General features: G+C 64.5%; 51 protein-coding genes (1 of these 51 cut by a window edge). 18 read left to right on the top strand and 33 right to left on the bottom strand.

Annotation, left to right across the window (positions count from 1 at the left end; translation table 11 throughout):
• On the top strand, positions 1 to 823 hold the 3' portion of the coding sequence (locus tag AC1D0O_RS01620) for a fatty acid desaturase (RefSeq protein ID WP_477651806.1). It extends 278 nt beyond the left edge of the window; 823 of the gene's 1101 nt are visible here — the last part of the coding sequence; its start codon lies off the left edge, out of view; its stop codon occupies positions 821 to 823.
• On the opposite strand, the gene AC1D0O_RS01615 is transcribed toward AC1D0O_RS01620, so the two are convergent.
• From AC1D0O_RS01615 to AC1D0O_RS01550, 14 genes are all read right to left on the bottom strand, one after another.
• Complete coding sequence (locus AC1D0O_RS01615; protein ID WP_477651805.1) at positions 817 to 1572, bottom strand: helix-turn-helix domain-containing protein; 756 nt, start codon at positions 1570 to 1572, stop codon at positions 817 to 819. The genes AC1D0O_RS01620 and AC1D0O_RS01615 overlap by 7 nt on opposite strands.
• A 17-nt stretch (positions 1573 to 1589) precedes the next feature.
• Positions 1590 to 2000, bottom strand: coding sequence for a response regulator (locus AC1D0O_RS01610; RefSeq protein ID WP_477651804.1), 411 nt, complete (start codon positions 1998 to 2000; stop codon positions 1590 to 1592).
• 129 nt (positions 2001 to 2129) lie between these two features.
• Positions 2130 to 2987 (bottom strand): universal stress protein, encoded by an 858-nt coding sequence (locus tag AC1D0O_RS01605; protein WP_477651803.1) that lies wholly within the window; start codon positions 2985 to 2987, stop codon positions 2130 to 2132.
• Between the two features lie 82 nt (positions 2988 to 3069).
• Entirely contained in the window at positions 3070 to 3714 is a 645-nt protein-coding gene (locus AC1D0O_RS01600; RefSeq protein WP_477651802.1) for a response regulator, read from the bottom strand.
• Positions 3711 to 4994 (bottom strand): PAS domain-containing sensor histidine kinase, encoded by a 1284-nt coding sequence (locus tag AC1D0O_RS01595; RefSeq protein WP_477651801.1) that lies wholly within the window; start codon positions 4992 to 4994, stop codon positions 3711 to 3713. The genes AC1D0O_RS01600 and AC1D0O_RS01595 overlap by 4 nt, the downstream gene beginning before the upstream one ends.
• Positions 4995 to 5067: 73 nt before the next feature.
• Complete coding sequence (locus AC1D0O_RS01590) at positions 5068 to 5373, bottom strand: hypothetical protein (RefSeq protein WP_477651800.1); 306 nt, start codon at positions 5371 to 5373, stop codon at positions 5068 to 5070.
• Positions 5374 to 5406: 33 nt separating this feature from the next.
• A complete protein-coding gene (locus AC1D0O_RS01585; RefSeq protein ID WP_477651799.1) occupies positions 5407 to 5664 on the bottom strand; it encodes a nitrogen fixation protein FixH in 258 nt (85 codons plus the stop codon).
• Positions 5665 to 5694: 30 nt separating this feature from the next.
• On the bottom strand, positions 5695 to 7119 hold the full coding sequence (gene ccoG, locus AC1D0O_RS01580) for a cytochrome c oxidase accessory protein CcoG (protein ID WP_477651798.1): 1425 nt from the start codon (positions 7117 to 7119) through the stop codon (positions 5695 to 5697).
• Between the two features lie 7 nt (positions 7120 to 7126).
• Entirely contained in the window at positions 7127 to 8050 is a 924-nt protein-coding gene (gene ccoP / locus AC1D0O_RS01575; RefSeq protein ID WP_477651797.1) for a cytochrome-c oxidase, cbb3-type subunit III, read from the bottom strand.
• A 66-nt stretch (positions 8051 to 8116) separates the two neighbouring features.
• Positions 8117 to 8254 (bottom strand): cbb3-type cytochrome oxidase subunit 3, encoded by a 138-nt coding sequence (locus tag AC1D0O_RS01570; protein ID WP_477651796.1) that lies wholly within the window; start codon positions 8252 to 8254, stop codon positions 8117 to 8119.
• 12 nt (positions 8255 to 8266) lie between these two features.
• Complete coding sequence (gene ccoO, locus AC1D0O_RS01565; RefSeq protein ID WP_477651795.1) at positions 8267 to 8896, bottom strand: cytochrome-c oxidase, cbb3-type subunit II; 630 nt, start codon at positions 8894 to 8896, stop codon at positions 8267 to 8269.
• 28 nt (positions 8897 to 8924) lie between these two features.
• Positions 8925 to 10358, bottom strand: coding sequence for a cytochrome-c oxidase, cbb3-type subunit I (gene ccoN / locus AC1D0O_RS01560; protein WP_477651794.1), 1434 nt, complete (start codon positions 10356 to 10358; stop codon positions 8925 to 8927).
• Between the two features lie 65 nt (positions 10359 to 10423).
• Entirely contained in the window at positions 10424 to 10561 is a 138-nt protein-coding gene (gene ccoS, locus AC1D0O_RS01555) for a cbb3-type cytochrome oxidase assembly protein CcoS (protein WP_436154659.1), read from the bottom strand.
• Positions 10562 to 12859, bottom strand: coding sequence for a heavy metal translocating P-type ATPase (locus AC1D0O_RS01550; RefSeq protein WP_477651793.1), 2298 nt, complete (start codon positions 12857 to 12859; stop codon positions 10562 to 10564).
• Between the two features lie 104 nt (positions 12860 to 12963).
• Between AC1D0O_RS01550 and AC1D0O_RS01545 the strand changes: the two genes are divergently transcribed.
• From AC1D0O_RS01545 to arcC, 6 genes are read left to right on the top strand one after another with little or no spacing between them, the layout of a single operon-like run.
• Positions 12964 to 13407 carry a universal stress protein gene (locus tag AC1D0O_RS01545; RefSeq protein WP_477651792.1) on the top strand — a complete coding sequence of 148 codons (444 nt, stop codon included), beginning with the start codon at positions 12964 to 12966 and terminating at the stop codon, positions 13405 to 13407.
• A gap of 23 nt (positions 13408 to 13430) precedes the next feature.
• Positions 13431 to 13853 (top strand): universal stress protein, encoded by a 423-nt coding sequence (locus AC1D0O_RS01540; protein ID WP_477651791.1) that lies wholly within the window; start codon positions 13431 to 13433, stop codon positions 13851 to 13853.
• Positions 13854 to 13877: 24 nt separating this feature from the next.
• Positions 13878 to 15362 (top strand): arginine-ornithine antiporter, encoded by a 1485-nt coding sequence (arcD, locus tag AC1D0O_RS01535; protein ID WP_477651790.1) that lies wholly within the window; start codon positions 13878 to 13880, stop codon positions 15360 to 15362.
• Positions 15362 to 16570 carry an arginine deiminase gene (locus AC1D0O_RS01530; RefSeq protein ID WP_477651789.1) on the top strand — a complete coding sequence of 403 codons (1209 nt, stop codon included), beginning with the start codon at positions 15362 to 15364 and terminating at the stop codon, positions 16568 to 16570. The genes arcD and AC1D0O_RS01530 overlap by 1 nt, the downstream gene beginning before the upstream one ends.
• A gap of 39 nt (positions 16571 to 16609) precedes the next feature.
• Entirely contained in the window at positions 16610 to 17608 is a 999-nt protein-coding gene (argF, locus tag AC1D0O_RS01525) for an ornithine carbamoyltransferase (RefSeq protein ID WP_477651788.1), read from the top strand.
• A complete protein-coding gene (arcC, locus tag AC1D0O_RS01520) occupies positions 17605 to 18531 on the top strand; it encodes a carbamate kinase (RefSeq protein ID WP_477651787.1) in 927 nt (308 codons plus the stop codon). The genes argF and arcC overlap by 4 nt, the downstream gene beginning before the upstream one ends.
• Positions 18532 to 18536: 5 nt before the next feature.
• Here arcC and AC1D0O_RS01515 read toward each other — a convergent pair whose 3' ends face one another.
• Positions 18537 to 19067: a flavodoxin family protein gene (locus AC1D0O_RS01515; RefSeq protein ID WP_477651786.1), complete on the bottom strand. Its 531-nt coding sequence runs from the start codon at positions 19065 to 19067 to the stop codon at positions 18537 to 18539.
• A gap of 191 nt (positions 19068 to 19258) precedes the next feature.
• Here AC1D0O_RS01515 and AC1D0O_RS01510 point away from each other — a divergent pair, with 191 nt between their 5' ends.
• A complete protein-coding gene (locus AC1D0O_RS01510; RefSeq protein WP_477651785.1) occupies positions 19259 to 19735 on the top strand; it encodes a universal stress protein in 477 nt (158 codons plus the stop codon).
• Positions 19736 to 19809: 74 nt separating this feature from the next.
• On the opposite strand, the gene AC1D0O_RS01505 is transcribed toward AC1D0O_RS01510, so the two are convergent.
• From AC1D0O_RS01505 to AC1D0O_RS01495, 3 genes are all read right to left on the bottom strand, one after another.
• The gene (locus tag AC1D0O_RS01505; protein WP_477651784.1) at positions 19810 to 20421 is read right to left on the bottom strand and encodes a flavin reductase family protein; all 612 of its coding nucleotides are present in this window, start codon (positions 20419 to 20421) and stop codon (positions 19810 to 19812) included.
• Between the two features lie 78 nt (positions 20422 to 20499).
• On the bottom strand, positions 20500 to 21411 hold the full coding sequence (locus AC1D0O_RS01500) for an amino acid ABC transporter substrate-binding protein (RefSeq protein WP_477651783.1): 912 nt from the start codon (positions 21409 to 21411) through the stop codon (positions 20500 to 20502).
• Between the two features lie 10 nt (positions 21412 to 21421).
• A complete protein-coding gene (locus tag AC1D0O_RS01495) occupies positions 21422 to 21871 on the bottom strand; it encodes a VOC family protein (RefSeq protein WP_477651782.1) in 450 nt (149 codons plus the stop codon).
• Positions 21872 to 22018: 147 nt separating this feature from the next.
• On the opposite strand from AC1D0O_RS01495, the gene AC1D0O_RS01490 reads away from it, so the two are divergent.
• Positions 22019 to 22903: a LysR substrate-binding domain-containing protein gene (locus AC1D0O_RS01490; RefSeq protein ID WP_477651781.1), complete on the top strand. Its 885-nt coding sequence runs from the start codon at positions 22019 to 22021 to the stop codon at positions 22901 to 22903.
• A 46-nt stretch (positions 22904 to 22949) separates the two neighbouring features.
• Here AC1D0O_RS01490 and AC1D0O_RS01485 read toward each other — a convergent pair whose 3' ends face one another.
• Genes AC1D0O_RS01485 through AC1D0O_RS01475 form a run of 3 tightly spaced genes read right to left on the bottom strand, consistent with a single transcriptional unit; the run spans position 22950 to position 24140 of the window.
• Positions 22950 to 23153 (bottom strand): hypothetical protein, encoded by a 204-nt coding sequence (locus AC1D0O_RS01485; protein WP_477651780.1) that lies wholly within the window; start codon positions 23151 to 23153, stop codon positions 22950 to 22952.
• Positions 23154 to 23206: 53 nt separating this feature from the next.
• A complete protein-coding gene (locus AC1D0O_RS01480; RefSeq protein ID WP_477651779.1) occupies positions 23207 to 23452 on the bottom strand; it encodes a hypothetical protein in 246 nt (81 codons plus the stop codon).
• Positions 23453 to 23483: 31 nt separating this feature from the next.
• Positions 23484 to 24140: a hypothetical protein gene (locus AC1D0O_RS01475; protein ID WP_477651778.1), complete on the bottom strand. Its 657-nt coding sequence runs from the start codon at positions 24138 to 24140 to the stop codon at positions 23484 to 23486.
• Positions 24141 to 24731: 591 nt separating this feature from the next.
• On the opposite strand from AC1D0O_RS01475, the gene AC1D0O_RS01470 reads away from it, so the two are divergent.
• The 3 genes from AC1D0O_RS01470 to AC1D0O_RS01460 all read left to right on the top strand — a co-directional run bounded on the left by AC1D0O_RS01470 (position 24732) and on the right by AC1D0O_RS01460 (position 26754).
• Positions 24732 to 25073 carry a hypothetical protein gene (locus AC1D0O_RS01470; protein ID WP_477651777.1) on the top strand — a complete coding sequence of 114 codons (342 nt, stop codon included), beginning with the start codon at positions 24732 to 24734 and terminating at the stop codon, positions 25071 to 25073.
• A 63-nt stretch (positions 25074 to 25136) separates the two neighbouring features.
• Positions 25137 to 25958, top strand: a complete 822-nt coding sequence (locus AC1D0O_RS01465) for a hypothetical protein (RefSeq protein WP_477651776.1) — start codon at positions 25137 to 25139, stop codon at positions 25956 to 25958.
• 280 nt (positions 25959 to 26238) lie between these two features.
• On the top strand, positions 26239 to 26754 hold the full coding sequence (locus tag AC1D0O_RS01460; RefSeq protein WP_477651775.1) for a hypothetical protein: 516 nt from the start codon (positions 26239 to 26241) through the stop codon (positions 26752 to 26754).
• Between the two features lie 130 nt (positions 26755 to 26884).
• Here the strand turns inward: AC1D0O_RS01460 and AC1D0O_RS01455 are convergent, their stop codons facing one another.
• On the bottom strand, positions 26885 to 27292 hold the full coding sequence (locus AC1D0O_RS01455; RefSeq protein WP_477651774.1) for a BLUF domain-containing protein: 408 nt from the start codon (positions 27290 to 27292) through the stop codon (positions 26885 to 26887).
• Positions 27293 to 27513: 221 nt separating this feature from the next.
• Here AC1D0O_RS01455 and AC1D0O_RS01450 point away from each other — a divergent pair, with 221 nt between their 5' ends.
• The gene (locus AC1D0O_RS01450; protein ID WP_477651773.1) at positions 27514 to 28290 is read left to right on the top strand and encodes a hypothetical protein; all 777 of its coding nucleotides are present in this window, start codon (positions 27514 to 27516) and stop codon (positions 28288 to 28290) included.
• Positions 28291 to 28314: 24 nt separating this feature from the next.
• Here the strand turns inward: AC1D0O_RS01450 and AC1D0O_RS01445 are convergent, their stop codons facing one another.
• From AC1D0O_RS01445 to AC1D0O_RS01430, 4 genes are all read right to left on the bottom strand, one after another.
• Positions 28315 to 29121 (bottom strand): oxidoreductase, encoded by an 807-nt coding sequence (locus AC1D0O_RS01445; protein ID WP_477651772.1) that lies wholly within the window; start codon positions 29119 to 29121, stop codon positions 28315 to 28317.
• A 38-nt stretch (positions 29122 to 29159) separates the two neighbouring features.
• Entirely contained in the window at positions 29160 to 32234 is a 3075-nt protein-coding gene (locus AC1D0O_RS01440; protein WP_477651771.1) for an efflux RND transporter permease subunit, read from the bottom strand.
• Positions 32231 to 33352 carry an efflux RND transporter periplasmic adaptor subunit gene (locus AC1D0O_RS01435; RefSeq protein ID WP_477651770.1) on the bottom strand — a complete coding sequence of 374 codons (1122 nt, stop codon included), beginning with the start codon at positions 33350 to 33352 and terminating at the stop codon, positions 32231 to 32233. Before AC1D0O_RS01435 ends, AC1D0O_RS01440 begins: the two co-directional genes overlap by 4 nt.
• 84 nt (positions 33353 to 33436) lie before the next feature.
• Positions 33437 to 34054 carry a TetR/AcrR family transcriptional regulator gene (locus AC1D0O_RS01430; RefSeq protein WP_477651769.1) on the bottom strand — a complete coding sequence of 206 codons (618 nt, stop codon included), beginning with the start codon at positions 34052 to 34054 and terminating at the stop codon, positions 33437 to 33439.
• Positions 34055 to 34163: 109 nt separating this feature from the next.
• Here AC1D0O_RS01430 and AC1D0O_RS01425 point away from each other — a divergent pair, with 109 nt between their 5' ends.
• Positions 34164 to 35624, top strand: a complete 1461-nt coding sequence (locus AC1D0O_RS01425; protein ID WP_477651768.1) for an efflux transporter outer membrane subunit — start codon at positions 34164 to 34166, stop codon at positions 35622 to 35624.
• Between the two features lie 680 nt (positions 35625 to 36304).
• On the opposite strand, the gene AC1D0O_RS01420 is transcribed toward AC1D0O_RS01425, so the two are convergent.
• Positions 36305 to 38482, bottom strand: coding sequence for a response regulator (locus AC1D0O_RS01420; protein WP_477651767.1), 2178 nt, complete (start codon positions 38480 to 38482; stop codon positions 36305 to 36307).
• The gene (locus AC1D0O_RS01415) at positions 38479 to 44508 is read right to left on the bottom strand and encodes a hybrid sensor histidine kinase/response regulator (RefSeq protein ID WP_477651766.1); all 6030 of its coding nucleotides are present in this window, start codon (positions 44506 to 44508) and stop codon (positions 38479 to 38481) included. Before AC1D0O_RS01415 ends, AC1D0O_RS01420 begins: the two co-directional genes overlap by 4 nt.
• Positions 44509 to 44802: 294 nt before the next feature.
• On the opposite strand from AC1D0O_RS01415, the gene AC1D0O_RS01410 reads away from it, so the two are divergent.
• Both AC1D0O_RS01410 and AC1D0O_RS01405 read left to right on the top strand, forming a co-directional pair.
• Positions 44803 to 45531: a hypothetical protein gene (locus tag AC1D0O_RS01410; RefSeq protein ID WP_477651765.1), complete on the top strand. Its 729-nt coding sequence runs from the start codon at positions 44803 to 44805 to the stop codon at positions 45529 to 45531.
• 115 nt (positions 45532 to 45646) lie between these two features.
• Entirely contained in the window at positions 45647 to 46561 is a 915-nt protein-coding gene (locus AC1D0O_RS01405; protein ID WP_477651764.1) for a hypothetical protein, read from the top strand.
• 256 nt (positions 46562 to 46817) lie between these two features.
• Here the strand turns inward: AC1D0O_RS01405 and AC1D0O_RS01400 are convergent, their stop codons facing one another.
• Together AC1D0O_RS01400 and AC1D0O_RS01395 are read right to left on the bottom strand one after the other, a co-directional pair.
• A complete protein-coding gene (locus AC1D0O_RS01400; RefSeq protein ID WP_477651763.1) occupies positions 46818 to 47144 on the bottom strand; it encodes a hypothetical protein in 327 nt (108 codons plus the stop codon).
• A gap of 59 nt (positions 47145 to 47203) precedes the next feature.
• Positions 47204 to 47629, bottom strand: a complete 426-nt coding sequence (locus AC1D0O_RS01395) for a response regulator transcription factor (RefSeq protein ID WP_477651762.1) — start codon at positions 47627 to 47629, stop codon at positions 47204 to 47206.
• A gap of 261 nt (positions 47630 to 47890) precedes the next feature.
• Here AC1D0O_RS01395 and AC1D0O_RS01390 point away from each other — a divergent pair, with 261 nt between their 5' ends.
• Together AC1D0O_RS01390 and AC1D0O_RS01385 are read left to right on the top strand one after the other, a co-directional pair.
• A complete protein-coding gene (locus AC1D0O_RS01390) occupies positions 47891 to 48193 on the top strand; it encodes a hypothetical protein (protein WP_477651761.1) in 303 nt (100 codons plus the stop codon).
• A gap of 102 nt (positions 48194 to 48295) precedes the next feature.
• The gene (locus AC1D0O_RS01385) at positions 48296 to 50470 is read left to right on the top strand and encodes a catalase (RefSeq protein WP_477651760.1); all 2175 of its coding nucleotides are present in this window, start codon (positions 48296 to 48298) and stop codon (positions 50468 to 50470) included.
• 20 nt (positions 50471 to 50490) lie between these two features.
• On the opposite strand, the gene AC1D0O_RS01380 is transcribed toward AC1D0O_RS01385, so the two are convergent.
• The 3 genes from AC1D0O_RS01380 to AC1D0O_RS01370 all read right to left on the bottom strand — a co-directional run bounded on the left by AC1D0O_RS01380 (position 50491) and on the right by AC1D0O_RS01370 (position 55582).
• Positions 50491 to 53007 (bottom strand): penicillin acylase family protein, encoded by a 2517-nt coding sequence (locus AC1D0O_RS01380; RefSeq protein ID WP_477651759.1) that lies wholly within the window; start codon positions 53005 to 53007, stop codon positions 50491 to 50493.
• Between the two features lie 92 nt (positions 53008 to 53099).
• On the bottom strand, positions 53100 to 54035 hold the full coding sequence (locus AC1D0O_RS01375; RefSeq protein WP_477651758.1) for an FHA domain-containing protein: 936 nt from the start codon (positions 54033 to 54035) through the stop codon (positions 53100 to 53102).
• Between the two features lie 119 nt (positions 54036 to 54154).
• Positions 54155 to 55582: an aldehyde dehydrogenase family protein gene (locus AC1D0O_RS01370; protein WP_477652239.1), complete on the bottom strand. Its 1428-nt coding sequence runs from the start codon at positions 55580 to 55582 to the stop codon at positions 54155 to 54157.
• Positions 55583 to 55868: the final 286 nt, after the last annotated feature.

Genomic DNA, 55868 nt, shown 5'->3' with positions numbered 1-55868 from the left:
CAGGCTCAACCGCTGGCTGGGCCGCCTGCTGTTCCTGCCCTCCCTCACGCCCTACAGCCTGTGGGATGTCGGGCACAACATCGTGCACCACGGCTATACCAACCTCAGCGGCTTTGATTTCGTCTGGCAGCCTTCGACCCTGCAGGCCTACCAGCGCATGCCCGCCTGGCGGCAATGGCTGGAGCGCTCCTACCGCAGCGGCTGGGCGCCCTGGCTTTATTACCTTCTGGAAATCTGGTGGAAGCGGCTGTATTTCCCGTCCAAAGCCGTGATGCCCACGCGGCGCGGCATTTTTGTGGCCGACAGCCTGCTGGTCACTGCCGTCGCCGCGGCCTGGGTCGCCGGCCTGCTTGCGGCGGCATCGGCGACCGGCCAGTCGGTGCCCTGGCTTCTGGGTGTCGGGTTTTTCCTGCCGCTGCTGGTGTGGAACGCCCTCATGGGTTTTGTGGTCTACGTGCACCACACGCACACCCGCATCGCCTGGTACGACAACAAGAAGAGCTGGTCCGACGCCAACCCCTTTGTCTCCACCACCGTGCACCTGAGCTTCAACACGTTTTTTGGCGCGGCGCTGCACCACATCATGGAGCACACCGCCCATCACGTGGACATGGGCGTGCCGCTGTACCGCCTCAAGCAGGCCCAGGCCATGCTGGAAGCCCGGCTGCCCGGCCACATCGTGGTGCAGCCTTTTTCCTGGCGCTGGTACTTTGACACCGCGCGCCGCTGCAAGCTCTATGACTTCGAGCGGCGGCAGTGGACGGATTTTTCCGGCAGGCCTACTTCAGAAGAAATGGCCGGCGCCCTGCCCGCGCCTCAGTGAACCCGGGTATCGAAGACGCGCTTGAGCGCCGCGTGGTCGACGATGCGGATATGGCGTTTGTCGACTTCGAGGATGCCCTGCTGCTGGAATGCGGAAAACGTGCGGCTCACGGTTTCCAGCTTCATGCCCAGGTAGCTGCCGATCTCGGCGCGCGACATGCGCAGGTGAAACTCGCCGGCCGAATAACCACGCAGCTTGAGCCGCTGCGACAGGTTCAGCAGGAAGGCGGCCAGGCGCTCTTCGGCATTCATGCTGCCCAGCAGCATCATCAGGCTGTGTTCCCTGACGATTTCCCGGCTCATCAAACGGCTCACGGCTTGCTGCAGGTCGGCGCTGCTCGCGGCCAGGCCGCTGATCTGGTCGTAGGGAATGGCGCAGACCTCGGTGTCTTCGAGCGCCGTCGAGTTGCTCGCATAAGAACCGTTGGCGATGCCGTCCAGGCCCATCAGTTCACCGGCCATCTGGAAGCCGCTGACCTGTTCACGGCCGTCGGCCAGCGTCAGGCTGGATTTGAAGGTGCCCATGCGCACCGCGTAGATGTTGCGAAAAGGCTGGCCCTCATGGTAGAGCGCCTGGCCCGCCTTGACCTTGCTGCGGTTGAAGCCGAGCCCGTCCAGCCCGTTCACGTCGGCGGGCGTCATCCCGCAAGGCAGGCAGATGTCCCGCAGATTGCAGTCTGAGCATCGGGTCGTCAGCGGCGGGATGGCGGCGGCGGGTGTATGGACGGCGGATGAACAGGCTGGGGTCATGACGGCTCCTTTTGGGATCAAGCGTAAGAAACGGGTTGGCCTGCCGGCCGGGTTTTCACAAGTCCGGCCACGGCGTTGCCGAGCTGGTAGAACTCGGCGTGTTTGTCGAGAAAGCAGGCGGCGCCCGCGGCCAGGTAGCGCGCGCGGTAGGCTGGCTCGGCGTGGTTGCTCAGGACGATGAAGGGGATACCCGGCGTGGCCTTGAGGACGGCTTGCAGCACCTGCATGCCCGTGCCCCTTTCGAACTGAACGTCGAGCACCACCACGTCGGGCCGGACTGCCAGGATGCCTGAAACAGCCAGTTCCGGCGTATCGGCCTGCCCCGCGATTTCCATGCCCTGGTTGAGCAGCATCGCGGCCACCCGGCTACGGCTCAGCGCGGAGTCGTCGGCCAGAAAAACCCGGGTGGGTGAGGCGGTGTGTTGCATGCCCCTACTGTCGCGCGGGCGGCGCTTTCGGGACATCGGCCTTTGCTGAAAGGCCGGCTCGGATAAGGCTGGTTTGCCGGGGGCCGGCGCTCCGAGCCCGGCTCGGAATTTTCCTAGAAGCCCGGACGCCTAGTGCGCCATCAGCACCGGCAGCGTCATGCTTTTGAGCACGGTCCGGGAGGCACCGCCCAGCAGCCATTCATGCGCGCGGGCGCGGCCGTAGCAACCCATCACCAGCAGGTCCGCCTGCAGGTCGAAGGCGCGTGAGAGCAGCAGCTCACCGAGGTTGTCGGGTTCCACGTCTTCCCGTTGCCAGCCGGCCTTGACACCATGGGCCTGCAGGTGGGAAACGATGTTCGGGCCTCCGGCGGAGGCCGCCGCGTCCGCGCCCCAGCTCAGGATGTGCACCACGCTGGCCTGGCGCAGCAGGGGCAGCGCCGCCGCCACGGCGCGCGCGGCCCCAGGGCTGGGCTTCCAGGCAATCACCACACGGCCCGGCAAACCGGGCCTGGCCGAGGTATAGGGAAGCACCAGCGCGGGCCGCCCGCTCAAGGCGATCACCGTTTCCGGAAAATCCGCCGGCATCAGCGTGGACCAGCCCTCGCCCGGGCCGTGCTGGCCCAGCACCAGCAGGTCCGCGTACAGCGCCTGCTCCGCAAAAGCCGGGGCCAGTGGAAATTCGTGGATTTCAGCCCAGGCGGCCGGCAGCCCGGCGGGCCTTAGCTGCTCGAACACCGATCTCGCGCGTGCCAGCTCGGTGTCCTGGGTGTTTTGGCGCCTCACGGCCAGGCCCGGGCCCATGCCAGCGGCGACGGGAAGCGCCTCCGAAGCCGAAGGCGAGGCATACAGCGCGGTGATGCCGGCGCCGTGCAGGGCGGCAAGCCTGCAGGCAAATTCAAGGCGTTGCGCGAACTGCGGCGAGGCATCGGCGTGGACCAGCAGTTGTTTGAGTTCGTTGCCCATGGCGCCCCCGGTGCAGAGTTTCAATACCTTGACTCTAAGGAGATGCACCCGCGGCCGTATTGACCCTGGTCAACACCATGCGCATTTCGCGGCAGCCCGACGGGCCTCAGGGATCCAGTGGCTCGGCCAGCCCATGCTTGAGCGCGTAGCGGATCAGCTCGTTCTGGTTCTGCAGCCCCATTTTTTGCATGAGGTTGGTCTTGTGGGTGCTGACGGTCTTGACCGACAGGTTCAGCTTTGTCCCGATGTCCGTCAGGGAAACACCGGCCACCAGCAATTGCAGCACCTCGAACTCACGGTTGGAAAGGCTCTCGTGCGGCACCGCCTCGCTGCCTGGCATGGCGCCCAGCGCGAGTTGCTCGGCCACCTCGGCGCTGATGAAGGCGCCGCCCGAGGCCACCTTGCGTATCGCCTGCTCCAGCTGGTCCGGCGCGCTTTCCTTGGTCAGGTAGCCGCTGGCGCCGTTCTTGATGGCCCGCACGGCGTATTGCAGTTCCTGGTGCATGCTCAGCACCAGAATGCGCAGCTGCGGTTTTTCGGCGCGCACCAGCTTGATCAGCTCCATGCCGCTGCGGCCGGGCATGGACAGGTCCAGCACCAGCACGTCGAAGGCCAGCTCACGCACGCGCTGCATGACTTCCGTGCCGTTTCCAGCTTCGCCCGCGACCTCCATGTCCGCGATGGACGATACGATGCGTTTGAGCCCCTCGCGCACGATGGCGTGGTCGTCGGCCATCACAATCCTGATCATGGGGTGTCTCCTGTTTCGGTTGTTTCGGGCACCGGGATCACCACGCGAACGCGGGTGCCGCGGCCCGACGCCGTGTCAATCTCCACCGTCCCCTGCAGCAACCGGGCCCGCTCACGCAAACCCATGAGGCCCAGCGAACTGGTCTTGCGCGGCGCATCCAGCGAAAAACCGGCGCCGTCATCGGCGACCTCGAGGACCACCGCCGCGGCGGTTCTTTCAATGCGCACGTCGACCCGCGACGCCCCGGCATGCTTGGCCACGTTGACCAGCGACTCCTGCACGATGCGGAACACCGCCGTGGCATAAGGTTCGCCCAGCTCCACTTCTTCATCGAGCGACAGCCGGCACGGCACGCCGTGGCGCTGGCTGAAATTGTGGGTCAGCCACTGGATGGCCGGCACCAGGCCCAGGTCGTCCAGCAACAGCGGCCGCAGGTCCGAGGCGATGCGCCGTGTCGCGGCGACGGTGGTGTCCAGCAGGCCCAGCATGTCGTCGAGTTTGGCCCGCACGGCATCCGCATCGCGCGGCATGGCCTCGCGGACCCAGGTGGCATCCATCTTGATCGCCGTCAGCGACTGCGCGAGTTCGTCATGCAGTTCGCGTGCGATCCGGGTTTTTTCGCTTTCGCGGATGGCGTGGGCCGCCGAGGCGAAGGCGCTCAGTTCTTCGCCTGCGCGCACGCGCTCAGTCACGTCGCGCAGGATGACGGTGTAAAGCTTGCCGTGCGCGGTATCCAGCTGCGAGATCGAGGCCTCCAGCGGGAACTCCTCGCCGCTGGCCCGGAGCCCGTAGAGCACCGTGCCGTCGCCCATGCGCCGCGAGGTCGTGCCGGTCTGGCCGAATCGTTTGACCTGGTCACCATGCGCGCCCTGGTGCCGCTGCGGGATCAGGCGCGTGAGTGGCTGGCCCAGCATTTCGCGCGTGGGCCAGCCGAAGATCTTTTCGGCGGCCTTGTTGTAGAGGATCACGTGCTGTTCGCTGTCGACGGTGATGATGGCGTCCATGGCCGAGTCCAGCAGGCCCGCCAGCCTCGCGTCCGCGCCCTCCAGCGCCTGCTTGCCGGCCCGGTCGCGCGCCGCGTCGCGCCCGGCCAGCAGCCAGGCCATGCCGCAGGTGGCGGCGGCCAGCGCCGCGACCAGCGGCAGGCCCGGCAGCGATTGCGGGCTGGATGCCAGATGGACAGCGGCCAGCAGGGTAAGGGTCGCCATCACGGCCAGCACAATGGCCATGGAGCGCCGGCGCCTGGGCACCGCATCGCCAATGTGGGGAAAGAGGGACATGGCGCAGTTCGGGAGTGAGGGGCCGATCTTACCGCCCTGCCCTGTTCCGGAAACAGGTGCGCCGGTGCCGGCTTCAGTCCTCATGCGGCGGATACGGCGGATGAGGCGGATCTGCCGGCTCCAGCCGCGTCCGGCGTGAGGCCGCCGTCCCCGCCGCCGGCGCGGGCCCGGTCAGCAGCACCGTCAAGGCGCTCGAAGCCGCGCAGGCGAACCAGAACACAAAAAAGACGGCCGTCTGGAACGCCAGCCGCGAAAGCCCCGCCGGTTGCCCATCCCTGAGCATCTCTTCAGGGTCGAACAGCCCGAACAGCAGCAGTTCCAGCAGGCAGGCCGCCAGGAAGGCCGGCCAGGCAATGCCCAGTATCTTGTTGGCTGACATCACACGGCCTCCTTGTTTTCAGTGTTGTGGCGATCAGGGCCGCGCGGCCTTGTCGGGCGTGGCCGCGTGGTTGCGCCCTTCCAGGGCCGGGGCCAAGGCCCTGGGCTGGCCCGGCTCGCCGCTGCGCGAGACCCGCGCCGGCTTCTGGCCGATGATCACGGCGTCCGGATATTTGACGGCGAGGAAAGCGGTGATGATCCCCGCGACCACCACCATCGCGGGGCCGGAAATCACCAGCCAGACATGGCCGTGCCTCCACCAGGGAGAGGCTTGGGTGGGAAGGGTATTCATGAGAGGCCTTTCATCGCGATTCATCGCGATTCATCTCGGAACAAGGAACACGGACTTTTCTTCGACGTGGGCGCGCCCGCTTTCATCGGCGATGCGGAACACGATGGGATGCGAGCCGGCCTCGGCCGAACCATAGGGAATCTGCAGCCGCACCGCGACCCAGCGCGATTCGGTGGGGCCGACCTTGACCTCAACCTCGGAGGCGACCGCCAGGCCGTCCAGCCCGGCCGCCGCGATGGTGTAGCGCTGCCCCTGCTCTGTGGCGTTCATGATTTGCAGGCGGTAAACGTTTTCCAGCCGGCCGCCGGCCGCGATGCGCGACAGCGCCGCGCGGTCCCGCACCACGTCCACCTTCAGCGGCATGCGCGCCATCAGGCTCCACAGCAAGGCCAGGCACAGAACGCCCAGCAGCGCCGTGTAAACCAGCACGCGCGGCCGCAGCACCCGGCGCAGCACGCGTGAAGCGTTCCATTTCCCGGCCAGCGCGTTCTGGGTGGTGAAGCGGATCAGGCCGCGCGCATAGCCCATCTTGTCCATCACGCCGTCGCACACGTCCACGCAGGCCGCGCAGCCTATGCACTCGTACTGCAGGCCCTCGCGGATGTCGATGCCGGTCGGGCAGACCTGCACGCACAGGGTGCAGTCCACGCAGGAACCCAGCGCCAGCGCTCCGATGTCGGCATGGCGCGACCGGGCGCCGCGCGGCTCCCCGCGCGCCGGGTCGTAGCTCACGATCAGCGTGTCCTTGTCGAACATCGCGCTCTGGAAGCGCGCATAAGGGCACATGTATTTGCACACCTGCTCGCGCAGGAAACCGGCGTTGCCGTAGGTGGCGAAGCCGTAGAACAGCACCCAGAAGATTTCCCAGCCGCCCATTCTGGTTTGCAGGAACTGCAGGATCAGCTCGCGGGCCGGCACGAAATAGGCGACAAAGGTGAAGCCGGTCCACATCGCCACGCCTATCCAGAGGATGTGCTTGAACCACTTCTTCACCAGCTTTTCGAGCGAGAACGGCGCGCCGTCCAGCCGCAGCCTGGCCGTGCGGTCGCCTTCGACCTTGCGCTCTATCCACAGGAAGATTTCGGTGTACACCGTCTGCGGGCAGGCAAAGCCGCACCACAGCCGGCCCGCCACCGCCGTGAACAGGAACAGCGACAAGGCGCTGGCCACCAGCAGGCCGGTCAGGTAGATGAAGTCCTGCGGATACAGCACATAGCCGAACAGGTAAAAGCGCCGCGCCCCCAGGTCGAAAAGCACGGCCTGGCGTTGCCCCCACTGAAGCCACGGCAGGCCGTAGAAGAACAGCTGGGTCAGGATGACGAAGGCCCAGCGCCAGCGCGCGAACAGCCCGCTGACCGAGCGCGGGTAGATCTTCTTCTGCGCCTCGTACAGAGACTCCCCGGCCGGCTGCACCGGCACGATGGGAATGGTTTTGCGCAAGGGAAGCTGGGTCACCGTCGCCTCAGAGTTTCGCCGCGGCGGGTGCGGGTTTGTTGGACAGGCCCCAGATATAGGCCGTCAGCACGTGGATCTGCGCTTCCGTGAGCTTGCCGCCCTGCGCGGGCATCTCGTTGGTCTTGCCCTTGTTGACGATGTCGACGATAGCCTGCTCACCCCAGCCGTGCAGCCAGATGTCGTCGGCCAGGTTGGGCGCACCTATGGCCGTGTTGCCCTTGCCGTCCACGCCGTGGCAGGCCGCGCAGGCCGTGAATTTCGATTTGCCGAGCTGGGCGCGCACCGAATCGTGCGGGCCGCCCGACAGGCTCAGCACGTACTGCGCCACGTTGCGCACGTCGTCGGGTGTGCCAACGGCCGCGGCCATGGGCGGCATCTGCCCCTTGCGGCCCCCGGTCAGGGTTTCCTTGATCTTCTCGGCCGAGCCGCCATGCAGCCAGTCGCTGTCCGCCAGATTGGGAAAGCTCTTGCTGCCGCGCGCGTCCGAGCCGTGGCACTGGGCGCAGTTGTTCATGAAGAGGCGCTCGCCCACCGCCATGGCGTTGGCGTCGCCCGCAAGCTGCTCCGCGCTTTGGCCGGTGAACTGGGCGTACAGCGGCGCCAGCTCCTTGTCCGCCTTGACCATGGCGGCATCGTATTCACCGCGCGTGCTCCAGCCCATCTCGCCCGGGTAGGTGCCCAGGCCCGGGTAGGCAACCAGGTAGAGCAGCGAATAGACCACGGTCAGGACGAACAGCCACATCCACCAGCGCGGCATCGGGTTGTTGGCCTCGCGCAGGTCTTCGTCCCAGACGTGGCCTGTCGTGTTGTCGCTGCTCGGGACCACTTTTTTGCGGGCCGTGGCCCACAGCAGCACCAGCGCGCCGAGGATGCCGACCAGGGTCAGTGCGGCCACATACCAGGACCAGAAGTTGTCGGTGAAATCGCTCATGGCTCACACCCGATGTGTTGTGCGGTGAATAAAAAACCGGTGAAGAGGTTCTGCATGGCGGGGCTCCTAGTCCTGCAGGAAGGGAATCTTTGCGTCCTCTTCAAAGCGCTCGCGGTTGCGCCTGGAATAGGCCCATACCAGCAGGCCGATAAAGGTGGCAAAGCACAGCAGGGTGGCGATGATGCGCAGCGTGTTGACGTCCATGGCTGTTTTCCTTTATTTCAGGGCCTTGCCCATGATCTGCAAATACGCCACGAGGGCATCCATTTCCGTCTTGCCCTTCACCACGGCGGCGGCCTCGGCGATTTCGGCGTCGGTGTACGGCACCCCCACCCTGCGCAGCGCGGTCATGCGCGGCGCCGAGTCGGCGGGGTCGACGGCGGTTTTTTCCAGCCAGCTGTAGGCCGGCATATTGGATTCGGGCACGACGTCGCGCGGGTTGTTCAGGTGGATGCGGTGCCATTCGTCGGTGTACTTGCCGCCCACGCGGTGCAGGTCGGGGCCGGTGCGCTTGCTGCCCCACTGGAAGGGATGGTCGTAGACAAACTCGCCGGCCACCGAGTAGTGGCCGTAGCGCAGCGTCTCGGCGCGGAACGGCCGGATCATCTGCGAGTGGCAGTTGTAGCAACCCTCGCGCAGGTAGATGTCGCGGCCGGCCAGTTGCAGCGCGCCGTAGGGCTTGACACCTTCCAGCGGCATGGTGGTCGACTTCTGGAAGAACAGCGGCACGATCTCCACCAGGCCGCCGACGGCGATCACCAGCAGGATCAGGATGATCATCAGGAAGTTGTTGGTCTCGATCTTCTCGTGAGAGAAGCCGGCGGCCGATGTGTTGTCATCTTTCATGGGAGGTTCTTTCTTCTCATTACTCTTGTCATGCGTGGGCCAGTGCCGGCACGGCCACCCGGACAGCCCGGCCCTTGGTCACCGTCATGCAGACGTTCCAGGCCATCAGCACCATGCCGCCCAGGTAGAGCACGCCGCCGAAGAAGCGCACCACGTAGAAGGGATAGGTGGCCTTGACCGATTCGACAAAGGTGTAGGTCAGGGTTCCGTCGGTGTTGATGGCGCGCCACATCAGGCCCTGCATCACGCCGGCGATCCACATGGCCGCGATGTAGAGCACGATGCCCACGGTGGCCATCCAGAAATGCACCTCGATGGCGCGCACCGAGTGCATCTGCTTCTGGCCGAACAGGCGGGGGATCATGTAGTACAGCGTGCCCATGGAGATCAGTCCCACCCAGCCCAGCGCGCCCGAATGCACGTGTCCCACGGTCCAGTCGGTGTAATGGGACAGCGCGTTGACGGTCTTGATGGACATCAGCGGGCCCTCGAAGGTGCTCATGCCGTAGAAGGACAGCGAGACGATCAGGAAGCGCAGGATGGGATCCTCGCGCAGCTTGTGCCAGGCGCCCGACAGCGTCATCACGCCGTTGATCATCCCGCCCCAGCTGGGCGCCAGCAGGATCAGCGAGAACACCATGCCGACCGACTGCGTCCAGTCAGGCAAGGCGGTGTAGTGCAGGTGGTGCGGGCCCGCCCACATATAGGTGAAGATCAGCGCCCAGAAGTGGACGATGGACAGGCGGTAGCTATAGACCGGCCGCTCCGCCTGCTTGGGGATGAAGTAATACATCATGCCCAGGAAGCCCGCGGTCAGGAAAAAACCGACGGCATTGTGGCCGTACCACCACTGCACCATGGCGTCCTGCACGCCGGCGTAGGCCGAATACGACTTCATCCAGCCGGCCGGCACCTCGGCGCTGTTGACCACGTGCAGCACCGCCACCGCCAGGATGAAGGCGCCGTAAAACCAGTTGGCCACGTAAATGTGCCTGACCTTGCGCACGCCCAATGTGCCGAAGAAGACCACCGCGTAGGCGACCCAGACCACGGTGATCAGGATGTCGATGGGCCACTCGAGTTCGGCGTATTCCTTGCCCGTGGTGTAGCCCAGCGGCAGGCTGATCGCGGCAGCCACAATGACCAGCTGCCAGCCCCAGAAGGTGAAGGCGGCCAGCCGCGGCGCGAACAGCGGCACGCCGCTGGTGCGCTGGACCACGTAGTAGCTGCTGCCGATCAGCGCGCAGCCGCCGAAGGCGAAGATCACCGCATTGGTGTGCAGCGGCCGGAGCCGGCCGTAGCTGAGCCAGGGGATGCCGAAGTTCAGTTCAGGCCAGGCCAGTTGGGCCGCGATGAACAGGCCCACCGCCATGCCCACCACACCCCAGAGCACGGCTGCCAGCGAGAACTGGCGCACCACCGTGTCGTGATAGGCGATCCCTTGCGTCGATTCTTGGTTCATGAAGCACCTTTTGTCTTGATGCTCCAAAGTGTCGGCGCGGCGGGCGGCGCGGCACTTGATACAGGTCAATCATCGTGAAGAATGCGCTCGGCTTCCTGCTCCAGCGCCTCGAACTGGCCGCGCCAGACCGCCCAGCCCAGCGCTCCGATGATCAGCAGCGCCAGCACCACGGACAGTGGAATCAGTAAGAACAGGATGTCCATTCAATCCTGCTTTCTCGCCAGCCTCGCGGAATTGGCCACCACCAGCAGCGAACTCGCCGCCATGCCGAAACCGGCCAGCCAGGTCGGCATATAGCCCAGGACGGCCAGCGGCACGCAGGCGGCGTTGTAGATCGCGGCCCACAGCAGGTTCTGGCGCACCACCGAGCGGGTGCGCCGCGCCTGTTCGACCAGCGCCGCCACGCTGGGAAGCCGGTTGCCGGCCATGATGAAATCCGCCCTGGCCTGGGCCAGCGGGACGGCCTGGCCCATGGCCATGGACACGTCGGCCGCGGCCAGCACCGGCCCGTCGTTCATGCCGTCGCCCACCATCATGACCCGGTGGCCCTCGCGCTGCAGGCCGCGCACATGGGCCAGCTTGGCCTCCGGCGTGCATTCGCCGAAGCACCATTCAATACCGGCCCGGCGCGCCAGGCGGGCCACGGCCTGGCCGGTATCGCCCGAAAGCAGCTGCACCCGGATGCCGAGCCCGAGCAAGGCCGTCACCGCCTGCGCGGCGTCGGGCCGTATCGCCTCGTCAAGCTCGAAGCCCACCAGGTAATGTTCGCCGTCCGACAGGTGGGCTTGCAGCACAGGCCCCTCACGGCCTGCGGGCGCGCGGCAAAAAAAGGCGGAACCCAGGTACAGGTATCGTGCCCTGCTGCCGTCCGGCCTCGCGACCTTGCCGCGCAAACCCCGGCCCGTGACCTCTTCCACCTCGCTGGCTACCCAGGCTTCAGCCGGAAAGCGCGCGGCGATGGCGCGTGAAACCGGGTGCAGCGAGTGACGGGCCAGCGCGCCGGCCATGCCACACACATCCTCCCGGTTCACGCCGGCGGGCACATGGGCCATGACGACTTCCATGCGGTCTTCCGTCAGCGTGCCGGTCTTGTCGAAAATCACGGTGTCGACGGCGGCGCAGCCCTCCAGCGCCTGCAGCTTGCGCACCAGCAGGCCGCGCCGCGCCAGGGCGCCGGCGCTCGCCAGCATCGCCGCCGGTGTTGCCAGCGACAAGGCGCAGGGGCAGGTCACGATCAGCACCGAGACCGCGACGGCCATGGCATGCGCCTGGCCGAAAGGCCACCACCACACGGCTGCTGCCGCGGCCGCCACCAGGACGGCCACCAGGAAAGGGCCCGCGATGCGGTCCACCAGTTGCACCAGGCCGGGTTTCTCGACCGAAGCCTGTTCCATCAAGGCCACAATTTCGGCGTAGCGGGTTTGCGGGCCGACCCGCTGCACGCGCACCAGCAGCACCCCCGTGAGGTTGTGGCTGCCGGCGATAACGCCGTCGCCCACCCGCCGCAGCAAAGGCTTGGATTCGCCCGTCAGCAGCGACTGGTCGACCCGGCTCTCGCCGCCCTCCACCGCCCCGTCGGCAGGAAAGGCCTGGCCCGGCAGCACGCGCACCAGGTCGCCGGCCACCAGGCGGCGCACGGCCACCGCACGGAAACTGCCGTCGGCCTCCTGCCGCTCCACGCTGTCCGGCAAGCGCCGCATCAGCGCTTCCAGCGCGCCGGCGGTGCGGTCGCGCAGGCGCTGTTCCAGCAGCCGGCCCGACAGCAGGAAGAACACGAACATGGGCACCGAGTCATACGAGGCATGCAGGCCCCAAGGACTGGCCGGGTCAAAGGTCGCTGCCGTGCTCGCGCCGAAGGCGATCAGCACGCCCAGCGCCACCGGCACGTCCATGCCAATGCGCAGGTTCCGCAGGTCGCGCAGCGCCGCCGAGAAAAACGGCCAGCAGGAGAACAGCAGCACCGGCAAGGTCAGCACCCAGGAGGCCCAGCCCAGCAAGGCCTGGATGTCGGGCGTGATCTCGCCGGGCGCCGACAGGTAGGCCGGCGCCGCATACATCATCACCTGCATCATGCAGAAGCCGGCCACCAGCCAGCGCCACAGCATCAGGCGCTGGGCCCGAAGCCGGCTGCCGGCCAGTAGCAGGTCGCCTGCCGGCAATGCGCCATAGCCGGCTTCGCGCAAGGCGGCCATCCAGGCGGAAGGCCGCGTGCCCAGCGCTTGCCACTGAAGCCGCGCCGTGGCGGTGGCACCGTTGACCTGCACCGTGTCCACACCGGGCAGCTTGCGGAGCACCTCCTCGACCGTGAGCGCGCAGGCCGCACAATGCATGCCCTCGATCGCCAGGCAGGACTCCCACCAGCCTTCGCGGCCCGGCACCGGCCGGCTGAAACCCTCCCATTCGGCCGGCTCGTCCATCGCGATCCATGCCGCGGCTTTACCGGTGCTATCGGCGCCGGGCGCCGCAAGGCCAGGGGGAAACAGGGAGGAAGCGGCTTGCATGGCACCGAGCTTACGCAGCGCCGCAGGTGAAACCCTTGACCTGGATCAAGCCCGCGGCGCTTGGGCGCTCCTAGACTGCGACACATCAACACAGGAGAACCACCATGTACAAACGCATTCTTGTTGCCACCGACGGCTCCACGCTCTCCAAAAAAGCGGTCAAGGAGGCCATAGACCTTGCGGCATCGCTGGAGGCCACCCTGGTGGTGCTCAACGTCGTCCCGCGTTATCCCATGAGCTACTTTGAAGGCGGCGCCACCATCTCGCCGCAGGAAATCGGGCGCATCGAAAAAGACTGGGCCAGCAAAGGCCAGGCCATCGCCGACGCGGCGCAGAAGTCCGCCGAGGCCGTCGGCGTCACCGCCAAGGCCGTGACCGCCAGGTCCGACCTGGTCGCCACGGCCATCATGGCCGCGGCCAAAAAGAACAAGTGCGACCTCATCGTGATGGCCTCGCACGGCCGCAAGGGTATCTCCCGCATCCTGCTCGGGAGCGAGACCCAGCAGGTGCTCACGCACAGCAATATCCCCGTGCTCGTCCTGCGCTGAACCCACCCTTGATGGAGAAAACCATGAGAGTCCTTCTGGCCGTTGACGGCAGCAAGTTCACCAAAAAGGCCCTGGCCTTCCTGGTCACCCATGAAACCCTGATGGGGCCGGACGCGGAACTGATCGTGCTCAATGTGCAGCCGGCCGTGACCCCGCGCGTCAAGACCTTGCTGGGCGCCGCCACCGTGCGTGCCTGGCACCAGGAAGAGGCCGAAAAAGTGCTGCAACCGATTGAACGCTTCCTCAAGAAACACGGTGTCCACTATCGCGCCTCCTGGGTCGCCGGCACACCGGCCACACAAATCGTGCAGGCGGCGAAACGCGAAAAGGTGCACATGCTGGTCATGGGCACCCACGGCCATGGCCTGTTCGGCCGCGCTCTGCTCGGCAGCGTCGCCCAGCGTGTGGTGGCCGATGTCGACGTGCCGGTGCTGCTGGTCCAGTAGCCGTTCACCTCCTGAAAGCATCCCATGAACACACTGTCAACGACCCCCTCGCCGGCTTCGGTGCCGCGGGCCATCCCCACCGTGCGGCCGGCACAAGGCAGCCTGGGCCTGGCACTGCTGGTCGCGCTGGTCATAGGCTCCATCATCGGCAGCGGCATCTTCGGCCTGCCGCAAAACATGGCGGCCGGCGCCGGCGCGGGCGCCATCCTGATCGGCTGGCTGGTCACCGGCCTGGGCATGCTGGTGCTGGCGCGCGTCTACCAGACGCTGGCCTTGCGCAAGCCCGAACTGGACAACGGCGTCTACGCCTATGCGCGCGCCCTCTCGGGCGATTACGTCGGCTTCAACTCCGCCTGGGGTTACTGGATCAGCGCCTGGATAGGCAACGTCGGTTACCTGGTGGCCGCCTTCGGCGCGCTCGGCTATTTCTTCCCGGCTTTCGGCGAGGGCAACACCCCCGCGGCCATCGCCGGTGCATCAGCGGTCCTGTGGGTGGTGCATGCGCTGGTGCTGAGAGGCATCAACACGGCCGCCTGGGTCAATGCCGTGGTCACGGTGGCCAAGGTCATTCCCCTGCTGCTGTTCATCGTGCTGGCCGTGGCCGCTTTCCAGGCGCCCACTTTCAGCCTGGACTTCTGGGGTGGCGCCAAGCTCGGCTCCGTGCTGGACCAGGTCAAGAGCACCATGCTGGTCACGGTGTGGGTTTTCATCGGCATCGAGGGCGCCAGCGTCTACTCGGCACGCGCCCGGCAACGCAAGGACGTCGGCAAGGCCACGGTGATCGGTTTCCTCATCTGCCTGGCGCTTCTCATGGCCGTCTCGCTGCTGTCCCTGGGCATCTTCACACAGCCTGAACTGGCCGGGCTCAAGAACCCCTCTATGGCCGGCGTTCTTGAGAAAGCCGTGGGCACCTGGGGCGCCGTGCTTATTTATATAGGCCTGATCATTTCCGTCGGTGGCGGCTTCCTGGCCTGGACGCTGCTGGCCGCCGAATCCCTCTTCACGCCGGCCAACAGCGGCGTGATGCCCGAATGGCTGGGCCGCCAGAGCGGCAAGGGTGTGCCGGCCAATGCCTTGTGGCTGAGCAGCGCCATGGTGCAGGTCTTCCTCATCGTCACCCTGGTGTCCAAGGCTTCTTACCTGGCGCTGATCTCGCTGTCGACCGCGATGATCTTGCTGCCTTACCTGTTCAGCGCGCTTTACGGCCTGAAGCTGGCCGCGCGCGATGAAGGTAAAGGCCAGGCACCGCAAGGCGCCCGTGGGCCGCTGGACCTGCCGGTGGCCGCGCTTGCCTCGGTGTACTGCCTGTGGCTGTTGTATGCGGCCGGCGCCAAATACCTGCTGCTGAGCGCCCTGCTCTACGCCCCGGGCGCGGCCCTGTATTTCATCGCCAAACGGCAGGCCCGCAAGCAGCCTTTTACCGCGGGCGAGAAAGTCATCCTTGCGGCGGTGCTCGGGCTCGCCGTGGTGGCGGGCTGGATGCTGGCTACCGGCCAGTTGAGCCTGTGATGGCCGGCGTCCATTCCGAGACGGGCCGGCTGCGCAAGGTGCTGGTCTGCAAGCCAGGCCTGGCGCACATGCGCCTGACGCCGGCGAATTGCCGGGACATGCTGTTCGACGACGTGATGTGGGTCGCGCAGGCCAAAAACGACCACTATGCGTTCACCAGCGCCATGACGGAGCAAGGCGTGGAAGTACTGGAACTGCACGACCTTCTCGCCGTCACGCTCGGCAACCCTTTGGCGCGGGACCAGTTGCTGGACCGGAAGCTGGCCGGCACCGACTTTGAAGCCGCCGCCATTCTGCGGCCCTGGCTGCGCGAGTTGCCGCCGGCCCGGCTGGCCGAGTTCCTGATCGGCGGGCTGACGCCGGCCGACCTGCCTTTCAAGCTGCCCGGCCTCACGGCCGCCTGCGCGAGCCCGTCGGACCTGTTGCTGCCCGCGCTGCCCAACACGCTGTTCACACGCGACAGCAGTTGCTGGATTGGCGACGGCGTGGCGCTGGGATCCATGTACTGGCCCGCGCGCCGGCGCGAAAGCCAGCTCATGGCGGCCATCTACCGCTTTCATCCCGCGTTCGCGGGCAAGGTCACCGAATGGTGGGGCGACCCCGGCCAGCCGCATCCGCAGGCCACGCTGGAAGGCGGCGACGTCATGCCGCTGGGCAAGGGCCTGGTGCTGGTCGGCATGGGCGAGCGGACCTCGCCGCAGGCGGTGACCCAGCTCGCGCGCAGCCTGTTTGCCCGCGGCGCCGCGACCCGGGTGCTGGCCGCCCAGTTGCCCAAGTCGCGCGGCGCCATGCACCTGGACACGGTGCTGACTTTTTGCGACCGCGACCTGGTGACGGTGTTCCCGGAAATCGTGCAGGCCGTGCGCGTGTTCAGCCTCAGGCCCGGCGATGAAGCCGGCACGCTGGACGTCAGGGCGGAAACCGGGCCCTTTCTCGACGTCCTCGCGCAGGCGCTGGGAATCACGAAGCTGCGCGTCGTCGCCACCGGCGGCAATGCCTACGAAGCCGAACGCGAGCAGTGGGACGACGGCAACAACGTGCTGGCGCTGTCGCCCGGCGTCGTCATGGCCTACAACCGCAACACCCACACCAACACCCTGCTGCGCAAGGCCGGCGTCGAGGTCATCACCATCCCCAGCGGCGAGCTGGGCCGCGGCCGCGGCGGCAGCCACTGCATGTCCTGCCCCATCGAACGCGACGCCGCATGACCCGATCCCGCCGCTGGGTCACCCGAAAGACAGCCACCCATGAGCTTTAACCTCCATAACCGCAGCCTGCTGGACCTCAAGGATTTCTCCCCCAGGGACATCCGCTTCCTGCTGGACCTCGCCGCCGAGCTCAAGCGCTCCAAATACGCCGGCAATGAGCTGGCCCGCCTCAAGGGTAAAAACATCGCGCTGATTTTTGAAAAATTCTCCACCCGCACGCGCTGCGCCTTCGAAGTCGCGGTGCACGACCAGGGCGGCCATGTGACCTACATCGACCCGGTCAGCTCGCAGCTGGGGCACAAGGAGTCCCTGAAAGACACGGCCCGCGTGCTCGGCAGGCTGTACGACGGCATCGAGTACCGCGGTTTCCACCAGGCGGTGGTCGAAGACATCGCGCGCTTCTCGCACGTCCCGGTCTGGAACGGGCTTACCGACGAGGCCCACCCAACCCAGGTGCTGGCCGACCTGCTGACCATGCAGGAGTTCGGCGAAAAACCGCTGCACGAGCTGTCTTTTTGCTACCTCGGCGACGCCCGCTTCAACATGGGCTGTTCACTGCTGGTGGGCGGCACGCAGATGGGCATGGACGTGCGCATCGCCGCGCCCGCCGCGTTGATGCCGCCGCCGGCCCTGGTGGCCGAGATGCGCGAACTGGCGAAGACGACGGGCGCGCGCATCACCCTCAGCAACGATCCGGCCGAAGCGGTGAAGGGCGCGGACTTTCTGTACACCGACGTCTGGGTGTCCATGGGCGAGCCCGATGAAACCTGGAAGCTGCGCATTGAGCAGTTGCTGCCCTTCCAGGTCACCGGCGCCCTGATGAAAGCCACCGGCAATCCACGGACGCGTTTCATGCATTGCCTGCCGGCCTTCCACAACCTGGACACCGAAGTCGGCCGCCAGATCCACGAGCGCTACGGCCTCAGCGAGATCGAGGTGACCGACGAGGTCTTTGAATCCGACGCGTCCATTGTGTTCACGCAGGCGGAAAACCGCATGCACACCATCAAGGCCGTGCTGGTGGCCACGCTCACATGAAGCTCGTGATCGCGCTGGGCGGCAATGCCTTGCTGCGCCGGGGCCAGTCGCTCAGCGCGCGGCACCTGCTGGAAAACATCCAGGGCGTGGCGGCCCAGCTGGCGCGCGTCGCGCTGCACCATGAACTGGTGGTGACACACGGCAACGGGCCGCAGATAGGCTTGCTGGCCCTGCAGAATTCGGCCTATGCGGCGGTGGCGCCCTACCCGCTCGACGTGCTGGGCGCGCAGACCGAAGGCATGATCGGCTACCTGCTGGAGCAGGAGCTCGCCAACCACCTGCCGCTGGGGCGCACTGTGGTCACCCTGCTCACACGCGTGGAAGTCGATCCCGGCGATCGGGCCTTCAGGCAGCCCACCAAGCCCATAGGGCCGGTGTACACCCGGGAGGAAGCCGAGCGACTTGCACAGGCCATGCAGTGGAACATCGCCCCCGACGGCACGGGTTTCAGGCGCGTCGTGGCCTCGCCCTATCCGTCGCGTGTGCTGGGCGTGGAGCCGGTTCGCTGGCTGCTGCAGCACAAGGCCGTGGTCATCGCCGCGGGCGGCGGCGGCATTCCGGTGGTGCGAGTGGCCGGCGGGCGTTCCTTTCAAGGCGTGGACGCCGTGATCGACAAAGACCTCTCCAGCGCCCTGCTTGCGCAGGAACTGGGCGCCGACTGCCTGGTGATCGCCACCGACGTGGATGCCGTCTACCTCGACTGGGGAACGCCGTCCCAGCGCGCCGCCGGAAAGGTCAGGCCGCAGGAGCTGCTGGCGCATACCTTCCCCGCGGGCTCCATGGGCCCCAAGGTTCAAGCCGCCACTGGTTTTGTGCTGAAGACCGGCAAGAAGGCGCTGATAGGCTCGCTGGGCCAGATCGAAGAGATGCTGGCGGGCCGCGCCGGCACCGAGGTGAGCCCCTGCGGCAGCCTCGCGGCCTGAGACATTTACACCGCGCTGGGTGACCAGCTGGCCGGGTGCACGATGGGCCAGTGATCGGACGTGGCCTGGACAGCCCGGCCGAAGGCCGCCAGGCGCGGTGCATAACTTCCGTTTTCGACGTCCCGTGCGGTGAAAGAGGTCGACAAAGGCGGCGCACGGCCCAGCAAACGGCCCGTCTCGGCCGCCGCATGGGTCGCCCCGCTGCCACCCATCACCGAGATGACGGCCACCCGCTTCAGGCCGGCCGCCTGCGCATGGATAAAGGTCCGCATGGGTCCGGCCATTCGGGAAACCCAGACAGGCGCCACGAACACCACGGAGCCAAAGGCCTGCGGATCAGGCCCCTCGTAGCGAATCGCCGGACGGCGCCGCAGCAGCGAGTCGGCGACGCACTTGAACGTGCCGATCCTGCCGACGCGGGGATACCGGTCACTGACCTCGCCGCTTTGCCAGCCGAACTGGCTGGCCAGCAGCTGCGCGGCGCGGCGCGAGGTGCCGGTGTGGGAATAGAACACGACAAGGGTCTGGTTGTTCATGGTGTTGCCTCAAGAAAAGGTTGGAAGAGAGCGTCGGGTTGTTGCTGTCCAAGATACGCGCCAGGCTCCGGCGCTGCATTGACCTGCATCAACGCGCGCCCCAAAACTTCCCGGCTTGACGCACGTCAATACCGCCGCGCTCCAATCGGCCAACACTGTCGCTATCGCAACTCCAGACCAAGGTATCCATCATGTTCAAACGAATCCTGATCCCCGTGGACGGCAGCGACACCGCCAACAAGGCCCTGGTCGCCGGCCTGCGGATGGCGCGCGAGACCAGCGCCAGCGTGCGGCTGCTGCATGCCCTCAATGAAATGGCTTACCTGGGCGGCATGGCACCCGATGGCACCTGGTCGGGGGACCTGATAGGCATGGTGCGCGAGGCCGGCGCAAAGGTCCTGGCCGACGCCACGGCCATTGCCCAGTCGGCCGGCGTGGAGCCCAGCCAGGTTTTGCTCGAAGAGCCCGGAAAACGCCTGGGCGAAGCCGTCGCCGAGGCCGCCAAGCTCTGGGGCGCCGACCTCGTGGTGGTCGGCTCGCACGGCCGGCGCGGGCTGGGGCGTGTGCTGCTGGGCAGCGGCGCCGAGCAGATCCTGCGGCTGGCGCCTGTGCCCGTGCTGGTGGTTCGTGGTGCGGGTCCGGAAGGCGGCAACCCCACAAGCGGCTAAGACCGCAATGCGTGGTGCTCGCCCGCGCCTGGCCGCCTACCGGGCCAAGGCTTGGGGAAAAGCGCTGGAAGCCGTCAGTCGGGCTTGGGCTTGGGCTGCGGCCTCGCCATCGCGGCGTCACCGGCATAAAACATTCCACCGGGCCTGACAAAGTTGCCGCCGCCCAGGTGGTGGATGGTCTGCAGTTCGGTGTTGCCGTCGTTGAAACGCCAGTGCCCTGCCTGGAACACACGTTCATCGGCAGCGGCCGCGACGATTTCGGCAAAGCAGGTGTCGTAGGCGTCCTCGGTGTGCGTCTCGCGGATCAGCCGGCACTCCAGCCAGGCCGCGCAGCCTTCCTCCAGCAAGGGAAGGCCCAGGACGGGACCGGTGCGAGGCGCCAGCCCGTAGTGCGCGAACTTGTCGACCATTCGGCCCGACTCGCTGCCGACCGCATGCGTCAGCGCCGCCAGCGCCATGCCGGGAAGGCAGATGCCGAAGCCGCCGCTGGCCGTGATGAGTTCGCGTGTATAGGTTTTTTTGTCGATGACGATGGCGATGCGCGGCGGCGTGAACTCCACGGGCATGGACCAGGCCGCGGCCATCACGTTGCGCGCCCCGCCATGCGCGCTGGTCACCAGGACCGTAGGGCCGTGGTTGACCAGGCGGCTGGCGTGATGGAGGGCGACTTCCCTGAAATGTGTCATGTCGGTTGTTCCGGTTGAAGGTGTTGGCGGTGGAGACTGGCCCCAATGCGGGCCACCGCGCTATTTTGCTACCCCACCCTACTTCTTCAGGTAGTCCTCCAGCGGCTTGTCGCTCAGATTCGCCCAGGCGGCCTTTGTCAGTTCAGAAGCGGGCAGGCCCACGCGGATCTTGTTGGGCGGGATCGGCTGCACAAACCATTTGTCATACAGCTTCGCCACCTCCCCGCTTTTCACCATGCCGGCAATGCTGGCGTCCACCGCGCGCTTGAAAGGCGCGTCGTCTTTGGGCAGCATGATGGCGATCGGCTCGACGCTCAGGACTTCCTTGAGCACAACGTAATTTTTGGGCTGCTTGGACTGGGAGATCATGGTGGCCAGGATCTGGCCGTCCGCCACGAAGGCGTCGGCCCGATCATTTTCGAGCAGCAGGAAACCTTCGCTGTTGTCCTTGCCGTAGACCTCCTTGAAGTCGACGCCGGCCGCGCGTTCATGCTTGCGTATGAGCTGGACGGCCGTGGCGCCGGACGTGGCCGACACCATGCGGTTGGCGAGCTGGGACAGGCTGGTGATGCCGGTCCTGGTTTTGGTGGCGACGCGCACTTCTTCAATATAGAGCGTGGGTGCGAAGGCCACATCCTTCTGGCGGGCGGCGTTGTTGGTCGTGGTTCCGCACTCCAGGTCGACCGTGCCGTTCTGCACCAGCGGAATCCGGTTTTGCGCGGTCACGGACTGGTAGCGCACTTCGAGCTTCGCCAGGCCCAGCTGCTTCTGGATGTCGGCGACCACTCGTTTGCAGATGTCCACATGGAAGCCCGTGTAGTCACCGGCACCCAGTGTGTAAGACATCGCGCCCGAGGCCTCACGCACGCCCATGGTGACGGCGCCCGTGTCCTTGATCTTTTTCAGCGTGTCGACGGTCTGCGCCGCGACAGGCGCCCCCGCCAGGATGAAGGCCGCGGCAAGGCCGGGATACGCGATGGATTTCATCATGATGTTTTCCTTATTTGGCGAACAGGTTGTCGAGCGTGGCGAAGGACTTGAACTCGATGGCATTGCCCGACGGGTCCAGGAAAAACATCGTGGCCTGCTCGCCCGGCTCGCCTTTAAACCGAACATAGGGTTCGATGACAAACTTCGTGCCGCCGGCCTTCAGGCGCTCCGCCAGGACTTCCCATTCGGGCAGCGACAGGATGGCGCCGAAATGGCGCACGGGAACGTTGTGGCCGTCCACGGCGCTGGTCTGGCGGTGGCCGCATTCCTCGGGCGCCAGGTGGGCCACGATCTGGTGGCCGTAGAAATTGAAGTCGACCCATTCGCTGGAGCTGCGCCCTTCGGGGCAACCCAGGAGTTCGCCGTAAAACTTGCGCGCGATGGCCAGGTCATGGACAGGAAACGCCAGGTGGAATGGCGGAAGGGTCTTGGCGGGAGTGGTTGCGCTGTGCGTGGTCATCAGGGGCCTCATTGAGTCGTGGAAGCCCGGACTTTAGGAGGATTGATTGACTTTGAAAAACGATATATATTCTTTCTGAGGATCGATAAAATCGATTAATTGATCTGAACCTCCGGATCTCCCCCCGCGCCTCCCCTTTAAACACTCGTGATCACCGAACTCAAAACCTTCATCGCGGTCGTCCGTTACGGCGGTTTTTCCGCAGCCGGCAGCCACATCGGCCTGACGCAGTCCGCCGTCAGCAGCCAGATCCAGCGGCTGGAGGAATCGCTAGGGCTGGTGCTGTTCGACCGCACACGGCGCTCCGCCGTGCTCAACGAGGCCGGCGCCAGGGTGCTGGCACGCGCGGAAGACATCGTGGCGCTGGTCGCCAAACTCGGCGATGCGAACACCGACGATGAACTGGCCGGCACCTTGCGCATAGGGGCCATCGCCTCGGTGCAATCCATGATCCTTCCCCGTGCGCTGGCGGCCTTGCGCAAGGAGAGCCCCAGGCTGCTGGTCAACATCGCGCCCGGCGTGTCCATGGCACTGATGGACCAGCTCGACAGCGCCGAGATCGACGCCGCCATCATGATCCGGCCGCCCTTCGGCCTCCTGCCCGAGATGAGCTGGCAGACCCTGATGCGCGAGCCCTTCAAGCTGCTGGTGCACAAGGACACCAAGGGGCGGGACTGGCGCGCCCTGCTCGAGTCGCAGCCCTTCTTGCGCTACGAACGCAGCTCTTTCGGCGGGCGCCTGGTGACCGGTTTCCTGCGCGACAACAGCCTGGCGGTGCGGGACACCATCGAGCTCGACGAGATTTCAGGCCTGATGAACCTGGTCGCCGAAGGCCTGGGCGTGGCGCTGGTGCCCATGGTGGAGGCCTACCTGCCCCTGCCGGCCGGCGTGCGCGCCATTTCCCTGGGCGAGCAGACTTTCTACCGCGAGATCGGCATCCTGCGCAAAGGCATGAGCCCGCGCAGGCTGGTCATCCAGTCCCTGGAGAGATGCCTTCGCGAGGCTTTGTTGCCGGCGGCTGGTAGGACATAGGCAAGTGGCTGAGGCGGATGACGCCTCGAGTGATTCGCAGGCAACTTCATCGCAAGCGAAATTTCATCCCGTCAAAATAAAAGTAGGTTTTCTCGGTGCTGCCGTACTGCTCCATGATGGAGTTCAGCCCGTGAGATTTCTCCGGCAACAAGTGCACGACATGAGTCGTGCCGGAGTGCAACACGGAAAACTGTTTGTCCGGCGTTTCCTTCACCAGCCAATAAGGCATGGAACTGGCGCCGAAGTACATAGGACAGTACTGCGTGGGGAAAACCATGTAAATCGCAACACCAGCGGGTTGGCTCAGCGATATGCGCTTTGCGGCGAAGAAATTTTCAGCACGGCCCAGCTTGCGTTCCGGATCTTCAAGGCAAAACTTGAGGGTCTCCTTTCCTCATTCGCCATAAAACCCTTGAGCGCAGCGGGGGCCGGATACTTGTTTTTCTGGTTCATCAAGCCCTCGATATACAGAGGGTTCGCCACAGCAGCAAGCGGAATCAGGAGTAGCGCGGCCTGGATGAAACGGCGTGCTGAATAAATCACGAACATCCGAAAGCTCCTGGACTTGCCCGAAATGCGCTCAGTCAACGATCAAGGTGTAAGTCACGGCCTGCAGCACTCCAGGCAGCGCGCCGCCGAAATTTAGAACATGCGTCCCAGGCGACAGCGGCTTGAGCATGACGTAATAGCCATTGGCCGCCGAGGGGAAAATTTTGTACCGCGCTTCCGTCAATGCACCCATGTCGAAGCATTTTTTCGTCGCCTGCCGGGCCGTGGCGAGATTGGAGACACGTACACCATCTACTTCCAGAATAAGCGCGGCGGGATCGTCCGTGATCCTTCTCGCCGTCTCCATGGCTGAGGCACAAGTCATCGAGCGATCCTGGCTGGGCATGACGACGTAGTTGATCAGGGGAAAGAACAGGTACTTGCCGCTTGGCACGCGGCAGTTCCGTAAGGTGCGCTGTGTTCCATAGGTACCCGCCAGGAACCAGACCGGCCCCTTTTGCTTCTCGCCGCACAGCTCGCCCGTGCGGTCCGCAACAGGGCTATCCTGCCGCGAGAACGAACCGGCCCACTGCCACCAGGCCCGTGACCAGTCTTCTTGCGATATGCCTCCGACTGAGGCATTGGGGGCGACCAGCTGCTGGGCTTGCGCGTGGCTGATTGAGACGGTGAGCAGGCAGCTCAAGAAGATTGTCCGGATAAAGGGGGCTGGGATGTTGATGTGCGGCATGTTCAGGAGTTGTTGTGAAAGTAAGAGATGGGTAACACACCACTGCGGATGGCGCATTTTGAATCTGGTTATTTTTTACAGGAACTGAGTCGGGGTAACTCACTGGTTCAATTCAGCAGGTCATGCTAGTGTTTGCTACGCAGCGATTTGCTGCTAAAGAGACAGAAAAGGTAGGGATATGACTAACGCTTATGTTGAATACAGGCCAAAGTCGAGCGACCAAACCCATGGAGTCACGCACCATGTGGTCATCGTAAATGAGTCCGAAGTCAAGAAGACCAATACTCAATTGGAGGCTGAGAAATGGGCTTGCCAGCAGGGCTATACGGTTCACGTCGCGCGGGAGCGACATCGCCAAGATCGGCCGAACCCTGCGCATTGGCGAAAAGCAGACTGTAAACCTTAAGAAAAATAGAGCTCACCATCGGGCGGGATTGGTGAATTCGTGGCGCCCTCGTATGCGAGCGTACCGCTTCTTTGATATCGCGCAACCTAGGGGCGCAATCGGGATCCGAGGAAACCCTCCGATCAGGATAGAGGCTGTTGGCATCACAAGGATGGTACTTACAACCGCACGATGAAAGCCAACCCATGACCCCTTACGATTCCGCTGTCCTTGAAGAGTTTGCCGATCGACTTTACGCCAAAGCCGCCATCACAGTAGTCATGGCGGTGTTCTGTTGGTTTTTCCTCGGCGCCATGATCGGTGGTGCTTTGGCGGCGTGGATCAGACCAGCCGACGCAGTCGGAACTCTGTTTGTCCTCGGCATGAGCGCTTTCATGGGAAGCCTGTTTGGGTACTTTATCGGTAGCGCCAAGGCATTCAAGCTGCGGCTAGAAGCTCAAAACACCCTTTGCCAAGTCTCCATTGAGCGCAATACGCGTCACAAAAGTGCAGCTCTCGAAACCGCGCCCATTCTCGAGACCGTTTAACCTGACCGTCATAGCGGCTGCTCGTGGCATTTATGAGGGAATGCGATAGGAGGAGATCATTCGGTGAATACAGTCACTTTCACAGAGCGTGTTGCCAAGACCGTAGGGCGTCACTTTGTGACGCTGTCATGTGTCCAGCATTCTCCCGAGCTCGACGATATGCGTCCGCACATCTTTTCGGGCTTTATCGTGGATGTAGCGGGTGAGTGGTTTTACGTTACGGCAGGTCATATACTTAGGCGCATTCAACAGGCATCAGACGCCGGCTCTACTTTCGATATCTGGCGGTTTGGCGATCAATCCGCAGGTAACAGGTTCAACAATGCGGCAGTGCCTTATGCGTTTGAACTGGACAATTGGCTCGTACTAGAAGATGCCAACGTGGGGTTAGATTACGCGACCGTGCATCTTGGGGGCTTATATCGCCAACAACTCGAGGTTGGGGGTGTAACTGCGATCGCAAAAAATGCCTGGAGTGATTATCTAGTTGAGCATGATCAATGGGCGCTCGTGGGTATTCCGTCAGAAACGATGTCGTACGATGGGAAAATCAGCCTCACGGCGAAACTTGTTATGGCACCGTTGCTTCCCGCCGATGCTCCGCCGCTCGCAGGACAAAAATCCCAGAATCAGTTCTATGCAAGACTAGTTGACGGGTCTGAACGGCTAATGAAGGATGTCGACGGCATGAGTGGGGGGCCGGTTTTTATGCTGAAGTATGTTGAAAATGTTTGGAAGTACAACGTAATCGGAGTCCAGAGCGCCTGGTACCGTGACTCCCGAATCCTGGCAATCTGTCCGTTTTCTGCTTTTGGATATGAGTTGGAATTGATTGTTGAAAAGGCGCTTCGGGATAGTAGTGCAGTAAAAAAAGCCTCCAACTAATTCGAGCCCTAGTAGACCTCTTTGATTTGGATCGAGCCAGCGTCGAGAAACGTCGCCCGCTGCTTCTCTTTTCTGCTCCCCTGCTAAATTCCAGCTTATGGTGAGTACTCATGCAATGAAGTGTTGGATCTGTGGCAGCATCGAACCAACCACGCGCGAACATCGCGCGAAAGCGTCTGACCTTCGCTCCGTGCTTGGTACGCCTACGCAGCAGACTCCTTTCTATTTGCATACTGATAGTCGGCGCAATCGAAAGGTCGGAAGCTTAAAGGCCGATGCCTTGAAGTTCACGCACCTGATCTGTGAGGCTTGCAACAGCGCGAGAACTCAACCGTATGACCATGCATGGGCCGAATTTTCGTTAGCGTTGCGCACGCTTTTGCCCAAGTTATCGCCTTGGCAATCACTGCGATTCAATCGACTATTTCCGTACGACACGCAGCGTCAGATGCTAAACGTCCATCTGTATTTCGTGAAGAACTTTGGTTGTCAGATCATCGAGGGGAAGATGGGCATTGATACTTCTTCGTTTAGTCAAGCGCTCCTCAATGGAACACCACATCCGAATCTCTACTTGAGCTTTGGTCGAAAGACACACCCTGTCGTTGTAGTGGCTGGCTCAAATGTTGAGGCCGAACTACGAGATGGGAAAATTGCAGTTGCGAGCTGGCTCTATCAGATAGGTGAGCTTTGCGTGTTAGTCATGTACGCTGTCGAAGGTGAGCATCGGTCGGGATTGGTGAATTCGTGGCATCCTCGTATGCGTGCGCAGCGCTTTACCGTCTCGCCGCTTTAATGTCGCATGGACCAACGGCCCATGTTGTAGCTCAGCGGCACCCAAGAAAAAACTGCCAATCGGGAGAGACTCTGCTTAGCATCACAAAGATCGGTGGTCACAGTCGCACGATCGCCTGGCCTTCTTCAAATCAAGGAAGAGCCTGTATCCTCGAAAAGAACACATGCATCAAGTCCGTGAACGCATCCGCCCGGACGGTTTCTTGCCGGCGGGCGTCCAGTTCGGCGATGTGCTCCAGCTCCATAGGCTGCGCTTCGAGCGCGGCCATGGAGATGTCCTTGAAAATGCGTTTTTCCGTGGTCGTGATGTAGACGATGCGGCAATTGTTGTGCCGCATGTCGCTTGCGATCTGCACATACTTCCTCAGCACGGCCTGCTCCGGGCCTTCCAGGATCTGGGCAAACACACCACCCCCAAAAACCAGCAGGCCGGTGATGCCCAGGGGCGGGTTGTTTTTTGCCGCGCTTTTCAGAACACCATTCACGGCGTCTTCATTGATGCCTTCCTTGGCGTCGCTGATGTAGAACAGTCTGATCATGTTGCAGCGTCCTTGAAGTGAACTTGCTTGCTGATTCCGGACAGGGAAGATGGCTTCCCTGGCCGATTAGACTCCATTGCGCCGTTTTTTTCCAATTGAATGCGCGGATGAATCGTTCGGGCCTTAAAAGCCCTCACATGGATAAACTAGCGCTGCGCCCAGGCTCCAGAGGCCCAACCCGCCTGGGCAGCAAGCAACAACAATCCACAGAGGGACGATCCATGAAGGCTTTCTCAACAGCGGTATCCAGAATCGCGGCGGGCCTATGCCTGGCTTGCGGCGCGGTGCTGGCCACGGGATGCGCGCCGGCGACACCCATGTTCCAGCAGCTTGAACACGACAGGACCACGCAGATCAACCTGATCGTCGAGCAAGCGCCCTTTCAGTACACGGCCCCGGTCCACCCGGAGAGCACGATTGTCGGGGCCGGCTTTGCCACCGTCATGCTGGGTTCGCTGGCCGTGCAGCACAAGCTGGGCTACATCCACGACACCTTGAACCAGAAGGCCCTCGAACAAAAAATCGCCAATGACTACCGCCCGGCCTTTGTCGCCGCGCTGGTCCAGGAGCTTTCCGGGCTGGGCATCACCGCGACGGTGATACCGCTGCCCTACGAGCGCAGGGCCATGAACGGTGATCGCCTCTACTACCGGCCGACGCTGCAGGATCTGGCAAAGATTCCCAAAGACCCGCCGTCCTTTTATTTGAAACTGGACATGGGCAGCTGCACGGTTTACAGGATCACGCCGTGCATCCGGTACATCCTCAATTCGACGGAGGTCGAGACATCGCCGGGACCGAACCAGAAATACGGGGGAATGCCGGTACTCGAACCCGATCTCTGGACGGTTCCGACGGTGCCCACGCCACTGAGTTTCGAATCCATTGAAGAGGCCGGCGCGAAGATCCGTGAATTCGACGCGGAGATAGCCCGCCTCGTTCCGCTTGCGGCCCGGCGTTTGGCGGTCGAGGGCAGAAAGCGGGCGCCTCCGCGATAGCGCTCTGAAGCCGGGCCGCGGTCTTCAGCCGAGCCCGAATGATTTCCGCAGGCTTGCATCAAAAAAGCTTGCCGGTACAAAACGGCGCAGTTTGCTCAAGAGGGATGCCCGCCCGGCCGGCGTGCGGCGCATATGCCAGCAGCCAAGCGCCGCTTCGACGATCGTGTCTGCCAACTCCGAGGGTTCGGGTGCGCCGTTGACGCTCGCGGCGAAAGCGCGCGAGACAATTTCGCGCTCACGGTCATAGTCCGCGATTTTTGACTTTGCCTGAGCCGAGCTGGCTTCGAACCTGGTCCTGGTGTAGGCTGGCTCGACCAGCGTCACGCGGATGCCGAACTGGCGCACCTCATGGTCCAGGGTTTCGGACAGCCCTTCCACCGCATGCTTGGAAGCCGAATAAAGCCCCATGTAGGGAGCGGGCAGAAAGCCGAGCACGGAACTGATATTGACGATCCTGCCGTAGCGTTGCGCGCGCATGTGCGGAAGCACCGCCTGTGTGGTGCGCAATATGCCGAACACGTTGGTGTCGAACAAGGATGCAGCCTCGCTGGTGGTGGTTTCCTCCACCGCGCCGATCACGTTGATTCCCGCGTTGTTGACCAGCACATCAATACTGCCGGCCTGGCCAGTGATGGACTGGATTGCGCGTTGAACGGAAGCGTCGTCGCGAACATCCATCTCGACAAGTTCGACATTTGGCGGTGGTGTCGCGCTGGCAATGCTGCGCACGGTGCCGAACACCCGGCATCCCAGCTTCGCGAACTTTTCCGCGGTAACACGCCCGATGCCTGATGACACCCCGGTCACAACAACAACGATGGATTTCGACATGACGGATCTTTCGACAGGTAAATGGGGAAGAGGCGCAATCAGCGCGGATCAGCTTCCGGCGCCGGGCGGATCCCGAACCAGATGGAATACATGGCCGGCAGGAACACCAGCGTGAGGACCGTGCCGGCGAAGGTGCCGCCTATCAGCGTGTACGCCAGCGTGCCCCAGAAGACTGAATGCGTCAGCGGGATAAAGGCCAGCATGGCCGCCAGCGCGGTCAGGATCACAGGCCGCGAGCGCTGCACGGTGGCCTCGACCAGCGCACGGAAAGGGTCCAGGCCGGCCTGCTCGTTGTGGTGGATCTGCCCGATCAGGATCAGGGTGTTGCGCATCAGGATTCCCGACAGCGCGATCAGGCCGACCAGCGCGTTGATCCCGAAGGGCTGCTGGAACAGGATCAGGGTGGGCACCACGCCGATCAGGCCCAGGGGACTCGTCAAAAAGACCATGACCATGGCGGAGATCGAGCGCACCTGGAAGATGATGATGAGCAGCGTGATCGCCAGCATGATGGGGAACAGCGGCAATATGGCTTTGGTCGCCCTGCCCGACTCCTCGATGGCGCCGGCCTCTTCGATGCGGTAGCCGCCCGGCAGCTTGTCCATGATGGGCTTTAGCTGCGGGGTGATGGCGCCGGACACGTCGGGCGGCTGCAAACCCTCGGCGATGTCTCCGCGCACGGTGATGGTCGGCATGCGGTCGCGCCGGCGCATGACCGGCTCTTCGGCGCGCACCTCGACCTTGCCCACCTGCGACAGCGGGATGCGTTGCCCGGCGGCGCCGGTCAAGGTGAAGTCTGCGATCCGGGCAGGGTCCAGCCGGGTGCCGCCGGCCGAACGGGCCACGACCTGCACCGTGCGTATGTCTTCGCGCACGGCGGTCAGCGGGACACCGCTCAGCAAAAACTGCAGTTGTTGCGCCACGGCGCTGGAGCTCAGGCCCACGGCCTGCAGGCGGTCCTGCTGCAGGGTGAAGTGCAGCGTCGGGCTGCGCGTGCCCCAGTCATTGTTGACGGTGCGCATCATAGGGCTGGCGTCCAGGACCTGCTGCACCTCGGCCGCGATCTTGCGTAGCGTGTCCGGGTCCGGCCCGGTGACCCGGTAGGCGACCGGGAACGGGGAATACGGGCCGAACACCAGCTGGGTGACGCGCACGCGCGCCTCGGGGGCCAGGCCTTCGGCAACCGCCGTGCGCAGCCGCATTTTTAAGGCCTCGCGCTCCTCCTGGCTGTCGGTGCGGACTACGATCTTGGCAAACGAAGGGTCGGGCAGCTCCGGCCCCATGGCCAGGTAGAAGCGCGGCGCGCCCTGCCCTACGTAGGCGGTGACGATCTTCGCTTCCGGCTGCTTCGCCAGCCAGGCTTCCACTTTCGCCGCGGCCGCGCTGGTCTGCACGATGGCCGTGCCATAAGGCATCTGCACCTCGACCAATACTTCGGGACGGTCGGAGATCGGGAAGAACTGCTTCTTGACGACGGCCATGCCCAAGACGGCCGCGGTGAAAAGGCCCGCCACCGTCGCGGAGACCAGCCACTTGCGGGCGATGACGCGCGTGAGCACCCGGCGAAAGCGGTTGTAGCGCGGCGTGTCGTAAAGCGCATCGTGCCCGCCTTCGACTTTTTTGAGTTCGGGCAGCAGCTTGACGCCCAGGTAAGGCGTGAACACCACGGCGACCACCCAGGAGGCGATCAGCGCAATGCCGACGATCCAGAACATATTGCTGGTGTACTCGCCCGCCGTGGAACGGGCAAAACCGTTGGGCATGAAACCGACGGCCGTGACCAGCGTGCCCGAGAGCATGGGCGCGGCGGTGTGGCTCCAGGCATAGGCGGATGCGGCGGTGCGGCTGTAGCCCTCCTCCATCTTCACCACCATCATTTCGATGGCGATGATGGCGTCGTCCACCAGCAGGCCCAGTCCCAGGATCAAGGAGCCCAGCGTAATGCGGTCGAAGTTTTTTCCGGTCGCGGCCATCACGATGAAGACGGCCGCCAGCGTCAGCGGCACGGCCGCGGCGACCACGATGCCCACGCGCCAGCCCATGCTCACGAAACACACGACCATTACCACCAGCAGCGCGACGAAGAACTTGACCATGAACTCGTCGACGGCCGAGCTGATGTTGACGGACTGGTCGGTGACCTTGCTCAGGCCCATGCCGAGCGGCATATCGGCGTTGATCGCTGCCAGTTCTTTGTCCAGCGCCTTGCCCAGCTCCAGCCCGTTCCAGCCGTCGCGCATGACAACGCCGAGCAGCAGCGCCGCTTCGCCGCCGTTGCGGATCATGAAGGTGGCCGGGTCTTCATAGCCGCGCTTGACGGTGGCGATGTCTGACAGTTTCAGGGTGCGCCCCTGCGCCACGACCGGCGTGTCGCGGATTTTCTGCAGTTCGTCGAAAGCGCCGTCCAGGCGGATGAAGACCTGCGGTCCCCTGGTTTCCACGGAGCCGGCCGGCGTCAGGGCATTCTGGCTGTTGAGCGCGGTGAACACGTCCTGCGGGCTCAGACCCAGCGTCGCCAGGCGCGTATGCGAGAACTCGACGTAAATGCGTTCGGGCTGCTCGCCGACGATGTTGACCTTCTTGACGCCGGGCACGCGCAGCAGGCGCTGGCGCAGCGTCTCGGCATCACGCACCAGCAGGCGCTGCGGCTCGCCTTTGGCCTTGAGCGCGAACAGGGCAAAGGTGACGTCGGCGTATTCGTCGTTGACCATGGGCCCGATCACGCCGGACGGAAGGTTCCCGGCTTCGTCGCTGACTTTCTTGCGCGCCTGGTAGAACTGCTCCTGCACTTCCGAGGGCGGTGTGGTGTCCAGCAGGGTCAGGGTGGTGAAGGCCAGGCCCGGCCGGGTGTAGGTTTCGCTGCGGTCGTACCAGCGCAGTTCCTGCAGCCGCTTTTCCAGTTTCTCGGCGACCTGGTCCTGCATTTCCTGCGCGGTGGCGCCCGGCCAGGCGGTGATGACGGTCATCACCTTGACCGTGAAGGCCGGGTCTTCGGCCCGGCCCAACTTGAAGAAGGACACCAGCCCGGCCAGGGAGATCAGGGCGATCAGGAATAAGGTGACGGAGCGCTCGCGCACGGCGAGCGCCGACAGGTTGAAACGGCCTTCGCTCATGGCCGCGCTCCCGCGGCGGTGGTGGCGACGGCGGCTTCGCCCGCCACCCGGACCTGTTCGCCTTCGCGCAGCAGGTGCGTGCCGAGCGCGACGATGCGGTCGCCCTGCTTGAAAGCGCCCGCAATGCGCGCGCTGTCGTCGTCCAGCCGCTGGACCGTAACCGGCCGCCAGGAAACCTTGGCCGGCTCGCCCTGGATGACCCAGACGCCCGGCCCCTTGCCGGCATCGAACAGCGAGGCTATCGGTACCGACAGGCCGGCTTGCGCAGCGGCTGGCACACCCGCCTCCGGGATATTGATGGTGACCGTGGTGCCCAGCGCCGCGTTGGCCAGATCCCCCTCCAGCACATAGCGCGCCTCGAAGGTTCGCGTCAGCCTGTCCGCGGCATCCGAGAGCTGCCGGAGCCGGGCCGGAACGGCCGCGCCTTCCTTGCCAAAGAGCGTGGCCGTGGCGCTTGAACCGACCGCGGGACGCAGGGTTTCCGGCAACTGGATGATGGCCTCACGGTGTCCGGCACGCGCCAGGCGCAGCACGACCTGCCCCGCGTTGACGACCTGGCCGGGTTCGGCCAGCGTTTCCATGATGACGCCGTCGGCATCCGCCACCAGTTCCGTATAGCGGCTCGCGTTACGCGCGACTTCGGCCTGGGCTTCAGCCGTATTGAGCTGGGCTTTGGCGGCATCCGCCGCAGCCTTGACCTGGTCGTAGGCCGAAGCCGATATCGCGCCGGTTCCGCGCAGGTCGCGGTAGCGGGCTTCTTCCTCCGCCGTTTGCTGGGCCCGCGCCCGGGCGGCGGCGACCGCTTCCTGCTGTGCATGCGCCGCGAGCTTCAGGTCAACCGGGTCTACGCGCATGAGGGGCTGGCCGCGCTTGACGCTCTGGCCTGCATCGACAAGGCGTTCGAGGACTTTGCCGGAAACCCGAAAGCCGAGGTCGCTTTGCACCCGCGCGGCTACCGTCCCGGTAAAGGAGCGTGACGCAAGGGCCGCGTCCCGGATGGTGGCCGCGCGTACCAGCGGCGTTTCGCTACGGGGATCGGAAGGTTTTTTGTCGCCGCAGGCTGCCAGGGCAAGCGTCAGTGCGGGCAGGACGGCAAGGAAAACGAGGTGGCGGCGCATAGAAATCCCATCAAAAACAGACAGGATTTCATTTTGATACTAGTGACCAATATTGTCAATAGTCACAATCAAAGTAGCGCAAATTCAGCGGGACAAGCTGCGCAGCACCAGGCTGGACAGCTGCGCCGGCGCGTCCTCGGTGTAATCAAAGCTGTACTGCAGGAGCAGCGGGTTGAGGTAAGGGCGCATCACCAGGTAGATCGCGGCGGCCGTTTCGTCGAGCGGCGTCTTGCGCTCGAATTCCTCGGTTTCCCTCCCCTGGCGCAGCACATCCTGCAGCAAGGCCTGGATGCGACTCTCAAAGGCACGCACCGCTTCCCAGCGCCCGGTGGCGGCGGAAGCCGCGATGTCGTAGAGCTTGCGGTCTTCAAAGAACAGGCGAAGGCTGGACTCGACGATGGTCTTGAACATGCGCCGCAGCTTCTCCGGCGGGCCGTCGACGGCATCGACGGCGGTCCTGACGTCGGTTTCTATCTCGCGCAGGCAATTCGCGCAGATAAGTTCGCCAATGGCCTGCTTGGATTCGAAGAACTTGTAGATGTAGGCCTTGGAAAAGCCGATGGCCTTGGCGAGGTCGGAAACCGTGGTCTTTTCGTAGCCGTAGAGGCGGAAATGCTGGGTCGCGGCCAGCACGATCTGGTCCCGCACATCGTGGTCGGCCGGGCCTCGGGCCGGAGCCGCATTGGTGCTTTCTTTACTCATGTCCACAGCTTACCTCTTGCCAGCTATTTGCACAACGAGTGACCATATTGTAATATAGTCACATTAGATTCAGCTCAAACTCCCTTTTTCACTTTGCGGAAGCTGCCCCATGCTACTCAAACGCACTTTCATCATCCTGGCCATCGCGAGTCTTTCGGCGGGCTGCGCTGTCGGGCCCGATTATGTCCGGCCCGAAACGCCCCTGCCGGACCGCTACCTGGGCCAGAAGGCGCTTGAACAGCGCCATGCCAGCGCCGTCGCCGATGCCATCGTCTGGTGGGAAGGCTTTGGCGATGCACAGCTCACCCGCTTCGTCAGGCTCGCGCTCGAGCAGAACCTAGATCTCGCGCAGGCGTCCGCTCGCGTCACCCAGGCCCGCGCAGGGCTGGGGGCGGCCGATGCCGCCTTGCTGCCATCCGGCAACCTCAGCGCCCAGGGGACGCGGGCCTACCAGTCGCTTGAAACGCCCTTGGGGCAGGTCTTGAATTCACGCCCCAATTTCGACCGCAACGGCAGGGCTTATGAGGCCAATCTCGGCGCAAGCTGGGAGCTGGACCTGTTCGGCGGCTTGCGCCGCGGGCGCGAAGCGGCGCTTGCCGACTACCAGGCTTCGGAGGCCGGCGCGGCGGCGGTCCGCCTCGCGGTGGCGGCGCAGACGGCCGACATCTACATCAGCATTCGCGGGCTGCAAACCCGCGTCAACCTTGCGCGCAGGCAAGCGCAGACGCAACAGGAACAGCTCTCCATCATCCAGCTGCTGCACGGCAAGGGCCTGGCAGCCGAGCTCCAGCTGCGGCAGGCCGAGGGCGCTCTGGCCCAGGTGCGGGCGTCGGTGCCGGTCCTCGAAGCGGGACTGGAGACTGCCATGAATGCGCTGGACGTGATGCTGGGCAGCTCACCCGGTACGCACCGGAATGAGCTGGCGAATTCCGCCCTTATCCCGGCCGCCCCGCAGATCGCCTCAAGCGGCTCACCAGGTGATTTGCTCAGGCGCCGGCCCGACCTGATCGTCGCCGAACGCCGCCTGGCCGCATCAAACGCCCGTATCGGCATGGCGATCGCCGAGTATTACCCCAAGCTCTCGCTGAGCGGGCTGGTCGGCAGTGCGACGGCGATGCCCGGCGGCAGGCTGTTCACCAGCAGCTCAAGCCAGGCCGCCGGCGTGCTGGGCCTGCGCTGGCGCCTGTTCGATTTCGGCCGCATCAACGCGCAGATCGACCTGGCCAAGGGCCAGGAGGCCGAGGCGCTGGCCGCTTACCGGCTTGCCGTGCTGCGCGCGACCGAAGACGTGGAAAACGCATTTTCGTCCCTTGTAAAACGCGAGGACCAGGCCGCCCTGCTCACCCAGGGTGTGGACTCGCTCGGGCTGGCGAGAGGGGCTTCGTTCGCGGCCTACCAGAAAGGGGTCGTCAGCCTCGTAGAAGTCTTGCAAGCCGACGAGAACCTGCTGCGCGCCTCCGATATGCGGGCACAGGCACAAACCGAATCCGCACGCGCGGCGGTCGCGGCTTTCAAGGCGCTGGGTGGGGGCTGGCAACTCGGGGCGCCCGAAGCGCTGGCGGCCAGGTAGCGACTTCGGCCGCCAGCGCGGCCTGGCTGGACGGCTCTTGCTCCTTGCTCCGGCCTTTGCGCTTCTGTTTTCTCTGCTGAGGGTTGCTGGCCGGGGGTTGCCCGGCAGCAACTCACTTTTCTTTTGCTTCGCCAAAAGAAAAGTAAGCAAAAGAAAAGGCGACCCTGGTTGCTGCGTCCCTCCGCTGCGCTACGGGCAACCTGCGGTGCTCGGTCCAGACGGGGTCTCGCTAAACTCGCCTTCGGCTCAGACAACGCGATCCCTGATCCGCCTGAACCTGCGCTCCTCGGCGCATCCACAAGGGGTGGGGAGGGAATACCAATACTTAAGAAACAAGGACTCGCCGTGGCGAGTCCTTGTTTGTATTTGTCTTCTTTATCTTCTTTGTATTTCTGTCTTCTGTTCCCGCTCCCGCTCCCGATTGCCCCGTCCTGGCTGGGCCGAGGAGCGCAGAGACAAGCGGATCAGGGCCGGCGTTGTTTGAGCCGAAGGCGAGTTTAGCCGGACCCCGCTTGGCTCGAGCACCGCAGGTTGCCCCGTAGCGAAGCGCAGGGGACCCAGACTGCGGGTCGCCTTTTCTTTGCTTACTTTCTTTTGGCGAAGCAAAAGAAAGTGAGTTGCTGCCGGCAACCCCGGCCCCGGAACCCAAACCAACATCAGCGCTCAGAACACCCAAAGAACTAAACCCCCTCCACCAAGTTCCGAGCCCCGGGCGGCTGCCCCACAAGCGACAGCAAGAAATCGATATCCGCCGGCTTGACCACATGATGATCAAACCCAGCCCGTTGCGACCGCTGCCGACTCTCAGCCTCCCCATACCCCGTCAAGGCAATCAACAGAGCATCTTTGGATTCAGGCCGGCTACGCAATTGGCGCGCCACCTCAAACCCGTCCATGCCAGGCAGGCCGATGTCGAGGATGAGCACGTCGGGCCCGAACTCCTGGGCCACCGTGAGCGCCGCCGCGCCGTCGTTCGCGATCCTCACCACATAGCCTTCGAGCTCCAGCAAAACCTTGAGGGTGTCCGCCGAGGCAGGCAAGTCGTCGACGACCAGGATTTTGCGGGAGGCGGCCGGCACCGGCCTGGCGGCTTTCGGCATCAGGGCGGCGGGAAGGGCCGCGCCCTGCGCTGCAAGCTTGGCCGGGAAGGACACCGTGATGCGGCTTCCCTTGCCGCGGCCTTCGCTATACGCCTCGACTGTGCCCTGGTGCAGGTCCACCAGGTGTTTGACGAGCGTGAGGCCTATGCCCAGGCCGCCCTGGGCGCGGTCCAGCGCCTGGTCGCCCTGGGCGAACAGGTCAAAGATGTGCGGCAGGAATTCGGCGTCTATGCCCTGTCCGGTGTCGGAGACGGTGATAAAAATGCTGTTGCCCTTCAGCGACGCGTCCAGGGTGATCGTTCCTTCCGGATCGGTGAACTTGGAGGCGTTGTTGAGCAGGTTGGACAGCACTTGAGACAGGCGCACCAGGTCGCCCTGCAGGAGCACGGCCTCGTCCGGGAGGGCTACCGTGAGCCGCTGCTGCCTCGCGGCCAGCAAGGGGCTGCTGGCTTCGACGGCGCGCTCGCACAGAGTGGCTAGCAGCAGCGGCTCCATGTGGACGGTCACCTTGCCGCGCACGATGCGCGAAACGTCCAGCAAATCGTCGACCAACCGGGACATGTGGTCGACCTGGCGTGCGATCACGTCGCGCGCCCAAGCCACCGTCGGGTCGGCCACCTGGGCCCCGTTGATGATGTGGACCGCGTTGCGGATGGGCGCCAGAGGGTTGCGCAACTCGTGTGCCAGCATCGCGAGGAACTCGTTCTTGCGCCGGTCGGCCTCTTGCACCAGCGTGTAGAGCCTGGCGTTTTCCATGGCGATGGAGGCCCGGCCCACGACCTCGCTGAGCAGCGCGGCATCGGCCTGCGCGAAACCGCCGGCCTTGCCGAAGAGGATGAGCGCGCCCAGTTGCTGATCGCCGGCGACCAGCGGGCAGACGGCCATCTCCTCGTGGTCCGGCGGCAGTTCCGGCCAGGCCGGCAGCGGAGCGGACGCCGCCGGTGCCGCGCACAGGTCCATAGCGGTCAGAAACTGGATGTCGCGCGAGAGCATGGCGCCACGGACCACCGCGGCCATGGCCGGGCTCAACTCGCGGTGGCATTCGAGCAAGACCGGGCCCAGGGTGGGATCGGCATCGCCCGCGATTTTGAGGCAGCGGCAGTGCAGTTCGCCATGGTCGTCCAGCAAGGCGACGGCGGCCATGGCGCCCAGGCCCGGCACGGCGATGTCGGCCAGGGCATGCACGGTGGCCTCTATGTTGAGGGACATGGACAGGCGCTGGCTGGCCTCGGCCAGGTAGGCGGCGCGGCGCGTGGCCTCTTCCGCCGCGGTGCGGGCCGCCTCAGCGCGTGCCAGCGCCTCGCGCTCGACGGCCTGCTGCTGCAGCTGGCGATGCATGCGGTGCAACTCGACGAAGACCTTGACCTTGGAGCGCAGCACGCCGGGCACGACGGGGGTCGAGATGTAGTCGACCGCGCCCAGCTCGTAACCCTTGGCGGCCTGCATCTCGTCCACGTAGGCGGTGATGAAGAGGATGGGCGTCTGCGAGGTTTTCTTGTACTGCCGGATCAGGCTGGCGGTTTCCAGGCCGTCGATGTCGGGCATGTTGACGTCGAGCAGGATGACGGCGAAGTCCATCTGCAGGATCAGGCGCAGGGCCTCGCGGCCGGAACGGGCGCTGACCAGGTTCTGCCCCAGCTCCTCGAGGATGCTGCCCATGACGACGTGCTTTTCAGGCAGGTCGTCGACGATCAGGATGTTGACGGTATCCGGATTGAGCATGGTTGCCGGCTCCTGCGGCATGAGGACAGCGCTCATCGGGGCAACCAGGCGCGCAGCACGGCCAGCAGGTTTTCGGTATTGACCGGCTTGGACAGGTAGTCCCAGGCGCCGGCCTCTATGCATTTCTCGCGGTCGCCCTTCATGGCCTTGGCCGTGACGGCGATCATGGGCAGGCTCTTGCCGGCCGGCAGCTTGCGGATCTCCTGCATGGTGACCAGGCCGTCCATCACCGGCATCATGATGTCCATCAGCACCACGCTGAGCTGCGGGTCGGAAGCGACCTTGGCGATGGCGTCGTGGCCGTTATCGGCCCAGACGATGTCCATGCCCTCCTCTTCGAGCACGGTGGCCAGGGCGAAGATGTTGCGCATGTCGTCGTCGACGATCAGCACCCTTTTCCCGGCGAGCGATTTGTTGGCCTCGTGCAGGGCCCTCAGGGTGCCGCGCTGCTTTTCGGTCATGCGTGCCTCTGTCAGGTGCAGGGCATGCATGGCCTGGTCCAGCACCCGGGGGATGGACCTGGCCTCGCGGAACAGGAAGCCGTCGCGGGACTGCCAGGCCGGCTGGTGCAGCGCGTCGATGGGACCGTCACGCCAGACCACCACGGGCAGCGGCCCGAGCGCCCGGCGCTCCGGCGCGGCACGGCGCATGCCCTCGAATCCCTCGGTCAGGGAGGCATCGTCGGTGACGACACATTCAAAGCGGGTGAGGTCTTCGGCCTTGACGCCGGCCAGCGAGGCCACGGCGGTGCACTGCACATGGCTGTGCTGCAGCATGCCGGTGACCTCGCCGCGCAAGACATCGTCCTTCAGGGCGACCAGCATATGCCGGACCGAGCGCGACACATAGCGGTGCAGCTGCTCCAGCATCTCGTCAAGCACCTCCTTGGACGGGATCGGTTTTTCGATGAAGGCCATGGCGCCCGAGCGGTAGGCGCGGTCCTTGGAGTCGTCGGTGGAGATGACGCAGACCGGGATGTGCCGGACGCCGGCGTCCTGCTTGATGCGCTCGAGCACGCGCCAGCCTTCCATGTCCGGCAGGTGCATGTCCAGCGTGATGGCCGAAGGCTTGTACTCCGCCGCCAGCGTCAGCGCGCCGGCGCCCAGCGGGGTCACCAGGCCCTTGAAGCCCTTGGCGCGGGCGGCGTCGAGCAGGAAGCCGGCGAAGGCCAGGTCGTTTTCCACGATCAGCAGCACGAAGTCGCCGGGCTGTATGGCATGCCGGTCGTCGGCGGCTTCGTTGGCCAGGGCGCTGGCGTCCGCCGCCAGGACGGCATCCTCAAAAGCCGGTTCCAGCTTCTCGAAGCCGAGCCGGATGGGCGCGCTGGCTTCGATGCGCTGTTCGGCGCTGCCGCCGGGCTTGCGCGCGCCGCGCGGCGAGGCGTAGACCAGCGGCAGGTAAAGCACAAAGCTGCTGCCCTCGCCGGGTGCGCTGGACAGGCGAATCTCGCCGCCCAGCAGGCGCGAGAGTTCGCGGCTGATGGCCAGGCCCAGGCCGGTGCCGCCGTATTTGCGGGAGGTAGAGCCGTCGGCCTGCTGGAAGGCTTCAAAGATGATCTGCTGCTTGTCGGCGGAAATGCCGATGCCGGTGTCGGTGACGGAAAACGCCAGCACCTGCTGGGCGCGGTTGAGTTCCTCGTTGTCCGGGCTCCAGCCGGTGAAGGCTTCCTCGATGGCCAGCGCCACATGGCCCTGGTGCGTGAACTTGAAGGCGTTGGACAGCAGGTTCTTGAGGATCTGCTGCAAGCGCTTGACGTCGGTCACCATGGACACCGGCAGCTGCAGGCCGGTGGTGATCAGGAAGTCCACGCTCTTGGCCTCGGCGACGTGGCGGAAAGTGCGCTCCACATACATCTGCAGGTCGGACAGGCGCAACTCGTTGACGTCCACCACCACCGTGCCCGACTCGATCTTGGACAGGTCCAGGATGTCGTTGATCAGCATCAGCAAATCGTTGCCGGATGAATGGATGGTCTTGGAGAACTCGACCTGCCTGGCGGTCAGGTTGCCTTCGGAGTTCTTGCACAGCTGGTCGGACAGGATCAGCAGGCTGTTGAGCGGCGTGCGCAGCTCGTGCGACATGTTCGCCAGGAACTCGGACTTGTACTTGGAGGTCAGCGACAGCTGCTTGGCTTTTTCTTCGAGCGCCTGGCGAGCCTGCTCGACCTCCTGGTTCTTGCGCTCCACCTCGTCGTTCTGCTGGACCAGCAGGTGGGCTTTTTCCTGCAGCTCCTCATTGGTCTGCTGCAGCTCTTCCTGCCGGCTTTGCAGCTCCTGCGCCAGGGACTGCGACTGGGTCAGCAGGTCCTCGGTGCGCATATTGGCTTCGATCGTGTTGATCACGATGCCGATACTTTCGGTGAGCTGATCCAGGAAGGCCTGGTGCGTGGGGTTGAAGCGCTCGACCGAGGCCAGTTCGACCACGCCCCGGACCTGGCCCTCGAAAATGATGGGCAGCACCAGGATGTCCATGGGCGCCACTTCGGTGAGGCCGGACGATATCTTGAGGCCCTGCGGCAGCGAGGAGGTCAGCAAGATCTTCTGCTTGTCGAACGCGCACTGGCCTATCAGGCCCTGGCCCAGGTCGATTTCCTTGCCGTAGGCGCCCTGCCCGTCCGAGGCATAACTCGCCATCAGGCGCAAGCGCGGCCTTTCATGGGTGTAGCTGAGCACGTAAAACTCGGCCTGCTGGGCGCCCACCACGGGCGCGAGCTCCGAGAGGATCAGGTGGCCCACGGCTACCAGGTCTTTCTGGCCCTGCAGCATGCGGCTGAACTTGGCCAGATTGGTCTTGAGCCAGTCCTGCTCGGTGTTGACCTGGGTGGTGTCCTTGAGGTTGCGGATCATTTCATTGATCGTGTCTTTCAGGGCGGCCACTTCGCCCAGCGCTTCCACGGTGATGGAACGCGTCAAGTCGCCCTGCGTCACGGCCGTCGCCACTTCGGCAATGGCGCGCACCTGGGTCGTCAGGTTGGCGGCCAGCTGGTTGACGTTTTCGGTCAGGCCCTTCCAGGTGCCGGCCGCGCCCGGCACCTTGGCCTGGCCGCCCAGCTTGCCTTCGACGCCCACCTCGCGCGCCACCGAGGTCACCTGGTCGGCGAAGGTGGCCAGCGTGTCGGTCATGCCGTTGATAGTGTCGGCCAAAGCGGCGATTTCGCCCTTGGCCTCCACGGTCAGCTTGCGTTCCAGGTCGCCGTTGGCCACGGCCGTCACCACGCGCGCAATGCCGCGCACCTGGCTGGTCAGATTGCCGGCCATGAAGTTCACGTTGTCGGTCAAGTCCTTCCAGGTGCCGGCCACGCCCTGCACGTCGGCCTGGCCGCCCAGCTTGCCTTCGGTGCCCACTTCGCGCGCGACACGCGTCACCTCGGACGCGAAGGAGCGCAGCTGGTCCACCATGGTGTTGATGGTGGCCTTGAGTTCCAGGATTTCGCCCTTGACGTCCACCGTGATCTTCTTGGACAAGTCGCCTGCCGCCACAGCCTTGGTCACGTCGGCGATGTTGCGCACCTGGGACGTCAGGTTGCCGGCCATGAAGTTCACGTTGTCGGTCAAGTCCTTCCAGGTGCCGGCCACGCCCTGCACATCGGCCTGGCCGCCCAGCTTGCCTTCGGTGCCCACTTCGCGCGCCACCCGTGTCACTTCGGAGGCAAACGATCGCAGCTGATCCACCATGGTGTTGATGGTGTTTTTCAGCTCCAGGATTTCGCCTTTGACGTCCACCGTGATTTTCTTGGACAGGTCGCCGGCCGCCACGGCCGTCGTCACCTCGGCGATGTTTCGCACCTGAGCAGTCAGGTTGGAACCCATGGAGTTAACCGAGTCGGTCAAGTCCTTCCAGGTGCCGGCCACGCCCTGCACGTCGGCCTGGCCGCCCAGCTTGCCCTCGGTGCCCACCTCTCGCGCCACACGCGTCACCTCAGAGGCGAACGATCGCAGTTGGTCCACCATGGTGTTGATGGTGTTTTTGAGTTCCAGGATTTCGCCCTTGACGTCCACCGTGATCTTCTTGGACAGGTCGCCGGCCGCCACGGCGGTTGTCACCTCGGCAATGTTGCGTACCTGGCCTGTCAGGTTGGAGCCCATGGAGTTGACCGAGTCGGTCAAATCCTTCCAGGTACCGGCCACGCCCTGCACGTCGGCCTGGCCGCCCAGCTTGCCTTCGGTGCCCACCTCGCGCGCCACACGCGTCACTTCTGACGCAAAGGAGCGCAGCTGGTCCACCATGGTGTTAATGGTGGCCTTGAGTTCCAGGATTTCGCCCTTCACGTCCACCGTGATTTTTTTGGAGAGGTCACCGGCCGCCACGGCCTTGGTCACCTCGGCGATGTTGCGCACCTGGCCTGTCAGGTTGGAGCCCATGGAATTCACCGAATCGGTCAAATCCTTCCAGGTGCCGGCAACACCCTGCACATCGGCCTGGCCGCCCAGCTTGCCTTCGGTACCGACCTCGCGCGCAACCCGCGTCACTTCGGAGGCGAAAGAAGACAGCTGGTCCACCATGGTGTTGATGGTGTTCTTGAGCTCGAGAATCTCACCTTTCACGTCCACCGTGATCTTTTTGGACAGGTCACCGGCCGCCACGGCCGTCGTCACCTCGGCGATGTTGCGCACCTGGCCTGTCAGGTTGGAGCCCATGGAGTTGACGGAATCCGTCAAGTCCTTCCAGGTGCCGGCCACACCTTGCACGTCGGCCTGGCCACCCAGCTTGCCTTCGGTGCCCACCTCGCGCGCAACCCGCGTCACCTCGGACGCGAAAGAGGACAGCTGGTCCACCATGGTGTTGATGGTGTTCTTGAGTTCGAGGATTTCGCCCTTGACGTCCACCGTGATCTTCTTGGACAAGTCGCCTGCCGCCACGGCCTTGGTCACGTCGGCAATGTTGCGCACCTGGGATGTCAGATTGCCGGCCATGAAGTTCACGTTGTCGGTCAGGTCCTTCCAGGTGCCGGCCACGCCCTGCACATCGGCCTGGCCGCCCAGCTTGCCCTCGGTACCCACCTCGCGCGCGACGCGCGTCACCTCGGAAGCAAAGGACCGCAGCTGGTCCACCATGGTGTTGATGGTGTTCTTGAGTTCGAGAATCTCGCCTTTCACGTCCACCGTGATCTTCTTGGACAGGTCGCCGGCCGCCACAGCCGTCGTCACTTCCGCAATATTGCGCACCTGCGCCGTGAGGTTGGACCCCATGGAGTTGACCGAGTCGGTCAAGTCCTTCCAGGTGCCGGCCACACCCTGCACATCAGCCTGGCCGCCCAGCTTGCCCTCGGTGCCCACCTCGCGCGCCACCCGCGTCACCTCGGCCGAGAAGGTGCCGAGCTGCTCCACCATCTTGTTGATGATCATCGCGGTGCGCAGGAACTCGCCTTCCAGCGCCCTGCCCTCGGCCTCCAGCGCCATGCTCTTGGACAGGTCGCCCTGGGCTACGGCGCCGATCACGCGCGCCACTTCGCTGGTCGGGTGGACCAGGTCGGCGATCAGGGAATTGATGGACTCCGCGGAGTCGCGCCAGAATCCCGTGGCGTCGGGCACAAAGGCCCGCTCCTTGAGCCGGCCCTGCTTGCCGACCACGCGGCTCAGGCGTTCCAGTTCACGCGCCATGCGCACGTTTTCCGAGACCACGTCATTGAAGGCATCGGCGACCTTGCCGGGCACGCCGGTCCAGTCTTGCGGCAGACTGGCGCGCGCGTCGCCTTTTTTCAGGTCGGTCAATGCGGTCAGCACCACCTTGGTCTGCTCCGTCACCGTGTCGGCTTCGTCGAGCACGGTGTTGATGGCCATCGCGTTCTGCAGCCAGAAGCCCGAGAGTTTTTCCTCGGGCAGGCGCCGGCTGGCGCGTGTTGACAGGCGGGACTTGGATGCCAGGCCTTTGCAGCGGCTGGTGGTCGCCGTCGTCATGGCCGACAGCTGGTTGAATTCGGCGGCGATCTTTCCATAGACCCCGTCCCACTCCGTTGGGAGTGTCACGCCGGATTCACCGCGCCTGAGCGCGCTCAAAGATTTGAGAATGGACTTCAATTCGGTGTCGCGCTCGATCACCGAAAGCTTGGCTAGAGCCTCCATATCATTCATCCTGTATTGGCGGTAACTTTTTGTAGAAACGGGTGCCGAGATTACTCGCGAAGATTCAGAATGACAACCAGATATCGCACTATTTACTTAACGGCGAAAACAATCTGCGGCGCGCCCGTCACAGCCTCACAACTGTAGGCTTTGGCTTACATAAATTCTTTTTTGACCGCTGTATATTTTGTGGTTACGCCTTGAAAATATCGCAGCGAGATGTGTTCGTTGCGCGGCGTGGGCCCTGCAGATTTGGCTGCAGTTTTTGTGAACCTTTTCATTGGCACCAAAACCATGAGCGCTCAGTCCAGCAGCACGGCAGAACAGGCAAGCGGATTGCAACGAGGCGAGGCGGAAGCGGCGCATTACGCGCTCCTGCGGCGGCTGGCCCCGGTGATACGCCACAACATGGCAGGGACATTGCAGCCCATTGCCATGGTGGCGGCGATGCTGGAGCGGCGCCTGCAAAAAGCCGACCCCGACCCGGAAGCGCTCCTCAGGAACGCGCGCGACATCGTGGCGCTGTCCAAAGAGGCGGCCGCCTCCTGCGCGGATTTGATGAGCTGGCTCGCGCCCAAGGACAACCGCCCGGTCAGGGCCGATGCGGGCATCGCGGAATGCGTGGGCATGGTGGTGACGCAGCTCTCGTTCAGGGGTTTTTCGGTGGGCGACAGCAGCGGCAGCATCGCCGCGCAACTTCCCCAATCGGCGCTGCGCAATGTGCTGACCGCCTCGCTCATAGGCCTGGCCGATGCGGCTGCCGTGCCCGGCAAGCTGCTCATCAGCGCCGGGTTTGCGGAAGATGTTCTTTCGATACATATCGAGCTGAAAATGCCCGAGGTCCCCGAGCCCGTGCGCGTGGTGGACAAACCCCCTTACCGCCTGCTGGAGTGGCACGATGTGCAGGCCCTGGCCCGGCAGGAATCCGCCCGCCTGACACGCGGGGAAAACCGGCTCACGCTGCAGTTCGAAGCCTCCGCCGCGAAAGATCCTGAGGCGCTGGCGGAGACCGTGCAAGCCTGAGCGGCCCGCCATATTTCCCCGTGCGTTTCCCCTTCGCTTCACGCTTGCGGCGATTGCATGTAGGACGAGGGAGCATCCGCGAAGAAGGCCTTGTCTGCACTGGCAAACTGGGACCATGAATCCTTTTCGACGACGTCTTGGGCGCCTTGCGCTGCTGTGCGGGCTGGCGCTTTGCGCATCTCCTTTCCCGGCTGCCGTTCAAGCGCAGCAGGCGCCCGCCGCGAGCGCGGAATCCAGCGCACCGGCCCTGCTCGAAAAACACGCGGCGCTGGCCGGGCAGCTGGCGCAGAATGCCTACCGCAGGCCGCTGTTCCTGGAATCATCCGAAGGCGCCAATGCGGTAACCGGCAGCGCCTACGCCGTGCTGAATTCGCCTTTTGCCACGGTCAGCGCCGCCTTCAAAAGCCCCAGGCGCTGGTGCGAGATGCTGATACTGCACATCAACACCAAATACTGCCACGCCAGCACGGACGAGAGCCCCAGCCAGCTGAACATGCACGTCGGCAAAAAAACCGAGCAGCAACTGGAAGACGCCTTTGCGCTCAAGTTCAGCTACCGGCTGACCGCGAGCACGGCTGACTACCTGGCGGCACAACTGGGCGCGGACAAGGGCCCGCTGGGCACCCAGAATTACCGCATCGAGTTGCAGGCGGTGCCGCTTCCGGACGGCAAGACCTTTATGCACTTGCGTTACTCCTACGGTTACGGCGTCGCCAGCCGCCTGGCCATGCAAGGCTACCTGGCCACGGCCGGCAGCGGCAAGGTGGGCTTCACCCAGGTGCGGCGCGGCTCCACCAACGCCTATGTGGACGGCATGCGCGGCACCGTGGAGCGCAACACCATGCGCTATTACCTGGCCATAGAAGCCTACCTGGCTTCACTCGACAAGCCGCCGGCGCAGCAACTCGAGGCGCGGCTGCAACACTGGTTCGACGCGACCGAACAGTACGCGCGCCAGCTCCATGAGCTGGACAAGGAAAGCTACCTGGTCATGAAGCGCGCCGAATACCAACGCCAGCAAGCGTCCTGACTTCCTCTAGGTGGCTTGCGGCGGCACGTTGATGCCGGGTTCCCGAATGGGGAGCGTGGGTTCCGGCGGCGGGGGATCGGTGATCTCAGGAGGCGTGCCGGGCTCAGGAGGAATGATCAGCGGCGGAACCTCGTTCGGCACGTGAATACCCGGTGTTCCGGGTGGAGGCTGGGGAACGGGAACGTGAAGATGCAGGGGCATAAAAATTTCCTTGGATTTCCGTGAATTTCCTTGAGTCGGGGGCCCCGCCCCGGCCTCATTTCAGCCGGAACGAGCGCAAGGGCTGGAGCCGGCCGCGCAGCCGCGAGCGAAGGACCAGCATGGCCAGTGCGCCCGCCGCGGCGGCCAGCAAGGCCGACTGGCAAGGCCGGGCCGCGACATGGGCACCGACGGCCTGGGTGAATGAAGACCTGGTGCGGCCGCCGTTGCGGGCAAAAGTGGGAGCCTGGCCGGACAGCGGCCGCGGCATCGCGGCGCCGTTGCCCTGCCCTTCCACCAGCACCGCCTCTTCCGCCGTCTGGAAAACGCCGTCGTCAAGCCGCCGCGGTCTGGTATCGAGAGGCTGAGCGGTGGGCGTGCTCATGGTCCGGTCCTGGTGGATGCGGTGGTTGCTGTGGTTGCTGTGGTTGCTGTGGTTGCGGCTTACGCGGACTGCAGCGTGGAGGCCCTGGAGTCGTCGTTCGCCGCGGGATCCAGTTTGCGGCTCTGGGTCAGGCAATAGGCCAGCAGGCAATCAATTTCCGTGGACTTGTCGAAGACCGCATCCACGCCCAGTTCGGCGCAGCGCATGCGCATCTCGCGGGTGGCGTAGTTGCTGAAGACCACGATCTTCTGGGCGGGTTTTCGGTCGCGGCAGGCCTCGAGGATCCTGAGGCCGCTGCCCTGTTTGAGGAACAGGTCGACGATGGCCAAGTCCCACTGGGCGGTGTGGCGCGTCAACCATTCGGCGCCCTCGTCTTCGGTTTCGCAGGTGCCGACGGCTTCAACCGGGGCCAGTTCTTCCAGCGTGCTGAGCAGGTTGTCGCGGATGGTCGGATTGTCCTCAACGAGGTAGGTTCGCATTTTCATGATGTGTGCCAATCCGCAACAGCGGCAAATATGGATGGAATGTTCATCAATTTACGCGGCAGGTTCACGCCTTGATGCCGGAAGGTTGAGCGTGCCCATGTAGGAGAAAGGCCAACGGGCACGCAAAAGCCGGAACGAACGCCGGTGGTCGCGGGGCGGTAAGCGTCGTCTTACGCAAGGAGCAGAAAGGCCTTACACCGGCCACCGGCATCGGGCTACCACCCCGGCGGCCGGGCGCCCCTATCGTCCATGCAGCACCTGATGACGATTCACCCACCACAGGAAACCACCACCATGAAGCTGATGGCCGGACTTTTGACAGGCATGGCCGCGGGGCTGCTGACCGCCTGGCGAATCCATGCCAACCCCCGCGATATCGACCTGCTCCACGCTTTCCTGACGGTGCTGGTCTGCGCGGCGGGCCTGTTCCTGGTGTCCATGGCCTTGCCGGACAGCATCGCGGAAATCCTGCAGGAGTTCATGGCCTGGTGCCTGGCCGGCACGGTCGCCGCGCTCGGCCTGCTGGCCTCGGTGAAGGTCCTGGAAGGCCTGCTCGACAACTGATCGCCACGCGGGAGCGCTTCCCGGTGTTTCGCCCTTACGTCCTGTAACCGCCCGTGGCCCCAAGCCCCCAGGCGGAGTTTCTTTTTATCACAAGGATTTTTCATGCCGCCCTCCAAGCGCAGCACTTCCCCCCCTCACCGGAACACGGACGGCGCCAAAGACAAGAAGACCCAGCTCGAGAGCTTCACCACGGGCATCGCCCCAGTGCTGACAACCAACCAGGGCCTGCAGTTTCCCGACAACCACAACTCGCTGAAAGCGGGCGTGCGCGGCCCGACCCTGCTGGAGGATTTCATCCTCCGCGAAAAAATCACTCACTTCGACCACGAGCGCATTCCCGAGCGCGCGGTGCACGCCCGTGGCGCGGGCGCGCACGGCTATTTCAAGCCCTACAAGTCCATGGTGCAGTACACCAGCGCGGGCTTTTTGCAGGACCCGGATGTGGAAACGCCGGTCTTCGTGCGTTTTTCCACCGTGGCGGGCTCCAGGGGCTCGGCCGACACCGTGCGCGACGTGCGCGGTTTCGCGGTGAAGTTCTACACCGCCGAAGGCAACTACGACCTGGTCGGCAACAACATCCCGGTCTTCTTCATCCAGGACGCCATCAAGTTCCCCGACCTGATCCATGCGGTCAAGCCGGAACCGCACAACGAAATGCCGCAAGCGGCCAGCGCCCACGACACCTTCTGGGATTTCGCCTCGCTGATGCCCGAATCCACGCACATGCTGATGTGGGCCATGTCGGACCGCGCCGTGCCGTGCAGCTTTCGCATGATGGAGGGCTTTGGCGTCCATGCCTTTCGCTTCATCAATGCGCGCGGTGAATCCTTTTTTGTGAAGTTCCACTGGAAACCCAAGCTGGGCGTGCACGGGCTGGTCTGGGACGAGGCGCAGAAGATCGCCGGCAAGGACCCGGATTTCCACAGGCGCGACCTGTGGGAGGCGATTGAAAGCGGCAACTTCCCGGAGTGGGAACTCGGCGTGCAGATCGTCGACGAGGGCAAGGAAAGCGAGCTGGGCTTCGACATCCTTGACCCGACCAAGCTGATCCCCGAAGCACAGGTGCCGGTGCAGCTCATCGGCAAGATGGTGCTCAACCGCAACCCGGACAACTTCTTCGCCGAAACCGAGCAGGTCGCCTTCCACCCCGGCCATCTGGTGCCCGGCATCGATTTTTCCAACGACCCATTGCTGCAGGGCCGGCTGTTCTCGTACACCGACACCCAGCTGTCGCGCCTGGGCGGCGCCAACTTCCATGAGATCCCGATCAACCGGGCCGTGTGTCCCATGCACAACTTCCAGCGCGACGGCATGCACCGCCAGGCCATCGCCAAGGGCCGGGTCGCCTACGAACCGAACACGCTGGGCAGCGGCGCCGAGTACCGGGTGGACGGCGGCGCGCAGGGATTCCAGTCCTACCCCGAGCAGCTGGAGCCGCCGAAAATCCGCCGCCGCAGTCCTTCCTTTGACGACCATTTTTCGCAGGCCGCGCTGTTCTGGAACAGCCAGAGCGCGCCGGAAAAAGACCACATCGTGGCGGCCTTCCGCTTTGAGCTGTCCAAGGTGGAGGTGCCTGACATTCGCCAGCGCATGGTGGACAACCTGGCCCATGTGGACCTGAAACTGGCCGCGCGCGTGGCGGCCCCTCTGGGCATCAAGCCGCCCGACGCCAAGGCCGCGGCCGGCAGGCTGGGCTTTCGCGACCATCGCATCGTGGTGAAGGTGGAAGAAGACCCGGCCCTGCGCATGGTGGGCCGCCCGGGCGGCAGCGCCAAAACGCGCAAGGTGGCCATCCTGGTGGCCGACGGGGTGGAGGCCGCCGCGCTCAAGCGCCTGCAGCAGGACCTGCTTGACGCCGGCGCCCAGTGCAAGCTTGTGGCGCCGCAGCTGGGCACGGTCAGCACCTCCTCGGGCCGGCAGCTCGCGGTGGACCACACCTTCAGCAATATGCCCTCGGTGATGTTTGACGCCGTGCTGATTCCGGGCGGAAGCGAAAGCGTTGCCACCCTGGGCGCCATGGGCGAGGCGGTGCACTTCGTGCTGGAGGCTTACAAGCATTGCAAGACGATTTGTGCAGTGAACGACGGCGCACAGCTGCTGGCCACCCTGGGCTTCAGCCTGGGCAGGGACCCGGAAGCGGTCGGCGTGCCCACGCCCGGCGTCATCATCGCCGACGCGCGCAAGGTGGTGGACGGCCAGGTGTCGCAGGATTTCCTGGCGGCGATTGCGCTGCACCGCCACTGGGACCGGCTCAACGTGGATGCCATCCCGGCCTGACGCGGCTTCTACGCGCGCCTTCAGGGACGCAAGGTGAGCTGGTGCGCGAAGGCCGGTGGGTTCATCTGCAAGGGCCGGTATTGCACGGCGGCCCAGCTGTCCCGCATGTCGCGGTAGCGGCCGGAAAACACCAGGCCGCTCTGCCCTGTCTGGTAGATGAAGCGTGAATTTTCCGGGTCGCCCATGTCGTAGACGGCGCGCAAGGACGCCGCCTGTCGGTTGGCAAAGGGCGTGGCATCGCCCGTGGCCCAGTACTGGCCTACATTGATCGTGAAGGTGTCGCCGCCGCTAGGCACGCGCACGTCAAACCAGGGCGCGAGCCAGGCCACGTTGCCGAAGGGCTTGTGCGCCGACAGCGCCGGATGCGCCCTGCCCCAGGTCCAGCTGCCCACATCGGCGCCGTAAGCCACCTGCAAGCGGTCGAGCGCACGCAGCAGCGCCGCCGCCGATTGCGCCCCGCAGCCTGCCGCACCGCACCAATTGCCGTCCTGGCGCTGCAGCACATCTTCCAGCGTGCTCCTGAAATGGCGTTTGCCATAAAGCGGCCTGAACGTTGCCTCGCCGAGCTTGCCGCCCACAATGCCGCGCGTGAGTTCGTCGGCCCAGGCGGCGAACACCAGCGGCGCGGCCTGGTCGGCGCGCATGACACCGTCAAAGCCGGCCATGGCCTTGCGCGCGGCATCGGCCAAAGGATGGTTCACCGGTTGCGCCAATGTTTTTTGCAGGAAAGGCAACAACTTCACCGTGGCCGGTGACAGCTGGTCGGCCTGTATTTTTTGCATGGATGCCACGTCGTGCCTGGGCGTGGCAGCCAGCAGCTGCTCGATGCGGTCGTGGCGGTAGGGCACGGTCCAGTCCTGGCCCATGAAGAAGGGATAAGCCGGCGGCGTGATGCGCTGGTTGGCCGTGGCCCACCAGCCCCGGGCCTCGATGGCGGCGCGGCCTGCCTCGGGCGTTTGCGCGTAAGGCAGCCAGCCGGCCCAGTCGTAGCGGGCATCCCATCCCGGCGAGGGGGCGATGCCGCGAATGTCGTTGTCGGGTTTGCGCAGCGGCACCTTGCCGGCGGCCTTGAAGGCCACGCCGCCCGCGACGTCGGCCGTGACGACGTTTTGCATGGGCGAGTGGTAGGCCGCGAAGGCGTCCACCAGTTCCTGGGCCGACTGGGCGCGGTTGGCCCGCAGCCCGGCCAGCACCGTCTGGTTGTCGGCGTCGAGCGCGCTCCAGCGCAGCGCGAGCACGTATTTGCGGGTGTCGAGCAGTTCGGCATGCGATTTCTGCACGTCGCTGAGCACCGGGCCGTGGCGGCTTTCGCGCACATCCAGCAACACGTCGGGCTGGCCCTTGACCTTGATGGTTTCGCGGCGGGTCTCAAAGTCGGCCCAGGCCTCAGCCTTGGAAGCACCGGCGGACGGGATGCGGTACTGGCGCGGGTTAGCCGGGTTGACCTGCTCGAGGTACAGGTCCTGCACATCGGGCGCGGTATTGGTAAAGCCCCAGGCCATTTTCTGGGTGCGGCCCATGACCACAAACGGCAGGCCGGGCAAGGTCGCGCCTATGACGTCCAGCCCGGTGTCATTGCCGCCGGCGGGCGCCTGCAGGCGCGCGAAATACCAGACGGCCGGGGCCGACAGGCCCAGGTGCGGGTCGTTGGCCAGCAGGGGCTTGCCGCTCGCGCTGTGCGCACCGGCCACTACCCAGTTGTTGGAGCCCTTGCCTTCCACCTCGCCCAGCGCCCCGGCCCAGCCGTTGATGCCTTGGGCCATGGTGACCGTTGCGGGGGCCGGGCGGCGGCTTGAAACTTTTGGGGTGGCGGGAAGGTCGGTGCGGTACACGCCGAGATCGGCGTAGAGCTTGCTGAAATCCGCCCTCGAGGCCGGCTGCTCGCCGGGGTATGGCGGAAACAGCTGCCAGAGTTCGGGGGTCTTGAGCACGCGGGCGGCGGACAGGCGGGCGAATTCGGTGCCCCAGTTGCCGCTCAAATCCAGCGCCATCATCAGCGACCAGGCCAGGCTGTCGGTGGGCGACCAGGCCACGCCCGAGGCGCCGCCGGGCTTGACGCCCAGGATGTGGAACTCGGGGGACAAGGCCTGCGATGAACCGGCGTAAAAAGCGTTGATGCCCTCGCTGTAGGCCTGCATGGCCTCGCGCCCCTCGGCGGGCAGGCCCTGCCATTGGCGTTCGGCGGCGCGCGCCACGCCCAGCGTACGCAGCAGCTTGTCGGTGTCCAGCGTGGCCGGGCCGAACACTTCGGAGAGCTCGCCGTGCATCACGCGCCGATTGAATTCCAGCTGCCAGCCGCGCTCCTGGGCATGCACATAACCGAGGGCGAACCAGGCGTCGCGCGGCGACTGGGCCTTGATGTGGGTGACGTCGGCCGCATCGCGCGCCACGCTCACGCGGGCCCGCAGGCCAGCAGCCTGCAACTCGCCGTCCAGCGCGGGTGTGGCGCGATAGATATAGATGCCGGCCGCCGCCGCGGCGAGCAGAAGCAGCGCAGCCAGGGCGGCAAGAACGCGTTTGAACCAGACCAAGATCATGTTCCCATCAAGTCGCCGTGCGGATCGACGGCAAAGGCGATGAGCCCGCAGCGGACTCTTTGACATCCCGCACCCGGCAGGATGAATGCAGCTTATTTTTTCTGCAAGTGCATTTTGCCGTCGGCGAACTTGAAACTGACGGTGGGGACCGTGAAATCCTCAAAAGGAGCGCCCAGCGCGATCTCGCCTTCGAGCAGCAGCACGCATTCCTGGCGGCGCAACGCCACCACCGCCGCGCTGTCGGAAAAACGCACCCAGGTGCCGTAGCTGCTGACGTCCTCGAGGAAGAACTGGCCGGCGCGCCATTCAATCCTGGCATGCCTGCGGGAAACGCGCGGATCCTGCACCACAAAATGCGCGTCCTGGTCGCGCCCCAGGAAGATGGGCAGCTCGGTCGAGGCGAAGGCCGTGTTGATGTCCAGCCAGCACAGTTCTATCAACGCCTGGGCGGCAGCCTGCCGGGCGGGTGGTGGCTCCGTCAGGGTGGCGGGCACCGTGAAAGATTCCGACATGACCTCGGCCTGCCATTCGATGCGATGCACCAGGCAGGCTTCGGTGCGGCCCCGTATTTCCAGCGCGCCCAGGCTCCGTGAGCGCACCAGCGTATCGGAAGGAAGATGCTGGATGACGGCGTCGGTGGCCAGGATCTGGTCCGGGCCGGACAGGTCGCTCAGGCGCGAAGCCAGGTTGACGGCATCGCCGAAGCAGTCGCCGTCCTGCTCGACGATTTCACCGCGTGCCACGCCCGTTTGCAGGCGCATCTTGAGTTGGTCGGGCCAGTTGCGGATGCGGTCGCGGTGGACCCGCTGCAATTCGGTCACGGCATCGACGGCATCGGCATTGTCGGGAAACACGGCCAGCACGCCGTCGCCCAGGTATTTCACGACGTGGCCGCGGTAGGCCTCGCAGACCTTGCCTATCCACTGGGTCAGGCGTGTGATGGCCTGGGTTGCCTTGGCATTGCCCAGCGACTCAAAAACCCCGGTGCTTCCTGTGAGATCGGCAAAAACGACGGTAACTTCTGCCATAAATCGATGTAACTGCTTGTAGTTCTGGTGCCATTAAAACATAAGTACACATGGAACCTATGACAAACAGCAGTCGGCTCGGCGGTTTTGCCCGGCATCGGCCGGGGCGGACCGGGAATTCAGCTCGCGCTGGGCTTGAGCTGCATGGCCTTGAACTCGAGGAATTCCTCAAAGCCGTACACGCCGTTTTCGCGGCCGTTGCCCGACTGCTTGTAACCGCCGAACGGGGCCTGGCCGTTGAAAGGCCCGCCGTTGATGTCCACCTGGCCGGTGCGCAGGCGGCGCGCGACCTTCATCGCGTGCTCGTCGGTGCCGCTCCAGACGGCGCCGCCCAGTCCGTAGATGGTGCTGTTGGCGATGGCCACGGCGTCTTCTTCGTCTTTGTAGGGGATAACCACCAGCACCGGGCCGAAGATTTCCTCCTGGGCCAGCGAATCCGTCGGCTTGATGCCCAGGATGGTGGGCTGGACAAAATAACCCTTGGCGATGGCGGGCGCCTCGGCACCGCCGGCGATCACGTCCGCGCCCTCTTCGATGCCGGTGCGGATGAAACCCAGCACGCGGTCGCGCTGCGAAGCGCTGACCAGGGGGCCGAGCTTGCTGCCCTCTTCCAGGCTGGGGCCTACGCTGAATTTGGCGATGGCGGCCTGGGCCAGCGCCTTGACTTCCTCATAGCGGCCGGCCGGCACCAGCAGGCGGGTGTGGGCCGAGCAGGTCTGGCCGCTGTTGAGCATGCAGGCCGACACGGTGCCTTTGACGGCGGCCTCGAAATTGGCGTCGTCCAGCACCACGCTGGCCGACTTGCCGCCGAGTTCCAGCGCCACGCGCTTGATGGACTGGCTGGCCAGCTCGCCCACGCGCTTGCCGGCGCGGGTGGAACCGGTAAAGCTCACCATGTCGACTTCCGGGTGCGTGGCCAGGACTTCGCCCACCACCGGGCCCATGCCGTTGACCAGGTTGAACACGCCGGGCGGCAGGCCCGCCTCGTGGATGATTTCGGCCAGGATCATGGCGTTGACTGGCGCGATTTCGCTGGGTTTGAGCACCACGGTACAGCCGGCCACCATGGCCGGCGCGATTTTCAGCGTGATCTGGCTCAGCGGGAAATTCCAGGGCGTGATGCAGCCCACCACGCCGATCGCTTCGCGCACCACGAGGGAGTTGCCGACCTGCTTTTCCCACTCAAACTGGCGCGCCACCTTGGCGAAGTTGCCCCAGTGCCAGGCCGGGCCGCCCACCTGGACGGCACGCGCCATCTTCAGGGGCATGCCCACTTCGCGGGCAATCGCCACGGCCAGGTCCTCGGTGCGCGCCTTGACGCCGGCCGCCACCTTGTCGAGGTAGGCGGCGCGGGTTTCGACCGGCAGGGCTGACCAGCCGTCGAAAGCCGCGCGGGCCGCCAGCACGGCGGCTTCAGCCTCCGCCGCGGTGCCGGCCGGCACCGTCGCCATCAGGGCTTCGGTGCTGGAATCGTGGACGGGCAGGGTTTCGGAGGACTGGGCCTTGACCCATTGGCCGTTGATGTAGTGCGCGGGGTAAACGGTCATGGCGGTCATTTGTATGCTCATAGCGGTCCGGGGAGAGCCTGAAACAGGCCGAAAAAAAGGTGAATAATGCCGAAAAAAGCCGGAAGTGACTTTCGACTCACAGGTGAAATTGCCTGTAGGCCTAAAGATTTAAACAATGTTCAATGCCAGAATCGACATGACATCTAGTTACTAACTCCTTGATTCATTTGTTGTTTTGCGTTAACCATTTCACACAAAACACCTTGCATATCCTTAGATGTCGTCTTAATCTAACAGAAGACGACGTTCCATGGGAACGCAAATA

The sequence above is a fragment of the Polaromonas sp. P1_F2 genome, from assembly GCF_056405735.1.
This window is presented reverse-complemented; position numbering and strand designations above follow the sequence as displayed.

What these genes read in the sequence shown, in the direction of transcription:
- AC1D0O_RS01430 (WP_477651769.1), bottom strand. Translation starts at nt 34,054, where the DNA reads ATGAGTAAAGAAAGCACCAATGCGGCTCCGGCCCGAGGCCCGGCCGAC.
- AC1D0O_RS01450 (WP_477651773.1), top strand. Translation starts at nt 27,514, where the DNA reads ATGAAGGCTTTCTCAACAGCGGTATCCAGAATCGCGGCGGGCCTATGC.
- AC1D0O_RS01370 (WP_477652239.1), bottom strand. Translation starts at nt 55,582, where the DNA reads ATGACCGTTTACCCCGCGCACTACATCAACGGCCAATGGGTCAAGGCC.
- AC1D0O_RS01390 (WP_477651761.1), top strand. Translation starts at nt 47,891, where the DNA reads ATGACGATTCACCCACCACAGGAAACCACCACCATGAAGCTGATGGCC.
- arcC (WP_477651787.1), top strand. Translation starts at nt 17,605, where the DNA reads ATGAAGCTCGTGATCGCGCTGGGCGGCAATGCCTTGCTGCGCCGGGGC.
- AC1D0O_RS01585 (WP_477651799.1), bottom strand. Translation starts at nt 5,664, where the DNA reads ATGAATACCCTTCCCACCCAAGCCTCTCCCTGGTGGAGGCACGGCCAT.
- AC1D0O_RS01530 (WP_477651789.1), top strand. Translation starts at nt 15,362, where the DNA reads ATGGCCGGCGTCCATTCCGAGACGGGCCGGCTGCGCAAGGTGCTGGTC.
- AC1D0O_RS01615 (WP_477651805.1), bottom strand. Translation starts at nt 1,572, where the DNA reads ATGACCCCAGCCTGTTCATCCGCCGTCCATACACCCGCCGCCGCCATC.
- ccoO (WP_477651795.1), bottom strand. Translation starts at nt 8,896, where the DNA reads ATGAAAGATGACAACACATCGGCCGCCGGCTTCTCTCACGAGAAGATC.
- AC1D0O_RS01570 (WP_477651796.1), bottom strand. Translation starts at nt 8,254, where the DNA reads ATGGACGTCAACACGCTGCGCATCATCGCCACCCTGCTGTGCTTTGCC.
- AC1D0O_RS01395 (WP_477651762.1), bottom strand. Translation starts at nt 47,629, where the DNA reads ATGAAAATGCGAACCTACCTCGTTGAGGACAATCCGACCATCCGCGAC.
- AC1D0O_RS01510 (WP_477651785.1), top strand. Translation starts at nt 19,259, where the DNA reads ATGTTCAAACGAATCCTGATCCCCGTGGACGGCAGCGACACCGCCAAC.
- ccoN (WP_477651794.1), bottom strand. Translation starts at nt 10,358, where the DNA reads ATGAACCAAGAATCGACGCAAGGGATCGCCTATCACGACACGGTGGTG.
- AC1D0O_RS01375 (WP_477651758.1), bottom strand. Translation starts at nt 54,035, where the DNA reads ATGGCAGAAGTTACCGTCGTTTTTGCCGATCTCACAGGAAGCACCGGG.
- AC1D0O_RS01550 (WP_477651793.1), bottom strand. Translation starts at nt 12,859, where the DNA reads ATGCAAGCCGCTTCCTCCCTGTTTCCCCCTGGCCTTGCGGCGCCCGGC.
- AC1D0O_RS01590 (WP_477651800.1), bottom strand. Translation starts at nt 5,373, where the DNA reads ATGTCAGCCAACAAGATACTGGGCATTGCCTGGCCGGCCTTCCTGGCG.
- ccoS (WP_436154659.1), bottom strand. Translation starts at nt 10,561, where the DNA reads ATGGACATCCTGTTCTTACTGATTCCACTGTCCGTGGTGCTGGCGCTG.
- AC1D0O_RS01540 (WP_477651791.1), top strand. Translation starts at nt 13,431, where the DNA reads ATGAGAGTCCTTCTGGCCGTTGACGGCAGCAAGTTCACCAAAAAGGCC.
- AC1D0O_RS01610 (WP_477651804.1), bottom strand. Translation starts at nt 2,000, where the DNA reads ATGCAACACACCGCCTCACCCACCCGGGTTTTTCTGGCCGACGACTCC.
- AC1D0O_RS01545 (WP_477651792.1), top strand. Translation starts at nt 12,964, where the DNA reads ATGTACAAACGCATTCTTGTTGCCACCGACGGCTCCACGCTCTCCAAA.
- AC1D0O_RS01405 (WP_477651764.1), top strand. Translation starts at nt 45,647, where the DNA reads ATGAATCCTTTTCGACGACGTCTTGGGCGCCTTGCGCTGCTGTGCGGG.
- AC1D0O_RS01400 (WP_477651763.1), bottom strand. Translation starts at nt 47,144, where the DNA reads ATGAGCACGCCCACCGCTCAGCCTCTCGATACCAGACCGCGGCGGCTT.
- AC1D0O_RS01485 (WP_477651780.1), bottom strand. Translation starts at nt 23,153, where the DNA reads ATGTACTTCGGCGCCAGTTCCATGCCTTATTGGCTGGTGAAGGAAACG.
- AC1D0O_RS01495 (WP_477651782.1), bottom strand. Translation starts at nt 21,871, where the DNA reads ATGACCACGCACAGCGCAACCACTCCCGCCAAGACCCTTCCGCCATTC.
- AC1D0O_RS01505 (WP_477651784.1), bottom strand. Translation starts at nt 20,421, where the DNA reads ATGACACATTTCAGGGAAGTCGCCCTCCATCACGCCAGCCGCCTGGTC.
- AC1D0O_RS01385 (WP_477651760.1), top strand. Translation starts at nt 48,296, where the DNA reads ATGCCGCCCTCCAAGCGCAGCACTTCCCCCCCTCACCGGAACACGGAC.
- AC1D0O_RS01595 (WP_477651801.1), bottom strand. Translation starts at nt 4,994, where the DNA reads ATGTCCCTCTTTCCCCACATTGGCGATGCGGTGCCCAGGCGCCGGCGC.
- AC1D0O_RS01475 (WP_477651778.1), bottom strand. Translation starts at nt 24,140, where the DNA reads ATGCCGCACATCAACATCCCAGCCCCCTTTATCCGGACAATCTTCTTG.
- argF (WP_477651788.1), top strand. Translation starts at nt 16,610, where the DNA reads ATGAGCTTTAACCTCCATAACCGCAGCCTGCTGGACCTCAAGGATTTC.
- AC1D0O_RS01380 (WP_477651759.1), bottom strand. Translation starts at nt 53,007, where the DNA reads ATGATCTTGGTCTGGTTCAAACGCGTTCTTGCCGCCCTGGCTGCGCTG.
- AC1D0O_RS01410 (WP_477651765.1), top strand. Translation starts at nt 44,803, where the DNA reads ATGAGCGCTCAGTCCAGCAGCACGGCAGAACAGGCAAGCGGATTGCAA.
- AC1D0O_RS01420 (WP_477651767.1), bottom strand. Translation starts at nt 38,482, where the DNA reads ATGAGCGCTGTCCTCATGCCGCAGGAGCCGGCAACCATGCTCAATCCG.
- AC1D0O_RS01600 (WP_477651802.1), bottom strand. Translation starts at nt 3,714, where the DNA reads ATGATCAGGATTGTGATGGCCGACGACCACGCCATCGTGCGCGAGGGG.
- AC1D0O_RS01500 (WP_477651783.1), bottom strand. Translation starts at nt 21,411, where the DNA reads ATGATGAAATCCATCGCGTATCCCGGCCTTGCCGCGGCCTTCATCCTG.
- AC1D0O_RS01515 (WP_477651786.1), bottom strand. Translation starts at nt 19,067, where the DNA reads ATGAACAACCAGACCCTTGTCGTGTTCTATTCCCACACCGGCACCTCG.
- AC1D0O_RS01435 (WP_477651770.1), bottom strand. Translation starts at nt 33,352, where the DNA reads ATGCGCCGCCACCTCGTTTTCCTTGCCGTCCTGCCCGCACTGACGCTT.
- AC1D0O_RS01415 (WP_477651766.1), bottom strand. Translation starts at nt 44,508, where the DNA reads ATGGAGGCTCTAGCCAAGCTTTCGGTGATCGAGCGCGACACCGAATTG.
- arcD (WP_477651790.1), top strand. Translation starts at nt 13,878, where the DNA reads ATGAACACACTGTCAACGACCCCCTCGCCGGCTTCGGTGCCGCGGGCC.
- ccoP (WP_477651797.1), bottom strand. Translation starts at nt 8,050, where the DNA reads ATGAGCGATTTCACCGACAACTTCTGGTCCTGGTATGTGGCCGCACTG.
- AC1D0O_RS01455 (WP_477651774.1), bottom strand. Translation starts at nt 27,292, where the DNA reads ATGATCAGACTGTTCTACATCAGCGACGCCAAGGAAGGCATCAATGAA.
- AC1D0O_RS01480 (WP_477651779.1), bottom strand. Translation starts at nt 23,452, where the DNA reads ATGTTCGTGATTTATTCAGCACGCCGTTTCATCCAGGCCGCGCTACTC.
- AC1D0O_RS01425 (WP_477651768.1), top strand. Translation starts at nt 34,164, where the DNA reads ATGCTACTCAAACGCACTTTCATCATCCTGGCCATCGCGAGTCTTTCG.
- AC1D0O_RS01445 (WP_477651772.1), bottom strand. Translation starts at nt 29,121, where the DNA reads ATGTCGAAATCCATCGTTGTTGTTGTGACCGGGGTGTCATCAGGCATC.
- AC1D0O_RS01440 (WP_477651771.1), bottom strand. Translation starts at nt 32,234, where the DNA reads ATGAGCGAAGGCCGTTTCAACCTGTCGGCGCTCGCCGTGCGCGAGCGC.
- AC1D0O_RS01470 (WP_477651777.1), top strand. Translation starts at nt 24,732, where the DNA reads ATGACCCCTTACGATTCCGCTGTCCTTGAAGAGTTTGCCGATCGACTT.